52 protein-coding genes and 2 pseudogenes (2 of these 54 cut by a window edge) are annotated in these 56344 nt (G+C 72.0%); 27 read left to right on the top strand and 27 right to left on the bottom strand.

The features are described from left to right. From pabB to SY2F82_RS33615, 12 genes and pseudogenes are all read right to left on the bottom strand, one after another. Positions 1–18: the 5' end (the start) of an aminodeoxychorismate synthase component I gene (gene pabB, locus SY2F82_RS33670; RefSeq protein WP_200422862.1), read on the bottom strand. The gene continues 2115 nt to the left of window position 1, outside the view; the window shows 18 of its 2133 coding nt (coding positions 1–18); its start codon is at positions 16–18; its stop codon lies off the left edge, out of view. Between the two features lie 31 nt (positions 19–49). Beyond that, positions 50–635: pseudogene (locus tag SY2F82_RS33665) on the bottom strand (hypothetical protein). A 298-nt stretch (positions 636–933) separates the two neighbouring features. Continuing rightward, complete coding sequence (gene hypE, locus SY2F82_RS33660; protein WP_308437805.1) at positions 934–2013, bottom strand: hydrogenase expression/formation protein HypE; 1080 nt, start codon at positions 2011–2013, stop codon at positions 934–936. Then, positions 2006–3130 carry a hydrogenase formation protein HypD gene (hypD, locus tag SY2F82_RS33655; RefSeq protein WP_200422861.1) on the bottom strand — a complete coding sequence of 375 codons (1125 nt, stop codon included), beginning with the start codon at positions 3128–3130 and terminating at the stop codon, positions 2006–2008. The genes hypE and hypD overlap by 8 nt, the downstream gene beginning before the upstream one ends. Further along, positions 3127–3438 carry a HypC/HybG/HupF family hydrogenase formation chaperone gene (locus SY2F82_RS33650; RefSeq protein ID WP_200422860.1) on the bottom strand — a complete coding sequence of 104 codons (312 nt, stop codon included), beginning with the start codon at positions 3436–3438 and terminating at the stop codon, positions 3127–3129. Before SY2F82_RS33650 ends, hypD begins: the two co-directional genes overlap by 4 nt. Positions 3439–3491: 53 nt before the next feature. Then, complete coding sequence (hypF, locus tag SY2F82_RS33645) at positions 3492–5957, bottom strand: carbamoyltransferase HypF (RefSeq protein WP_200422859.1); 2466 nt, start codon at positions 5955–5957, stop codon at positions 3492–3494. Then, on the bottom strand, positions 5954–6703 hold the full coding sequence (gene hypB, locus SY2F82_RS33640) for a hydrogenase nickel incorporation protein HypB (protein ID WP_200422858.1): 750 nt from the start codon (positions 6701–6703) through the stop codon (positions 5954–5956). The genes hypF and hypB overlap by 4 nt, the downstream gene beginning before the upstream one ends. Positions 6704–6706: 3 nt before the next feature. Further along, positions 6707–7102, bottom strand: coding sequence for a hydrogenase maturation nickel metallochaperone HypA (gene hypA, locus SY2F82_RS33635; RefSeq protein ID WP_200422857.1), 396 nt, complete (start codon positions 7100–7102; stop codon positions 6707–6709). 75 nt (positions 7103–7177) lie between these two features. Continuing rightward, on the bottom strand, positions 7178–7720 hold the full coding sequence (locus SY2F82_RS33630) for a hydrogenase maturation protease (protein ID WP_200422856.1): 543 nt from the start codon (positions 7718–7720) through the stop codon (positions 7178–7180). Continuing rightward, positions 7717–8907 carry a hypothetical protein gene (locus SY2F82_RS33625; RefSeq protein ID WP_200422855.1) on the bottom strand — a complete coding sequence of 397 codons (1191 nt, stop codon included), beginning with the start codon at positions 8905–8907 and terminating at the stop codon, positions 7717–7719. Before SY2F82_RS33625 ends, SY2F82_RS33630 begins: the two co-directional genes overlap by 4 nt. Before the next feature lie 23 nt (positions 8908–8930). Then, entirely contained in the window at positions 8931–10655 is a 1725-nt protein-coding gene (locus SY2F82_RS33620) for an enoyl-CoA hydratase-related protein (RefSeq protein ID WP_200422854.1), read from the bottom strand. 850 nt (positions 10656–11505) lie between these two features. Beyond that, positions 11506–12354, bottom strand: coding sequence for a LysR family transcriptional regulator (locus SY2F82_RS33615; RefSeq protein ID WP_200422853.1), 849 nt, complete (start codon positions 12352–12354; stop codon positions 11506–11508). A gap of 104 nt (positions 12355–12458) precedes the next feature. On the opposite strand from SY2F82_RS33615, the gene SY2F82_RS33610 reads away from it, so the two are divergent. Further along, entirely contained in the window at positions 12459–13202 is a 744-nt protein-coding gene (locus tag SY2F82_RS33610; protein ID WP_200422852.1) for an SDR family oxidoreductase, read from the top strand. A 134-nt stretch (positions 13203–13336) separates the two neighbouring features. Next, positions 13337–13509: pseudogene (locus tag SY2F82_RS33605) on the top strand (IS5/IS1182 family transposase); the annotation flags it as partial. An 11-nt stretch (positions 13510–13520) separates the two neighbouring features. On the opposite strand, the gene SY2F82_RS33600 reads toward SY2F82_RS33605, so the two are convergent. After that, entirely contained in the window at positions 13521–14078 is a 558-nt protein-coding gene (locus SY2F82_RS33600) for a DUF3291 domain-containing protein (protein WP_200422851.1), read from the bottom strand. 365 nt (positions 14079–14443) lie between these two features. Between SY2F82_RS33600 and SY2F82_RS33595 the strand changes: the two genes are divergently transcribed. The 3 genes from SY2F82_RS33595 (at position 14444) to SY2F82_RS33585 (ending at position 19310) form a co-directional block, all read left to right on the top strand. After that, positions 14444–14944: a helix-turn-helix domain-containing protein gene (locus tag SY2F82_RS33595; RefSeq protein ID WP_236041940.1), complete on the top strand. Its 501-nt coding sequence runs from the start codon at positions 14444–14446 to the stop codon at positions 14942–14944. A gap of 529 nt (positions 14945–15473) precedes the next feature. Next, the gene (locus tag SY2F82_RS33590) at positions 15474–18266 is read left to right on the top strand and encodes a SpoIIE family protein phosphatase/ATP-binding protein (protein WP_200422849.1); all 2793 of its coding nucleotides are present in this window, start codon (positions 15474–15476) and stop codon (positions 18264–18266) included. Positions 18267–18461: 195 nt separating this feature from the next. Then, entirely contained in the window at positions 18462–19310 is an 849-nt protein-coding gene (locus SY2F82_RS33585) for a chitosanase (protein ID WP_200422848.1), read from the top strand. Between the two features lie 17 nt (positions 19311–19327). Here the strand turns inward: SY2F82_RS33585 and SY2F82_RS33580 are convergent, their stop codons facing one another. From SY2F82_RS33580 to SY2F82_RS33550, 7 genes are all read right to left on the bottom strand, one after another. After that, entirely contained in the window at positions 19328–21229 is a 1902-nt protein-coding gene (locus SY2F82_RS33580) for a DUF2264 domain-containing protein (protein ID WP_200422847.1), read from the bottom strand. Continuing rightward, on the bottom strand, positions 21226–22257 hold the full coding sequence (locus SY2F82_RS33575; RefSeq protein ID WP_200422846.1) for a hydroxyacid dehydrogenase: 1032 nt from the start codon (positions 22255–22257) through the stop codon (positions 21226–21228). Before SY2F82_RS33575 ends, SY2F82_RS33580 begins: the two co-directional genes overlap by 4 nt. A 56-nt stretch (positions 22258–22313) precedes the next feature. Beyond that, on the bottom strand, positions 22314–23177 hold the full coding sequence (locus SY2F82_RS33570; protein ID WP_200422845.1) for a carbohydrate ABC transporter permease: 864 nt from the start codon (positions 23175–23177) through the stop codon (positions 22314–22316). Next, positions 23174–24151, bottom strand: coding sequence for a carbohydrate ABC transporter permease (locus SY2F82_RS33565; RefSeq protein WP_200422844.1), 978 nt, complete (start codon positions 24149–24151; stop codon positions 23174–23176). Before SY2F82_RS33565 ends, SY2F82_RS33570 begins: the two co-directional genes overlap by 4 nt. 26 nt (positions 24152–24177) lie before the next feature. Next, a complete protein-coding gene (locus SY2F82_RS33560; RefSeq protein ID WP_200422843.1) occupies positions 24178–25509 on the bottom strand; it encodes an ABC transporter substrate-binding protein in 1332 nt (443 codons plus the stop codon). 120 nt (positions 25510–25629) lie between these two features. Continuing rightward, positions 25630–26718, bottom strand: a complete 1089-nt coding sequence (locus SY2F82_RS33555) for a substrate-binding domain-containing protein (RefSeq protein ID WP_200422842.1) — start codon at positions 26716–26718, stop codon at positions 25630–25632. An 87-nt stretch (positions 26719–26805) separates the two neighbouring features. Continuing rightward, on the bottom strand, positions 26806–27537 hold the full coding sequence (locus SY2F82_RS33550) for an SOS response-associated peptidase (protein WP_200422841.1): 732 nt from the start codon (positions 27535–27537) through the stop codon (positions 26806–26808). A gap of 498 nt (positions 27538–28035) precedes the next feature. Here SY2F82_RS33550 and SY2F82_RS33545 point away from each other — a divergent pair, with 498 nt between their 5' ends. After that, positions 28036–29310, top strand: a complete 1275-nt coding sequence (locus SY2F82_RS33545; RefSeq protein ID WP_200422840.1) for an MFS transporter — start codon at positions 28036–28038, stop codon at positions 29308–29310. Positions 29311–29708: 398 nt separating this feature from the next. Here the strand turns inward: SY2F82_RS33545 and SY2F82_RS33540 are convergent, their stop codons facing one another. Continuing rightward, positions 29709–30647 carry a LysR family transcriptional regulator gene (locus SY2F82_RS33540; RefSeq protein WP_200422839.1) on the bottom strand — a complete coding sequence of 313 codons (939 nt, stop codon included), beginning with the start codon at positions 30645–30647 and terminating at the stop codon, positions 29709–29711. A 121-nt stretch (positions 30648–30768) separates the two neighbouring features. Here SY2F82_RS33540 and SY2F82_RS33535 point away from each other — a divergent pair, with 121 nt between their 5' ends. The 7 genes from SY2F82_RS33535 (at position 30769) to SY2F82_RS33505 (ending at position 37870) form a co-directional block, all read left to right on the top strand. Next, on the top strand, positions 30769–31749 hold the full coding sequence (locus SY2F82_RS33535; protein ID WP_200422838.1) for a fumarylacetoacetate hydrolase family protein: 981 nt from the start codon (positions 30769–30771) through the stop codon (positions 31747–31749). Continuing rightward, positions 31728–32702 (top strand): cyclase family protein, encoded by a 975-nt coding sequence (locus tag SY2F82_RS33530; protein WP_200422837.1) that lies wholly within the window; start codon positions 31728–31730, stop codon positions 32700–32702. The genes SY2F82_RS33535 and SY2F82_RS33530 overlap by 22 nt, the downstream gene beginning before the upstream one ends. A gap of 173 nt (positions 32703–32875) precedes the next feature. Continuing rightward, the gene (locus SY2F82_RS33525; RefSeq protein ID WP_200422836.1) at positions 32876–34036 is read left to right on the top strand and encodes an FAD-dependent oxidoreductase; all 1161 of its coding nucleotides are present in this window, start codon (positions 32876–32878) and stop codon (positions 34034–34036) included. Then, entirely contained in the window at positions 34033–35082 is a 1050-nt protein-coding gene (locus tag SY2F82_RS33520; protein ID WP_200422835.1) for an amidohydrolase family protein, read from the top strand. The genes SY2F82_RS33525 and SY2F82_RS33520 overlap by 4 nt, the downstream gene beginning before the upstream one ends. Before the next feature lie 23 nt (positions 35083–35105). Continuing rightward, positions 35106–36044: a VOC family protein gene (locus tag SY2F82_RS33515; protein ID WP_200422834.1), complete on the top strand. Its 939-nt coding sequence runs from the start codon at positions 35106–35108 to the stop codon at positions 36042–36044. Between the two features lie 108 nt (positions 36045–36152). Beyond that, on the top strand, positions 36153–37124 hold the full coding sequence (locus tag SY2F82_RS33510; protein ID WP_200422833.1) for a fumarylacetoacetate hydrolase family protein: 972 nt from the start codon (positions 36153–36155) through the stop codon (positions 37122–37124). Next, complete coding sequence (locus SY2F82_RS33505) at positions 37121–37870, top strand: SDR family NAD(P)-dependent oxidoreductase (protein ID WP_200422832.1); 750 nt, start codon at positions 37121–37123, stop codon at positions 37868–37870. The genes SY2F82_RS33510 and SY2F82_RS33505 overlap by 4 nt, the downstream gene beginning before the upstream one ends. Positions 37871–38034: 164 nt before the next feature. On the opposite strand, the gene SY2F82_RS33500 is transcribed toward SY2F82_RS33505, so the two are convergent. Together SY2F82_RS33500 and SY2F82_RS33495 are read right to left on the bottom strand one after the other, a co-directional pair. After that, the gene (locus SY2F82_RS33500; protein ID WP_200422831.1) at positions 38035–38244 is read right to left on the bottom strand and encodes a hypothetical protein; all 210 of its coding nucleotides are present in this window, start codon (positions 38242–38244) and stop codon (positions 38035–38037) included. Positions 38245–38609: 365 nt separating this feature from the next. Continuing rightward, the gene (locus SY2F82_RS33495) at positions 38610–39062 is read right to left on the bottom strand and encodes a phage holin family protein (RefSeq protein ID WP_200422830.1); all 453 of its coding nucleotides are present in this window, start codon (positions 39060–39062) and stop codon (positions 38610–38612) included. 192 nt (positions 39063–39254) lie between these two features. Here SY2F82_RS33495 and SY2F82_RS33490 point away from each other — a divergent pair, with 192 nt between their 5' ends. From SY2F82_RS33490 to SY2F82_RS39285, 12 genes are all read left to right on the top strand, one after another. Continuing rightward, positions 39255–40352 carry a hypothetical protein gene (locus SY2F82_RS33490; RefSeq protein WP_200422829.1) on the top strand — a complete coding sequence of 366 codons (1098 nt, stop codon included), beginning with the start codon at positions 39255–39257 and terminating at the stop codon, positions 40350–40352. A gap of 55 nt (positions 40353–40407) precedes the next feature. Beyond that, on the top strand, positions 40408–40953 hold the full coding sequence (locus SY2F82_RS33485) for a hemerythrin domain-containing protein (RefSeq protein WP_200422828.1): 546 nt from the start codon (positions 40408–40410) through the stop codon (positions 40951–40953). After that, entirely contained in the window at positions 40950–42071 is a 1122-nt protein-coding gene (locus SY2F82_RS33480) for a hydrogenase expression protein HypE (RefSeq protein WP_200422827.1), read from the top strand. Before SY2F82_RS33485 ends, SY2F82_RS33480 begins: the two co-directional genes overlap by 4 nt. Positions 42072–42079: 8 nt before the next feature. Next, on the top strand, positions 42080–43873 hold the full coding sequence (locus SY2F82_RS33475) for a nickel-dependent hydrogenase large subunit (RefSeq protein ID WP_200422826.1): 1794 nt from the start codon (positions 42080–42082) through the stop codon (positions 43871–43873). After that, positions 43866–44417: a NifU family protein gene (locus tag SY2F82_RS33470; RefSeq protein ID WP_200422825.1), complete on the top strand. Its 552-nt coding sequence runs from the start codon at positions 43866–43868 to the stop codon at positions 44415–44417. Before SY2F82_RS33475 ends, SY2F82_RS33470 begins: the two co-directional genes overlap by 8 nt. Further along, a complete protein-coding gene (locus SY2F82_RS33465) occupies positions 44414–45019 on the top strand; it encodes a DUF5947 family protein (protein ID WP_200422824.1) in 606 nt (201 codons plus the stop codon). Before SY2F82_RS33470 ends, SY2F82_RS33465 begins: the two co-directional genes overlap by 4 nt. A gap of 2 nt (positions 45020–45021) precedes the next feature. Further along, positions 45022–45228, top strand: coding sequence for a hypothetical protein (locus tag SY2F82_RS33460; RefSeq protein WP_200422823.1), 207 nt, complete (start codon positions 45022–45024; stop codon positions 45226–45228). Positions 45229–45293: 65 nt separating this feature from the next. Then, positions 45294–45443: a hypothetical protein gene (locus tag SY2F82_RS33455; protein WP_200422822.1), complete on the top strand. Its 150-nt coding sequence runs from the start codon at positions 45294–45296 to the stop codon at positions 45441–45443. A gap of 96 nt (positions 45444–45539) precedes the next feature. Continuing rightward, the gene (locus SY2F82_RS33450) at positions 45540–46199 is read left to right on the top strand and encodes a cytochrome c oxidase subunit II (RefSeq protein WP_200422821.1); all 660 of its coding nucleotides are present in this window, start codon (positions 45540–45542) and stop codon (positions 46197–46199) included. Further along, the gene (locus SY2F82_RS33445; protein WP_200422820.1) at positions 46196–47869 is read left to right on the top strand and encodes a cbb3-type cytochrome c oxidase subunit I; all 1674 of its coding nucleotides are present in this window, start codon (positions 46196–46198) and stop codon (positions 47867–47869) included. The genes SY2F82_RS33450 and SY2F82_RS33445 overlap by 4 nt, the downstream gene beginning before the upstream one ends. Next, entirely contained in the window at positions 47866–48228 is a 363-nt protein-coding gene (locus SY2F82_RS33440; protein WP_200422819.1) for a hypothetical protein, read from the top strand. Before SY2F82_RS33445 ends, SY2F82_RS33440 begins: the two co-directional genes overlap by 4 nt. A 3-nt stretch (positions 48229–48231) precedes the next feature. Continuing rightward, a complete protein-coding gene (locus tag SY2F82_RS39285) occupies positions 48232–48723 on the top strand; it encodes a hypothetical protein (protein ID WP_236041932.1) in 492 nt (163 codons plus the stop codon). 10 nt (positions 48724–48733) lie between these two features. Here the strand turns inward: SY2F82_RS39285 and SY2F82_RS33430 are convergent, their stop codons facing one another. Then, positions 48734–50296, bottom strand: coding sequence for a cytochrome bc complex cytochrome b subunit (locus SY2F82_RS33430; RefSeq protein WP_200422889.1), 1563 nt, complete (start codon positions 50294–50296; stop codon positions 48734–48736). A 328-nt stretch (positions 50297–50624) separates the two neighbouring features. Between SY2F82_RS33430 and SY2F82_RS33425 the strand changes: the two genes are divergently transcribed. After that, a complete protein-coding gene (locus SY2F82_RS33425) occupies positions 50625–52355 on the top strand; it encodes a thiamine pyrophosphate-dependent enzyme (protein ID WP_200422818.1) in 1731 nt (576 codons plus the stop codon). A gap of 40 nt (positions 52356–52395) precedes the next feature. On the opposite strand, the gene glpK is transcribed toward SY2F82_RS33425, so the two are convergent. Together glpK and SY2F82_RS33415 are read right to left on the bottom strand one after the other, a co-directional pair. Beyond that, a complete protein-coding gene (gene glpK, locus SY2F82_RS33420; protein ID WP_200422817.1) occupies positions 52396–53913 on the bottom strand; it encodes a glycerol kinase GlpK in 1518 nt (505 codons plus the stop codon). Between the two features lie 41 nt (positions 53914–53954). Then, entirely contained in the window at positions 53955–54722 is a 768-nt protein-coding gene (locus SY2F82_RS33415) for an IclR family transcriptional regulator (protein ID WP_200422816.1), read from the bottom strand. A 146-nt stretch (positions 54723–54868) separates the two neighbouring features. On the opposite strand from SY2F82_RS33415, the gene SY2F82_RS33410 reads away from it, so the two are divergent. Then, the gene (locus tag SY2F82_RS33410; RefSeq protein WP_200422815.1) at positions 54869–55285 is read left to right on the top strand and encodes an ATP-binding protein; all 417 of its coding nucleotides are present in this window, start codon (positions 54869–54871) and stop codon (positions 55283–55285) included. A 10-nt stretch (positions 55286–55295) separates the two neighbouring features. Here the strand turns inward: SY2F82_RS33410 and SY2F82_RS33405 are convergent, their stop codons facing one another. Next, on the bottom strand, positions 55296–56344 hold the 3' portion of the coding sequence (locus tag SY2F82_RS33405) for an AAA family ATPase (RefSeq protein ID WP_200422814.1). 1870 nt of this gene lie beyond the right edge of the window; only the last 1049 of its 2919 coding nucleotides appear in the window; its start codon lies off the right edge, out of view; the stop codon is at positions 55296–55298.

Here is a 56344-nt window from a genome sequence, read left to right as displayed (position 1 = left end):
GATGAGCAGGGTCTTCACCCGCCCACCTCCCTTGCGTCGTTCTCGGACCTCAAGCGGTCCGCCGCTTGTGCCGTCCACGGAGCGCCTGGAGCGGCGGATACAGCCATTTCTTGAAGAAATGCTGGAGCCGTGGCCTCAGAATCCATGTGACGAGGGCCGTCACGCACAGGCACAGCAGCAGAGTGCGGATGAGAGGATTGAGGCTGCCGAGATAGGGGAGCACCGTCAGATTGAACAGGAGCACGGGCGGGAAAACCGCGCTCATATTCACGAACCACAACTTCCATTTCGCCGGCGGGCCCGGCGCGGGTGGGGTCGGCTTCCGCGGCTCCTGGGAGTCGAACCAGACTCCGGAACCACGGACACTCCGTCGTCCCGTCTCCCGGGCGAGTCCCTCGGCACGGGCCGCCCGCTGTGCCCGGACGAAGGAGTTCTCCCGGGCGCGGACGGAGTCCTCCCCCGAAGCGGTAGATCACATACCAGTCCGCCTCTCCGTCGACGAGCACCCCACCACCGAGAAAACCAGGCTGCTGCGCGGTCGCACGCAGCAGGGACCATCCCCAAGAGTGGAAATCGGCCTCGCGGCCCGGCACCACCTGATATGCGACGGTGACGGTAACGGGATTCCTGGTCACACCATCGAGTACGGAAGGATCTCGAGTCACGTTCAAACCTTCAACGAAGGTCTTTTCGAATGTCCGGAACGTGACTCTTGCTGCCGTTTGCTCGCCCTTGCCGTCTTCTGCCACCCCATACCGCAAGTAACTTCCGCCGAATTGCTGAAACCGCTTGCCGTGCTTACGGAAATCACTTGTCGATCGCCGTCCGGCGCGGAAAGGGAGGGAATCAGGGCCGGAACAAGGACGCCGCCGGGTCGCAGGACCCGGCGGCGTCCCCGTCCACCATCGGGTGGATCCCCTCGGTGCCCTACGGTCAGCAGATCCGGGGCAGTTGCTCCCCGAGTGGCATGTCCACCACCCGCGTGCCACCCAGCCCGGTACGGGCCACCACCATGCCGGGATGGTCCCGGACCACCTCGCCGATGATCGCGGCCTCGGCACCGCGCGGATGCGCCCGCATCGCGTCCACCACCGCGTCGGCGTGCTGGCGGGGCACGAACGCCACCAGCTTGCCCTCGTTGGCGACGTACATCGGGTCCAGACCCAGCACGGCACAGGCGTTGGCGACGGCGGGAGGGACGGGGACCTTGCGCTCCTCGATGACGACCCCGGCGCCCGCGGCGGCGGCGACCTCGTTCAGGGCGGCCGCCAGCCCGCCCCTCGTGGGGTCCCGCAGCATGTGCAGGTCCCGGGTGACGGCGAGCATGGCGTCCACCAGTCCGCCGAGCGGCGCGCAGTCACTCACGATCTCCACGCCGAACTCCAGCCCCTCCCGCACACTCATGATCGCCACACCGTGCACGCCGATCGCACCGCTGACGATCACGACGTCACCGGGGACGACCCGCTGCGGCCGAAGGTCGACACCCGCCGGGATGAGCCCGATCCCGGCCGTGTTGATGTAGATGCCGTCGCCGTGGCCGGCCTCCACCACCTTGGTGTCGCCCGTCACCACCTCGACCCCGGCCGCCCGCGCGGCCGCGCCCAGCGCGTCGGCGACCCGGGTGACCGTGTCGATCTCGACGCCCTCCTCCAGGATGAACCCGCAGGAGAGGTAGGCCGCCCGGGCCCCGCTGACGGCGAGGTCGTTCACGGTGCCGTTGACGGCGAGGTCGCCGATGCTGCCGCCGGGGAAGAACAGCGGCCGCACCACGAAGGAGTCGGTGGAGAAGGCCAGGCGCAGGCCGCCGAGCGACAGGGCGGCGGCGTCGCCGAGCCGGTGCAGCACCTCGCCCCCGAACGCGGGCGCGAACACGTTCTGGACCAGTTCCGCGGACAGCGCGCCGCCCCCGCCGTGGCCCATCACGATGCGGGACTGGTCGCGCAGCGGGGCCGGGCAGGTCCAGGCCGCCGGGTCCGGAAGCGGTGCGGTGACGTCGATGGCGTCAGACAACGGAGGTCGCCTCCCGGGCCGCAGGGGTGATGTCCAGGCGCCGGTAGAGGTAGTACGCGGCGCAGGCGCCCTCGCTCGAGACCATCGTGGCGCCGAGCGGGGTGCGCGGGGTGCACACGGTGCCGAACGCCTCGCACTCGTGCGGCTTGAGCAGGCCCTGCAGGACCTCGCCGCTGCGGCACGCGGCCGGCTCCTCGGTCCGGATGCCCTCGACCGAGAAGCGGTGCTCGGCGTCGTAGTCGCGGTACTTGGCGGACAGCCGCCAGCCGCTGTCCGGGATCACGCCGATGCCGCGCCAGGAGCGGTCGGTGACCTCGAAGACGTCCTCCAGCATGGCCTTGGCGGCCGGGTTGCCCTCGGGGCGTACCGCGCGCGCGTAGGCGTTGTCGACGGTGTGCTCGCCGCGCTCCAGCTGGGCCACGGTCCGGCGCACGCCCTCCAGGATGTCGAGGGGTTCGAACCCGGTCACCACGATCGGGACCCGGTGGCGCTCGGCCAGTTCCGGGTACTCGTCGATCCCCATCACGCTGCACACGTGCCCCGCGGCCAGGAAGCCCTGCACCCGGCACTGCGGGGACCGCATGATCGCCTCGATGGCGGGCGGCACGCGCACATGGGAGACCAGCATGCTGAAGTTCGGGATGCCGAGCTTGCGCGCCTGATACACCGTCATCGCGTTGGGGGGCGCGGTCGTCTCGAAGCCGATGCCGAAGAACACCACCTGCCGGGCGGGGTTCTGCTGGGCGATCCTGAGGGCGTCGAGAGGCGAGTAGACGACCCGTACGTCTCCGCCCTCACCCCGCACCTGGAACAGGTCCCGCCCGGTCCCGGGCACGCGGAGCATGTCACCGAAGGAGCAGAAGATCACCTCGGGTCGGGAGGCGATCTCCAGCGCCTTGTCGATGACCTCCAGCGGGGTCACGCACACGGGGCAGCCGGGCCCGTGGATCAGTTCGACCTGGTCGGGCAGCAGCTGGTCGATGCCGTGGCGGATGATGCTGTGCGTCTGTCCGCCGCAGACCTCCATCAGCGCCCAGGGCCTGGTCACCGTGGCGTGGATCTCGTCGAGGAGCCGGCGTGCCAGATCCGGGTCCTGGAACTCGTCGATGTACTTCACTGCTTCCGCGCCTCCTCGCGTGCGGGCGGCAGCACCCCGCCCGCCTCCGCGGCCATTTCCCAGGGGTCGCCGAACTCCTCCTGCAGCATGCCGAGTTCGGCGAACAGCTCGAGCGTCTGCCGCGCCGACTCCTCGTCCAGGCGCTGCAGGGCGAAGCCGACGTGGACGATGGCGTACTCGCCGACCTGGAGGTCGGGCAGGTACTCCAGGCACACCTCCTTGACCACACCGCCGAAGTCGACGGTGGCCATCCGGGTGCCGTCACGTTCCTCGATGTCCAGCACTCTGCCGGGTACCGCCAGGCACATGGGCCTCTCCTCGCTGTGGGTGGTGCGTCGCCCGGCGCTGCCGGGGCGGTCGGTCAGCCGGGGGCCGCCCCGGCACGTGCGGCGACGACGAGCTGGCCGAGGGCCAGGCCGCCGTCGCCCGGCGGGACCAGGTGGTGGCGCAGCACCGTGAAGCCGTCCGCGCCAAGGGCCCGCGCGCAGGCCGAGGAGAGCGGTGAGTTGAGGAACACGCCGCCGGTCAGGGCGACCGTGTCCACTTGGTGCCGCTCCCGCCCGAGCGCGCACACGCGGTGCACGAGATCAGCGACGGCCCGATGGAAACGGGCCGCGATCAGGTCCGGTCCCGCGCCCGCGCGCAGGTCGTCGACGATCGCGGCGAGGACGGGCGCCGGGTCGGCCCGCAGCGGGCCGACCCCCGGGCCGCCGGTCTTCTCCGCGCCGCCGATCCTCTCCGGGCCGCCGGTCTTCTCCGCGCCGCCGATCCTCTCCGCGCCGCCGTCCGTCTCCGGCTCCCGTAGGGCGAACGCGTACGCGGAGGTGTCCCCCGCCGGAGCCCGCAACGCGGCGGCCTCCAGCTCGACCGCGGCCTGGGCCTCGTATCCCGCCCGGTGGCAGACGCCGGCCAGGGACGACACCGCGTCGAACAGCCGGCCCATGCTGGACGTGGGAACGCAGTTCAGGTTCCGCTCCAACTGCCGTGCCAGCACCAGGCGTTCGTCGGGCGGGCAGGCGGCCACGCAGGGCAGATCCACGGACCAGCCGAGGCCGGCGGCGCGCAGATGCGCGAGCGCCATGCGGTACGGCCGGTGCACCGCGGCGTCGCCGCCGGGCAGCGGCACATAGGCGAGATGGCCGAGTCGGGTGAAACCGTCGTAGTCCGCGAGCAGGAACTCCCCGCCCCACACCGCCCCGTCGTCGCCGTAGCCGGTGCCGTCGAAGGCCACGCCGAGCACCGGCCTGCTGCCGTCGAGTCCATGTTCGGCCATCGTGGCGGCGACGTGGGCGTGGTGGTGCTGGACGCGGGCGACGGGGCGGCCCGCCGCGTTGCGGGCGGCCCACCGGGCGGATCGGTAGGCGGGATGCCGGTCGGCGGCAAGCAGCCGGGGCCGGACGGGGGTGATCGACTCCAGTTGGGCGACAGCACGTTCGAAGGCGTGCTGGGTGGCGAGGTCGTCCATGTCGCCGACGTGGGCGGACAGCCAGGCCCGGCGGCCCTCGCCGAGGCAGCAGACGTTCTTCAGGTCGCCGCCGACGGCGAGGGCCGGACGCACGGGAACCGGAAGGGTCAGCGGCAGGGGTGCGTAACCCCGGGCCCGGCGCACGATCAGCGGCCTGCCGTCGCACACGCGCACCACCGAGTCGTCGCACGGCACATGGATGGGCCGGTCGTGGGTGAGCCAGGCGTCGGCCAGGTGCGACAGCCGTTCGAGCGCCTCCTCGTCGTCGGTGACGATCGGCTCGCCGGAGACGTTGCCGCTCGTCATGACGAGCAGTCGCGGGCCGTCGGCGTCGCCGGGCAGGCCGAGCAGCAGATGGTGCACGGGGGTGTACGGCAGCATGACGCCGAGGTCGGGGCTGCCGGGTGCGACGGCGTCGGCGGGCCGGTGGACTCCGCGCGCGGGCGTCATGCGGCGCAGCAGCACGATGGGGCGGACGGTGCCGGTGAGCAGGCTCCGCTCCTCGTCGGTGAGCCGCACCAGGTGCGCGATGTCGTCCGTGTTCCGGGCCATCAGGGCGAACGGTTTGGCCCCGCGGGCCTTGCGGCTGCGCAGCCGGGTGACGGCGCCGGGGTCGGTGGCGTCGCAGGCCAGGTGGTAGCCGCCCACGCCCTTGACGGCGACGATCGCGCCGGACGCCAGCAGCCGGCGCGCCCCGGTGACCGGGTCGGTGTCCGTGACCGGTCGCGGCGGGCCGTCGCCGTCCCGGGGGCGGAGGAGCAGCCGCAGGCGTGGCCCGCAGGCGGGGCAGGCGACCGGCTGCGCGTGGAAGCGGCGGTCGACGGGATCGGCGTACTCACGGGCGCAGTCGGGGCACATCGGGAAGCCGGCCATGGTGGTCGCCGCCCGGTCGTAGGGCACGCCCGTGACGATCGTGAACCGGGGGCCGCAGTGCGTGCAGGTGATGAAGGGGTGGCGGTGGCGCCGGTCGGCGGGGTCCGCCAGCTCCCGCAGGCACGCGGCGCAGGTGGCGGTGTCCGGTGGGATCAGGGTGCCCGCGGGGCCGTCCGTGCGGGAGGCGAGAATGGTGAACGCCGTGTCGCCCGCAGGCGGCACGTCCTGGTGGTCGACGCGCTCGACGCGGGCCAGCGGCGGGGCGTCCTCGGCGATGCGGTCGCAGAACCGGTCGACGGCGGCGGGCGCCCCCTCGACCTCCGCGACGACGCCCTCGGGGGTGTTCGTGACATGTCCCGCCAGGCCGAGGGAGGTGGCGAGGGCGTGGACGTACGGCCGGAAACCCACGCCCTGCACCACGCCCCGTACGGTGACCCTGCGGCGCAGCCGCGCCTGGACGGCGACGGCCGTCGGGGGCGGAGCGCTCACGAGCGGGACTGCGCCAGGGCGCCGGCGCGGTCCGCGTGGTCATGGGTGTGGCCGTGGGCCGGCCGGGCCATGACGGGGGTGTGCAGGGGGGCGCCGTCCGCGGCGGCCAGCGCCCGGTCGAGCAGGGCGCCGGGCCCCAGGTCCCGGCGGGCGGAGGTGAGCAGCACCTCCACACCGGGGTTGACCTGCTCCACGTTCGCACGGAACGCCGCCAGGTCGAAGGCGACGGCCTCGGCGATGTCGGTCTTGGTGACCACCACCAGGTGGGCGAGGCCGAAGGCGGTGGGGTACTTCAGCGGCTTGTCCTCGCCCTCGGTCACGGAGGCGAGGACGACGCGCAGCGTCTCCCCCAGGTCGTAGGAGGCCGGGCAGACGAGGTTGCCGACGTTCTCCACGAACAGCAGCCGGGTCCCCTCCGGCAGCCATCCCTGGAGGTGGCGGGCGAGCATGTCGGCCTCCAGGTGGCACAGCCCGTCGGTGAGGACCTGCTTGACCGGAACGCCCGAACGCGCCAGCCGTGTGGCGTCGTTCTCGGTGGCGAGGTCGGCGGTGAGCGCCGCGACCGGCACGGACCGCTCCCGGGCCAGCACCAGTTCCCGTTCCAGGAGGGCGGTCTTGCCGCTGCCCGGGCTGGACAGCAGGTTGACGACGGTGGTGCCGCGGGCCGCGAGCTCGGCGCGCAGGGTGTGCGCGGCCTGGTCGTTCTTGGCGAGCACGGCCTGCTGCAGGTCGACCACTCGGCACATGGTTCAGCGCTCCTCGGGGACGGTTTCGCGGGTGGGTGCGTGCGTCCGGGCGTCCTCCCAGTGCACGCTGACGATCTGCAGTTCGCGGCCCGACAGCAGGTCGATGGCGGCGCCGTCGCACCGCGGGCAGCTCAGCAGGGGCGGCATGCCGACGGCCCATTCGTGCGCGCACGGCTCGCAGCGAGCCCGCCCCGGGACCTCGTCGGTGACGAGTTCGGCGCCCTCCAGCAGGGTCCCGGCGCAGGCCAGTTCGAAGCAGAAGGACAGGGCGTCGGGTACGACACCGGCGAGTTCCCCCACCCGGAGCCGCACCGAACGCACCGCCGTGACGTCACCGGCCCGCTCGGCCGCCTCTTCCACCTGGCCGATCACCGCCAGCGCGATGGACATCTCGTGCATGGGTCTCCGTCCCGGCGAAGGCCGGACCCCCGCCCCGTGGGGACGGGGACCGCGTGCGCGGCCCGCCGGGAACCATTAGAGGTGAGGCACCCCGGGCCCGTGCACCGGCACGCCGTCGCCGCCCGGCGGCGTACGCCGTTCGCCGCACAGCATCTCCTCGATCAGCCGGACGGCCTCGGGGACCGCAGCGGACACGGGCGGGCTCAGTCCGACGCGCTCCTCCACGGCGGCCGGTTCGCAGCCGACCACCAGCGTGCGGCGCGGCGGTTCGGCTCCGGTTCCGGCGCACAGGGTGCTCAGCAGGGCGAGTACGGCGTCGGGGGTCATCCGGTGGCCGTCGATCGTGGCCACTTCGACATCGTCGGCGCCCATGTCGTCGTGCTCGATGACGTACAGGGTTCCGGGGGCCTCGCCGCGCGCGGTGGCGTCCACCAGGATCAGGGTGTCGTAGCCGTCGAGGAGCTGGTAGGCGAGGTGCACTCCGCGCACCCCGATGTCCACCACCTCGACGTGTGCGGGCAGTTGGCGCCGGGTGAGCGCTTGGACGGTCTCCACGCCGAAGCCGTCGTCCCCGAGGAAGACGTTCCCGATGCCGGCGACGAGGACGGTGCCGCTCATACGTGGCCCTCCAGCGGGGTGACCTCGTCGAGGCGGAAGTAGTGGAAGGTTCCCCGCTCGCGGCGGACGTCGGCGCCCGGGTCGTCGTCCACGGTCACCGCCAGGTGGACCGAGCCGTCCACGTCGTGCCGCACGGCCTCGACGGTCGCGGGGCGGCCCCGCAGGAACACGTCCTGGGCGTCGGTGCGCCGCAGCCCCGGGTTGAGCCGCACCCGGCTCCCGGGACCCACCGGCCGCCCGCTCACCACGATCCGCCCGCCCTCCGGTTCGCCGCCGGGCCCGGCCGCCGGGTCCCGCCACGGCGTGTCCGCAGGCGGCACGCCCTGCGGGTCGATCCTCGGGTGGTCCTCCAGGACGACCGGTGAGGACAGCATCACGTCGGCGCGGCCCGGTTCGCCGGTGAGGACGGGCCAGGTGTGCAGATTGCGGCAGGACGCGATCGCGGCCCGGGCCCACTCGGGGGGATCGCTCATCGACAGGAAGGAGCCGGCGCTCAGCCCCATCAGCAGATGAGTGGAGACCAGGGAGTGCGGCAGTGCCGCGCCCCGGTCGGCGCTCTCCCCGGCCTCGGGCGCCCAGACGCTGGTGTTCTCGACCACGGCGGTGAGTCGCAGGAGCGGGCAGGGCCCCTCGAGCCGGTGTGCAGACAGCCGCAGCAGACCGCGGATCTCTTCCCCCCGGCGGACCGTTCGGCCGGCGACCCGGCCATCCTCGTCGAGGATCTGTTCGTACTCCTCCCCCGCGCGGCGGCCGAAGGCGACGATGACCCCGTCACCGTCGGTGAGCTCGTCCACGGTGACGACCGCCTCGACGCGCTCCTGGGTGCCCTCGTCGCAGGACACCAGGAGCCTTTCGCCCACCCGGAGTTCGGGCATCGTCTCGAACTCGCCGTCGAGGCACGCCCGTTGCACCGTGCGCCGCCGGGCGCGCAGGAAGCGCAGCTCCACCGCGAGGGTGGCGCCGGGCCCCGGCTCCATCAGGCATTCGGTGTGCTGGAAGTCGTACTCCTCGCTGCCAGCGCCCCAGGCGGGCGGTACGAGCACCCCGCACTGCCTGCGCAGCCGGGCGCCGGGGGCGGCGGCCCGGTACGGATGGAGCGGGCAGCCCTCGAAGAGGACGGCGTCCGCCACCTTCCGGGCGAGGGCGAAGCGGGCCTCCAGCTGCGGGGCGAACACGGTCACGCTCATGGCGGTCCTTCCGGTGGTGCCGGCTACGAAGTGCGCTCGTCGGCGGACCGGACGGGTTCCGCCGTGGTGCGGGGGCCGGTGGCCTGGGCCAGGTGCGGGGGCGTGCACAACGGCTTCTCCTTGCGGACGAAGGCGCGTCTCAGTGCGTGGTAGGGGGCGTCCGGGTCGTGGAAGACGCGGTGCATCGCGGCCAGCTCCCGTTCCCTGAAGGCGGACAAGGGCTCGGTGCTCTCCTGGCGCTCCAGTGCCTCCTTCTTCGTCGCGATCCGTGCGCGTGTCCCCGGTAGCGACGCCAGCCGTGCCGCCAGCCGGCCGGCCTCCGCGGCGAAGTCCTGCGGCGCGCACTCGATCACCCGGTCGACGAGCCCGAGGCCGAGGGCGCCGGCGGCGCTCATCGGCAGCGCCTCGCGCACGATGCGGTCGGCCGCGGCGGCGCCCACCCGGCGGGGCAACGTGTACGTCCAGTACTCCGAGCCGGTGAGGCCCATCAGCCGGTAGTGCGGGTTCAGTACACAACCGGAGCGGCACCACACCTCGTCGGCGGCCAGGGCCAGCATCGCGCCGCCCGCCGCCGCGTTGCCCGCGAGTGCGGCGACCACCAGCCGGTCCGTGGTCGTCAGGACCGCCTCGACCAGGTCGTCGATGGCGTTGATGTTCGCCCAGGACTCGGCCGCCGGGTCCTCGGCCGCCTCGATGACGCCCAGGTGGATCCCGTTGGAGAAGAAGTCCCGCTGCCCGCCGAGCACCAGCACCGAGGTGGGGCGCGCGCAGGCCTGGCGGTAGGCGTCCAGAAGGCGCCGGCACTGCGTGGTGCTCATCGCGCCGCCCGGGAAGGAGAACGAGAGGAAGCCGACGCCGCCCTCCTCCCGGTAGCGGATGTCCGTCCAGGTGGGCCACCGCGCGCCCGGCGGGACGGGCAGCTCGGGCAGCGGGGGCAGCCGGTCGCCGAGGGCCTGCACGGCGGGGAGCTTGACCGAGCGCGGCTGCCCGGGTTGGCGCCGCCGTCGCAGCTCGGGGATCCACACCGCGCCGTCGCATGTCGCCCGGCAGATCGCCCCGGCCCGGGTGGCGAGCAGCTCCCCGGGGGCACCGCGCAGGCCGTTGTCGGGGTGCCCGCCGTGCAGGTACCACTCCTCGCCGAGCAGCACGTCCAGCACGCCGGGTTGCGAGTCGGCCGCGCGCAACTTGCGCAGGACGGTGTCGGTCGTGTCGGTGTCCCAGTCGATGCGCCGCACGCTCTGGTCCAGATACGGACGGGGCCGCGACGTGTCCTGGCGCACGGGTGTGTGGGTCCCGGAGGCGAAGCGCTCGACGGCGAGCAGGACGGCGGCGAGGGCCGCGTCGGCGATCTCGCCCCGGTACAGGTCGCTCTTGGACAGCGGCGGGAGGGGGCAGGCGACGGACGCCCACACGTCACCGGCGTCCATCTCCTCCTCCGCCTGGAGGACCGTCACACCCCAGCGCTCGGCGCCCTCCTGGACGGCCCAGTCGAGGGAGGACGGCCCCCGGTCGCCGACGGGCCCCGGGTGGACGATGAAGCACGGGTACGCCGCCCACACCTCGCGGGGGACCGCCGTCTTCAGCAGGGGCGCTAGAACGAGTTGGGGGGAGTGCCGCCGTACCGCCTCGCTCAGCGAACCGTCGGGCAGGGCGAGTTCCACCGCGACGGTGTGGCCGCGGTCGCGCAGTTCGGCATGGACGCGCTGGGTGAGGCTGTTGAACGCGCTGGCCACGAGCAGGATGTGCACGGCGTACTCCCGGCGGACGACGGTACGGACAGATGTGCCAGGCCATCTGCGATCGTCTGCCACAGCCGTCGGCCGCCACCGCAGACAGGCGGCAGATTCACCCGAAAGGCGGTTACCCGGGCCACCACTCGGCGGCGGGCAGGTCACGGGAACCGCACTGGAACCGCCACCGTGTGTGACGGAAGCCGGCTTCACTCGTAGGCCGCCCAAGGGACGAACCTGGGGCCGACACGGCATCACCTTTGCAGGTGACCATCAGCGGACGGCGTTCCGGACGCCTGTCCGTGGCCGGACTGATCGCCACGCGGCCCGGGCCGCCCACCCGCCTGTGCCTTCGCTCCCACTCCACGGGCAAGGGCGCCCGGCGCAGCATGAGCGAGCGTGACTCCACCCAGCTCCTGGACGGGGTCCGCCAACTGTCGGCATTGTCATCCTTGCGGTTCTGTACGGACGCCGCGCTCACCAGTTCCTCGACCTGCTCGGCACGTTCCGCGGTGGCTGAAACCACAACCATGGCACCCAGTTCTCCGGGCCGGCTCAGGCGCGCTCCCTCGTGCCGCACGCAGGCCGCCGCCGGCCGCTCGAGGAGACGGGCGAGTGACCTCAACTCGAGCCGGGCGGCGCCGTCTCGCTGCCGTTGTCGTACGGTGATCGGTCCTGGTGGTGAGCCGAGGCGCGACAGGTGTCGCCAAGGCAGGCTTGTTGTCACTTCGCGTCGGAGCCTGGCTGTGGTTCCGGCAACGCCGGTGCCGGCCAGTCACCTCGTACCGCACGATGTGTCGGGAGCTGATGGCAGACCGGACGCTGTCCCCGAAATCCAGCATGGTGTCCCGGCGTTCACCGCCGTCGGTCACAGGGCAGTGGCGGCGCGGACCAGCCCCGCGACCGCCGTTGAGCGGCTGTGTGGGGGCCAGGCGATGACCGTGGTGACGTGGGGGGCGTCGGGGACCGGTACGGCGGTGAGGTCCTCGCGCAGGCCGGTGCGGCCCGACTCCGGCACAACCGCGCAGGCCCGGCCGAGGGCGATGAGCTGGGTGAGTTGCGTGTGGTCGCGCACCTGCGGTCCGGGGCCGTCCGGGAAGGTGCCGTCAGGGCGAGGCCAGCGGGGCAGGGGCAGGTCGGGAAGGTCGGTGACCTCGGCGAGCCGCACGTGGGGGCGGGCGCTGAGAGGGTGGCCCGCCGGGAGGATCGCGACCTGACCCTCGGAGTGCAGGTCCTCGGTGTCGAAGCCGGCCGTGTCGTCGAATGGCCGATGCAGCAGGGCTACGTCGGCCCGGCCGTCGTGCAGCAACCGTGCCTGCTCGCCCGGTCCGCACAGCACGACGTCCACGGCGACGGCGCCGGGCTCTGCGGCGTAGGCGTCGAGGAGTTTCGCCAGCAGTTCACCGGAGGCGCCCGCCTTCGCGGCCAGGACCACGGCGGGGCGGCCGGTCGCCGCGAGGGCGGCCCGGCGGGTGCGCCGTTCGGCGGCCTCGACGGCGTCCAGCGCCGCCCGCGCCTCCCGCAGCAGCACCGCCCCTGCCCCGGTCAGGGCGACACCCCGGCTGCCGCGCTCCAGCAGGAGGGTGCCCAGGCGCCGTTCGAGCCCGCCGATCGCCCGCGACAGCGGGGGTTGGGCGATCCCGAGCCGCTGCGCGGCCCGGCCGAAGTGCAGCTCTTCGGCGACCGCGACGAAGTACCGCAGCTCACGTGTCTCCACCCCGCCAGCCTAACCGGGATGGCCAGGAGCGATACCCGGGCGGTATCGCCGTCCACCCAGTCGGTCTTGGACGCCCTGCCCGGCGGGGGCGAAGTATCGATGTCATGAGTGAGACGAACACCGTGAACCACCACAAGGTCGCGCTGGTGACCGGGGCCAACAAGGGCATCGGGTACGAGATCGCCGCCGGGCTCGGCGCCCTCGGCTGGTCCGTCGGAATCGGCGCGCGGAACGAGGAGCGGCGCGAGGCCGCTGTGGACAAGCTGCGCGCGGCCGGAGCCGACGCGTTCGGCGTGCCGCTGGATGTGACCGACGACGCCAGCGTGACAGCGGCGGCTCGGCTGATGGAGGAGCGGGCCGGGCGGCTCGACGCGCTCGTCAACAATGCGGGGATCACCGGCGGCGGACCGCAGGAGCCCACCACGGTCGACGTGAACCGGGTACGGGCGGCCGTGGAGACCAACGTGATCGGCGTCATCCGCGTCACCAACGCCCTGCTCCCTCTGCTGCGCCGCTCGCCGTCGCCGCGGATTGTGAACGTCTCCAGCAGCGTCGGCTCCCTCACGCTTCAGACCACGCCGGGCGCCGAGACGGGCCCCATCTCCATCGCCTACGCACCGTCGAAGACGTTCCTCAACGCCGTCACCGTGCAGTACGCCAAGGAACTGGCCGGCACCCACATCCTGATCAACGCCGTCTGCCCCGGCTTCACGGCGACCGACCTCAACGGCTTCCGGGGAGTGCGCACCCCCCAGCAGGGCGCAGCCGCCGCGATCCGGCTGGCCACCGTATCGGCCGACGGGCCGACGGGCCGCTTCTTCGACGACGAGGGAGCGGTGCCCTGGTGACGCGCTTCCGGTTCGCGCCGCCCCGGGGAGATGGCGCATGCGCGTTCAGGTACCCGGGCCGCAAGCCGGTCCCGGACCGGCAGGCGCTGTGCGGGATCCTGTTTGTGCTGCATACCGGCATCCAGTAGGAACACCTGCACGAGGTGCTGCTGGCCGAGCTGAATGCCGCCGCCCGCCTCGACTGGTCGGGGGCGGTCGTGGACTCCAGCCACGTCAGAGCGTTAAAAGGGGGCTCCGGACGGGCCCGTCGCCAGTTGACCGGGGACGGGCCGGCTCCAAGCACCACCTGATCACCGACGGCCACGGCAGGCTTCCTTGTCAGCGAACCTGGTCGCTCTTCGGCCCGATGCCTTTGATCCTGGTCGGAGTTCCGTCCGGGGCGAACGAGTGGTGGAAGGTGAAGGCGTGCGGCGCGGAGCCGTGGTCGTGGAGGTGCTCCAGCCTGGAAACCCCGTCCTGCCAGGTGGGTATCACGTCGTCGGAGACCCACCAGAACACGTAACTCGGGTGTCCTGTCCTCTCGAACCAGTCGTAACGCCTGTTCAGCGCCTCACGGTGCAGACCGGTGTAGACGGCGTCGAAGGCGGGGCGCAGGTCGGTCCAGAGTGAGAGGGTCGCGGCCAGGGCGGTGGTCTCCACCGTACGGCCCTTGCCGTACCAGGTCGGTACGGCGAACTCTCCCCATGCACCCCAGTCCGCCCCGAAGAGCATGCCCCGGTCACCGTCCGCCGCTTCAGCACGCGCGAGGTACCCGGGGTGCTGACTGATCTTCCGATAGACGGCCTCACCGCTGTCGTAGAACTCGCGCGTGAGAGGTGCGGGATCGGCGAGAGGTGACTTCAGGACGCCGAATGTGTACAGCGCAAGATGGGGCATGCGTCTCTCCCTGGTCGGGGTGCCTGGTGTGGACCCGGTTCGGTGGCTTACGCCTGGAGGCGAGGATTCGTGGGGCGTGACCAACTCATCCCGTCGCGAGTGGCTCAGCCTGAAGGAACTCCTGTGCGACCGTGGGCGATCGCCGAGGACCAGGTGAAGGTAGCTGTCTCCGCGAGCCATGTCGAAGTTGCGTTTTCCCTGTCCACGTGGCCTCTTGCACCGGTCATGCGGGGGCTGGGGCGGTGACGGGCGGGGCACGCTGCGGGTACCAGTGATCCACTCGGCCGATCGGTCCGCCCGCCATGCCCGTCCGCAGCCCCTGTCCGACAGCCCCGAGTGCTGCCGAGCGCGTGCGGTTGAAGAAGATGGCCTACGGCCACAAGACCGAGCACCGGCTGCGGGTGCGTGCACAGGTGGTGCTGCACGCTGGGCATGGACGCTCCCACGCATGCATCGCCCGGGAGACGGGCCTGCATGTGGACACCGTCCGCCGCTGGCGTGGCCGGTTCGCCCAGGCGGGCCTGTCCCGGCTGAAAAACCGTCAACCCCGCGGCTGTTCCTCCTCGTTCACACCGCTGTTCATGTCGGCGAAGACGTGCGTCGCCGGCCGGCCCAGGACGCGCTCAAGCCTTGGCAGCACCGCTTCCTGGATCTTCACCACCGGCCCCGGCTTCCGGCTGAAGCCGCCTGGGTGCTGGACCACCTGCTGCCCCGGGCCGCGGTTTGCGTCGGCTGAGGCCTACGCGATCGACGCGCCCAAGCTCGGTCACATCGGCACGCTGCTGGTCGCGCTCGCCGGTAGCGCCCCCTATGCGGCCCGCGCGTCTGCTTCCCGTGACGGATGGGCGGGGCTTCTCGCTGTGTGAGGTTGACGTGCTCGCCGGCGGTGCGGGATGCGGTCCTCGATGACCCGGCGTCGGATCAGTACCGAGTCGGGCATGGGGCCGAGTGGCATCCGACCAAGCTGGACGATCATGGTCGGAGGTCTTTACCCGGCTGGGGAAATTTCGCGATCACGGGTACGCAGCAGATAGATGCATGCGAAAGCGTCGTGCGCCCCTTGAACGCCCGCCCTGCCGGAGAACCGGGAATCTCTGGCGGACGGGTTTCTTCACACCCCGTGCGATCCGCATGCACGCGCGGGTGCCGAACGCGCGGTCATCGATGGCGCGCGGGGAAGGTGCAGCCGTACGACGGCCTCGGCTGGCAGAGGACCGGAAACCTCAACCAGCGGTGCCGTGCTGCGCCTGTCGACAGCTCCCCTTCGACGGCCGTCGTCTCACACACATCTCACAGACCTGGTGTGAGACGGCTGCCGTGATGTCTCCGATCAGGACGTCATTGCCTTAGGGACACGCCCTCCCGGACACAGTTGCCGCCCGATAGAGTCGGCACATGGTCCGGCTTCCGGGTCGACCCGGTACCCGTTCGCCCCGCCGTGCCGGCGGTGTGCGCGCACCGGCGCACGACCGCGCTCCAGGGGCGTCCGAGCAGGGACCGGGGCGAGCGGCGCGCCGTTCTCTCGCCCGCCGCGAGCAGGAGGCGGCGGGCCGGTCCCGGTCGGGACTACGCGCGGCGCTGGGCGGGCGCAGCGTCGCCGGGCAGGTCTTCGTGCTGCAGGTCGTCATCGTGCTGCTGCTGGTCGTCGCGGCGGTGACGGCGCTGCTGCTGCAGGTGCGCCACGACACCACACAGGAGGCCCGCAACCGCTCCCTCGCCGTGGCCGAGGCGTTCGCCAACGCGCCGGGCACGGTGCAGGCGCTGGGCGGCCCCGACCCCACGGCCGTGCTGCAGCCGCGGGCCGAGGCCGCCCGCAAGGCCACGAAGGTCGACTTCATCGTCGTCATGAACACCGACGGAATCCGCTACACCCACCCGAAACCGGACCGTATCGGCAAGAAGTTCGTCGGGAACATCCAGCCGGCGCTGGCAGGGGGCACCCAGATCGAGGAGATCAACGGGACCATCGGGCGGCTGGTGCAGGCGGTGGTGCCCGTCAAGGCGCCCGACGGCAAGGTCGTGGGACTGGTGGCGGCCGGTGTCACGACGGAACACGTGGGCGGCGCGGCGAACCGGCAGATGCCGCTGGTCCTCGCCGCCGCGGCCGTGGGCCTCGCCCTGGCCACGGCGGGCACGGCGCTGGTCAGCAGGCGGCTGCTGCGCCAGACCCACGGCCTGGGGCCACGCGAGATGACGCGGATGTACGAGCACCACGACGCGGTGCTGCACTCGGTGCGGGAAGGGGTGCTGATCCTCGGCGAGGACGGTGACCTGCTGCTCGCCAACGACGAGGCGCACCGCCTGCTCGGCCTGCCCAAGGACGCCGAGCGGCGGCATGTGTCCGAGCTCGGCCTCCCCCCGGAGACCGCCGCCCTCCTGGCGTCCGGACGGGTCGCCACCGACGAGGTGCACCTGGTCGGGGACCGGCTGCTGGCCATCAACCAGCGGTCCACCGACGTGGACGGCGGCCCGCCCGGCAGTGTGGCCACGCTCCGCGACTCGACGGAGCTGCGCGCCCTGTCCGGCCGGGCCGAGGTGGCGCGGGAACGCCTCAGCCTGCTCTACGACGCCGGTCTGAGCATCGGCACGAGCCTGGATGTGACGCGTACCGCCGAGGAGCTGACCGAGCTGGCCGTCCCCCGGTTCGCGGACTTCGCCAGTGTGGACCTGTTCGACGCGGTGCTGGACGGCGAGGAACCCGAGGCGGGGAACGAGCTGCGCCGTGCGGCGTTCAGCGGTATCCGCAAGGACACTCCCCTGTATGCGGTGGGCGAGCGGATCCAGTGGGTGAAGTCCTCTCCGCAGGCCGAGGGGCTGCGCGGCGCACGGGCCGTCCTCGAGCCCCGTCTCGGCGAGGCTCCGGGCTGGCTGGCGCAGGACGCGGAACGGGCCGCTCAGGTGGTGGAGTACGGGATCCACTCGCTGATCACGGTGCCGGTGCGGGCGGGGTCCCTGATCCTGGGCCTGGTCAACTTCTGGCGCTGCGAGAAGCCCGAGCCCTTCGACGCGGAGGACCTGGCCCTCGCCGAGGAGCTGGTCGCGCGCGCCGCGGTCTCCATCGACAACGCTCGCCGCTTCACCCGCGAGCACAGCATGGCGGTGACGCTGCAGCGCAGTCTGCTGCCGCGGAGGCTGCCCGAGCAGGGCGCCCTGGACATCGCCTACCGGTACCTTCCGGCGCAGGCCGGAGTGGGCGGTGACTGGTTCGACGTACTGCCGCTGTCCGGTGCCCGGGTGGCGCTGGTGGTGGGCGACGTCGTGGGCCACGGGCTGCACGCCGCGGCCACGATGGGGCGGCTGCGCACCGCGGTGCACAACTTCTCCGCACTCGACCCGTCGCCCGACGAGCTCCTCGCGTTGCTCGACGAGCTGGTCGGCCGCATCGACCAGGACGAGGCGGCCGATCCGGGCAGCGCCCCCGTCACGGGCGCGACCTGTCTGTACGCGATCTACGACCCGGTCTCCCGGCGCTGCACCGTCGCCCGGGCCGGCCATCCGCCGCCGGCCGTGGTCCGGCCCGACGGCAGCGTGGAGTTCCCCGACGTTCCGGCCGGTCCCCCGCTCGGCCTCGGGGGGCTACCGTTCGAGACGGCCGACCTGGAGCTGGCGGAGGGCAGTCGGCTGGTGCTGTACACCGACGGACTGGTCGAGGACCGGGGCCGGGACATCGACGACGGTCTGGAGCTGCTGCGCACCGCGCTGGCCGGAGCCGGACCGTCCCCGGAGGACACCTGCCGGGCCGTCCTGGAGTCGGAGCTGCCGGACCGGCCGAGCGACGACATCGCCCTGATCGTCGCGCGCACCCGGGCCCTGGCCGCCGACCGGGTGGCCGAGTGGCCGGTGCCGACGGACCCGGCGGCGGTGGGCGAGGTGCGCGCGTCGGTGACCCGGCAGCTGGCGCGGTGGGGTCTGGAAGAGCTGACGTTCACCACGGAGCTCATCCTCAGCGAGCTGGTCACCAACGCGATCCGGTACGGCAGCGCGCCCGTGCGGGTCCGCATGCTGTACGACCGCAGCCTGATCTGCGAGGTCTTCGACGGCAGCACCACCTCACCCCATCTGCGGTACGCGGCCATGACCGACGAGGGCGGGCGCGGCCTGTTCCTCGTCGCCCAGCTCACCGAGCGCTGGGGCACCCGCTACACGCCCCGGGGCAAGGTCATCTGGGCCGAGCAGCCGCTGCCCTGAGGAGGCGGCCCGCCAGGGGACGGCCCGCCAGGGGACGACCCGCCAGGGGACGACCCGCCCAACTCCCGCTCTTTACCAGGAACTTGCCCGCCGCAAGGGTGACTGCGCGCGCCACCTCTGATAGGAAACCGATAGGAAACCTTCCTAACAGTGCACGGCCCAAGTTCCCACCCCCCACCTTCACTTGGAGTCCCTGTGGTGCATCCGAACCATGCCGCGGCAGCCCCCGCCGGCACCTCGCGTCGCGCCGTCCTCGCCTTCCTGGGCGCCTCGCTGGCGGCCGTCCCGCTCCTCGACGCCCCGCGCGCCGCGGCGGTCCCCGAGGCGGCGAGGGCCGTCGGGCTCGACGACCCCGCGAAGAAGGAGATCGCCATGGAGCTGGTCTCGAGCGCGGAGAACTCCTCCCTCGACTGGAAGGCCCAGTACAAGTACATCGAGGACATCGGCGACGGCCGCGGCTACACCGCCGGCATCATCGGATTCTGCTCCGGCACCGGCGACATGCTCGACCTCGTCCAGCTGTACACCGACCGCAAGCCCGGCAACGTCCTCGCCAAGTACCTGCCGGCACTGCGCCGGGTCAACGGCAGCGACTCCCACGACGGACTGGACCCGAACTTCCCCAAGGACTGGCGCAAGGCGGCGCAGGACACGGCGTTCCAGCAGGCGCAGAACGACGAACGAGACCGGGTGTACTTCAACCCGGCCGTCCAGCAGGGCAAGGCGGACGGGCTGGGCGTCCTGGGGCAGTTCACGTACTACGACGCCATCGTGATGCACGGCGACGGGGACGACCCGACGAGCTTCCGCAACATCCGCAAGCGGGCCCTGCGCACGGCGAAGCCGCCGGCGCAGGGCGGCGGCGAGGTCGCCTACCTCAACGCCTTCCTGGACGCACGGGTGTGGGCCATGAAGCAGGAGGCGGCCCACAGCGACACCAGCCGGGTCGACACCGAGCAGCGGGTGTTCCTGCGCAAGGGCAACCTGAACCTCGACCCGCCGCTGGACTGGAAGGTGTACGGCGACAGCTACCACATCGGCTGACGACCCGTCACCGTCACTCACCCAAGGAGCGAGACGCCGAACGGCCGGAACCCGACCCGGGACCGCGCCCCGTCGTGGGTCCACGTCACCTCGACACCGTCGTCGTCGACCGTGACGTCGGCGACCGCCTCCGCCAGGGGTGCCGGGTCGGGTTCCGCGGTGAGACTCGCCAGGCACACGTGCACGGTGGTGCCGCCTGCACGGCCGGTGAGCCGGGGGACCCGGGCCCAGCGGGCGTAGGCGGTGCCGCCGGGCGCGGGCACCGGCTCGGGGCCTTCGTCCCAGCCGTACAGCCCGTGCAGCGCCGACACGACGGGCTCCTCCGGGCCGGTGGCCCAGCCGGTGTGGGCGACCCGGGCGCCGTCCGGGGCGCCGATCACACGGTGGACGCGCAGATCGTACCGTCCGCGGACCACCGTGACACTCTCCACCCTCAGGCCGGGCACCATCGGCGGCCCGGCGGCGAACACGGGCCGGTGCCAGGAGGCGGCCCAGCCCCAGCCGGCGCCGTGGCCCGCCCCCAGGGGGTGGACGCGCCGCCGTACGGTTCCCCGCCCCTCGACCTCGACGGACAGGTGGTTGTCCGGGATGTTCCCGAGGGCGGTGGGGCCGGTACGGGTGGAGTACGCCTGGCGCCCGTAGTGCGGATCGTCCTCGGCGGCGAACTCGCCCTCGTGCGGCCGCACATGGTCGCTGCCGTGGTTGTGCAGCCGTACGATCCCGTCGGCCCGGGTGGCCTGGACCAGCAGCCCCGGCGCCGGCAGGGCGAGCACCCGGTCGGCCTCCTCGGCCGGCGCGGGCTCCTCCCGCGCCGTCCACAGGGGGTGACCGGCGGGTGCCAGCAGGGACACGAACGCCTTGGACGCCCAGTACGGGGACGCCGGACCCGAGTAGGTCTGCAGGGTCGCCTCGTGCGGGCCGTGCCAGCCGAGGCTCAGCAGCCCGTCCTCGTTCAGTGCGCCGTGGTCCAGGAAGTAGCGCAGGCTGCCGCTCGCCAGGCGCCGGGAGGTGCCCGGGGTCAGCGGGGTGTGGCCGGTGAGGGCGCCCAGGCCGACGGCGGCCGACGCGGCGAACCGGTACGCGAGCGACCGGCCGAAGTGCAGCGGCGCACCGTCCGCGCCGAACATCAGCGAGAAGCCGTCCAGGTGCTCCCGCAGCCGCGCCCCGTAGCGCGCGGACGACTCCTCGTCCCCGGCGAGGTGGGCGTCGAGCACCGGGTACAGGTGCAGGGCCCAGCCGTTGTAGTGGTCGAAGGCGCGGCCGTCCCCGTCCGCGTACCAGCCGTCGCCCCGGTACCACCCCTCCAGCAGGTCAAGCGCCCGCTGCCGTGCCGCGGCCGTCTCCGCGTCGCCGCGGCCGACCGACTCCAGGAACCCGGCGACGGTGTACGGGAAGAGGTACCAGTTGTTGGGCGCGGGCGTGTGGCGCAGCGCCCCGCGCAGCCATTCCTCCGCCCGGTCCTGGACGTCCGCGTCGAGGTTCTTCCACAGCCAGGGCACGGTCAGCCGCAGCCCGAGCGCGACCGACGCGGACTCCACCATCGGCTGGCCCTGCACGTCGTGGTCGAGGATCAGCGGCCAGGACTCGGTGTCGTCGCGGCCGGGGGTGCGGGTGCCGGCGGCGAGGCCGCGCGCGTACCGCTCCAGCCAGCCGTGCGGGTCGTCGCCGGCGGCGCCCGCCACCCGGAAGGCGGCGGCGAGGAACGTGCGGGCGTAGCCCTCCAGTCCGTCGGAGCGCACTCCCGAGCGTGAGGGACGCCCGGGCAGGTGCAGCAGGGCGCAGCCCGGAGTGCTCCAGCGCCACGCGGACGCCAGCAGCCCGTCGGCGACGGCTTCCCAGTGGGCCCGCGTGTATCCGGTGTACGGGCTCGACTCGTGGTTCTCAGGGGGGAGTTCGAAGGGGGTGCCGGGGGTGCTCATGCCTGGAAGGCCAGCCTTTCGCGTCGTACGGGATGCAGGAAGCCGGCGCCGGAGGCCCAACGCGCGGTCTCGGCGAGGGCCAGGTCGGCGAGACGGCGCCACTCGTTGCCCTGGGAGCCGGCCAGGTGGGGGGTGAGGAGAACGTTGTCGCAGTCCCACAACGGGTGCCCGGGCGGCAGGACTTCGGGGTCGGTGACGTCGACGACGGCCCGGATGCGGCCTGCCACGGCGGCATCCGTGAGCGCGTCCTGGTCGACGACCGCGCCACGGGCGGTGTTGATCAGGACGGCGCCGGGGCGCATGGCCTCGATCAGTTCACGGCTGACCAGTCCCCGGGTGGTGGGCAGCAGCGGGGTGTGCACGCTGACGGTGTCGCTGCGGGCGAACAACTCGTCCAACTCGACGCGTTCCACGCCGAGTTCGGCGGCGTCGGCGTCGGTGACGTACGGGTCGTGCAGGAGGAGGTTCAAGTCGTGGGGGTGGAGCAGTTCGATGACGCGGCGGCCGGTGAGCGATGCGGACAGGATGCCGATGGTGCGGCGGTGGTTGCCGATGGTGCGGGGGGTGCGCAGCCAGTCGTCGCGGGTGCGGGTCGCGCGGTAGGCGCGGGCGCGTTCCAGGACGTGCTTGCCGGTGAGGAGGATCATCGCGAGGGTGTACTCGGCGACGGGGACTGCGTTGGCGGAGGCCGCGGAGGACACCTCGATGCCGCGCTCCCAGCAGGCGTCGGTGATGTGCCTGCGGACGCTGCCCGCGGTGTGCACGACCGCGCGCAGCCGGGGCGCCGCCCCGAGCGTGTCCTCGTCGAGCGGGGGGCAGCCCCAGCCGGTGACCAGCAGGTCGACGTCGGCGAGGACGGCCCGGGCCCGGGGTGTGGTGAAGTCGTCCAGGACGGGCGGCGGGGCGAGATCGCAGAGCGCGGCGAGCGCGTCCAGCGACTCGGGGTCGAGGACGGCCGCGGCGGCCTCGGGGGACATGGCGAGGGCGGCACGGGGGCGGAAGCCGGGGCCCGGCGTCGAGACGGTCATGTCGGTCGGAGAACTCCTGGTGGGAGGGGCTGTTCGGGGAACTCCTGCGAGAAGGGCTACTTGACGGCGCCGGCGGTCAGTCCGCTGCGCCAGAAGCGCTGCAGCAGGGCGAAGGCGAGGATCAGCGGGAGGACGGCGAGCAGCGAGCCCATGATCACCACGGGGTAGTACTCGGGTGACACGGAGGCCGAGCTGTTCCAGGTGTACAGGCCCAGGCTGACCGGATACAGGTCTTGGTCGGACAGCATCACCATGGGCAGGAAGAAGTTGTTCCAGACGGCGGTGAGCTGGAAGAGGAACACGGTCACCAGGCCGGGGCCGAGCATGCGCAGCGCCACCCTGACGTACGTGGTCAGCTCACCGGCGCCGTCCATGCGCGCGGCCTCCAGGACCTCGTCGGGCACGTGGCCCTGGCTGAAGATGCGGCCCAGGTAGACGCCGAACGGGTTGAACAGGACCGGGATGAACACGGCCCAGAAGGTGTTGACCAGGCCGGTGCCGGAGGCCATCAGGTACAGCGGCAGCGCGAGGACGGTCTGCGGGACCATCACCGCCGCGAGGACCAGGCCGAACAGCTTCTCCTTGTGCCGGAAGCGGTACTTGTCGAAGGCGTATCCGCACGCCACGCTGATCAGGGCCCCGAGTGCGGCGCCGACGACCGCGTAGAGCAGGCTGTTGAGGTACCAGCGGCCGTACTGGCCGTCGTCCATGGCGAACAGGTCGTGCAGGTTCGTCAGGAAGGAGAAGTCCTTCAGGGACAGCAGATTGCTGCCGAACAGCGCGTCCCTGGTCTTGCCCGCGGCGAGGACCAGCCACAGCACCGGCAGCAGGGTGTACAGCACGGACAGCGCGACGACGGTGTTGACGGTGGCCCGGCCGAGCAGCCGGTGGCGTGGGAGGGTGCTGCCGGCGGCGCTCATCGGGCCTCCTCGGCGGTCGTGGAGCGGCTGGTGAAGCGGGTGACGCCGTAGGACAGGGCGATGGTGCACAGCAGCAGGACGACCGAGGCGGCCGCCGCCAGGCTGTAGTTGTTGCGGGTGAAGGCCGCGTCGTAGATGTACATGCTCGGCGAGAAGCGAGAGTTGATCATCGGTGAGGACTGGCTGAGCAGCATCGGCTCGGTGAACAGCTGCAGTCCCCAGATGAGGGTGAACATGGCGACCATCACGATGGAGGCGCGCACCAGCGGCGTCTTGACCTGCAGAGCCGTGCGCACCGGTCCCGCGCCGTCGACGACGGACGCCTCGATCACCTCGCGGGGCACGGCCTGCAGGGCGGCGTAGAAGACGACCATGTTGTAGCCGAGGTTGCTCCACAGGGCGATGTTCACCATGGAGGGCAGCACGGTGTGCAGGCCGAGGAAGTCGATGGTGATGTCGGCCTTGGCGAACAGGGCGATGACGGGGCTGATGCCCGGCGTGTAGAGGTAGAGCCAGATCAGCGCCGCGATGATGCCGGGAACGGCGTGCGGCAGGAAGAGCCCGAGCTGGGCCCAGGCGCGCAGGCGTACCACGCCTGAGTCCAGCAGGAGGGCGAGCGCGAGCGCGCCGACGACCATGACGGGGATGTAGACCAGGCAGTACAGGGCGACCGTGCCGAGCCCGGACAGGAAGGTGGGGTCGGTGAGGACGGCCGCGTAGCTGCGCAGCCCGACGAAGACCGTGCGGCCGGGGCCGAAGCCGAGACCGGGGTGGTCGTCGCTGTGGAAGCTGAGGTAGACGGCGGTGCCGACGGGGATCAGGAAGACGGTGACGAGCAGGGCGAAGAAGGGCGCCATCAGGGCGGCGCAGGCGGCGAGTCGACGACGCCTGGCGGCCCTGCGGGTGCGGCCGGCGGCGGCCGGGGCGGCGGTGCGGAGCGTGGTGGCCGGGGCGTGCGGGGTGGTCGCGGTCATGGGGCATCACCTGCCTTTCGGGCGGCTCAGGTGCTGTGCTGGGTGGTGGACAGGCCCAGGGCCTTCAGGTCGGGCATGGTGCCGTCCTGAGCCGCGCGCACGGCGTCGATGAGGGTGCCCTGGCCGGCGCCGACGCGGGCGAAGGAGTCCTGCATCACTCTCCCGGTGGCGGTCATGCGGGGTCCCCAGACCCAGCCGTCGCGGATCTTGTGGGCCTCCTGCTCGAACAGGCGGTAGATGTCCTGGCCGCCGTAGTACGACCGGTCGAAGGCGGCGCGTCCCACGGCGACGAGGGCGGAGGCCGCCGGGTACTGGCTGCTGGTGCCGCTGGAGAGGCGGGCGCGCAGCGCGTCCGGGTGGGACACCTGCCACTCGATGAACTCCATGGCCGCCTCAGGGTGCTTGCTGTCCTTGGTGACGGCGAAGGTGGAGCCGCCGTGCGTGCCGACGTAGGGCCGGCCCGTGTCCCACTGGGGCAGCGGGGCGATCCGCCACTGGCCCTTCTGCCCGGGCCGCGCCTTCATCTGGGCACCTGCGTCCCAGGCGCCGCTCAGCCGGGTGAGGACCAGCCCGTTGCCGATCTGCGCGTCGGACTGCCGGCTTTCGACGGCGTTCATGAACACCACGTCGTCGTCGATCAACCGCTGCCAGTACGCCGCGGTGCGCCGGGTGGGGCCGTCGGCGAGGGAGACGTTCCACGCGCCGTGGGAGGTGTCGAACCAGTGGGCGCCCGCCTGCCAGGAGTACGCGGCGAACTGCGTGGCCCCGTCGGTGGGGAACAGCACCAGCCGCCGCTCCGGGGCTTTGCGCCTGACGGTGCGGGCCAGGGCCGCGAACTCGTCCCAGGTACGCGGTACTCGGAGTCCGTACCGCTCGAACAGGTCCGCCCGGTAGTGCATGACCATCGGCTCGACGTCGAGCGGGACGCTGAACACCCGACCTTGAAAGGTGGTCAGGCCGAGGGCCTGCGGCAGCAGTTTGGCGCGCAGGGTGTCGCTGACGAGCGCGGTGATGTCACGGGCGACGCCGTCGATGGCGAAGCCGGGGACCTGCGGGTACTCGATGGTGGCGACGTCGGGCGCGTTGCCGGCCCGGGCGGCGTTGCTGAGTTTGGCGTAGCCGCCCTGCCCTCCGGAGGGGATCTGCTGGAAGTCGACCTGGATGCGGTCATGCGTGCGATTGAACGCGTCCACCACCTCCTTGCTGCCGCGCAGGGCGGACCAGAAGGTGATGCGCGTGGTCCTGCCGGTGCCGCGCGACGGGGAACCCGCCGAGCCGCTGCAGGCGCTCACGGCCCCTGTCAGCGGTAGCGCGGCCATCGCGGCGAGCACGGATCGACGGCTCTGTCGACCAGGCATGGTGCCTCCCGCGGCTGCTGGTGTCCGTACGGACACGACCTGTTCGAGACACGGGAATCCTCACGGCCGCACAAGAAACGGTCAAGAGATCGATCAGAAGAAAATGAAACGGTCAAACGCTCATCCCACTCGTGGGGGCTCGCCGGTGGAGTCGCGGACGATCAGCGTGGGCAGCAGCTCGATGCGCTGCACCGATGCGAGGGCGAGCGCGCCGTTGCCGGAGCCGTCGAGCCGCCGCAGCAGCAGTTCGGCGGCGACGCGGCCCACCTCGCCCTTGGGCGGCGAGACGGCGGTCAGCCGGGGTGTGCCGAGTCCTGCCACCACGTCGTCGTACGCCACGACCGAGCAGTCCTGGGGGACCCGCACACCCTTCTCTGCGAGCTGCTGAACCAGCATCAGGGCGTCGACGTCGCCGTGCAGCACGGCCGCGGTGGCCCCGAGCTTGCGCAGCAGAGCGGCCAGGTCCGTCGACCCGCCCTCCCCGGCCGCGGGGGAACTGAGCGCCCAGGCCCACTCCTCGACGAGCGGATGCGCCTCGGCGACCTCGCCCAGGGCGGCCCGCAGGCTCCGCGCGGTGGGGCTGTCGTCGCGTGTCGCGAAGACGATCCGCCGGTGCCCGAGACCCACCAGGTGCTGCACGGCGAGATGGGCGCCGTACCAGTGGTCGGAGCACACCGAGTCCATCGCGTGCAGGGCGCTGCCCTTGCGGGGCCGCCGTTCCATCAGCACCGTCGGTACGCCGAGGTCCGCGAGCCACTCGTGGTCGGCCTCCTCGGCCGCCGGAGTGCGCCACCGCGGCGCGAGGAGAACACCGCGTACGCCCTCCGCCAGCGCCCGCTCCACCTGCGGGCGTTCCGCTCCGGGCACCTGCGGCGCGATGTGCAGGGCGATGCGCAGGCCGGCATCCTCCAGCGCGGTGCGGGCGCCGTGCAGGGTCTCGTAGAGGTACGAATGCCGCTCGGGCACCACCACGGCGACCGTGTCCCCGTCCGCGACGGGGGTGCCCGGCACCTCCTGAGCGGGAAGCGTCGAGCGGACCACCCCGTGACCGCGCCGCAGCTTCCCCTCTCGGGTCAGCTCCTCCACGTCCCGGCGGATCGTCACCACGGACACCTGGAGCTCGGCGGCGAGGTCCCGCACCCGCGCCGCACCGCGCGACTGCACCGCGGCCAGGATCCGCCGGCGCCTGAGATCGACCGGCTCACGCATGAGGCCTCCCGCCCTTGAATGTTCGTTTGAGCGATTCGGGGACCAGCATACGAGCGAATACGCCGACGGGCGTCGAGCCGTCGGAGTCTAGGCCTCGGCTCGCTCCAGCAGTTGAGGGCCGTTGTTCCGGACGTCGTTGACGGCCGTGGAGACAGGGCGGGCGTCCAGACGGCCGTCGGCGGGTGGGTTCAGCAGGGCGCGCAGCCGGGCCGGGTCCTGGTGCGTGGGGTCGAGCCAGGCGTCCTGGTGGCCGGGGTCGACGGCCAGCGGCATCCGGGGGTGGATGCGGCCCGCGGCGTCGGTGGCCTCCGTGGTGAGGATGGTGCAGGTCGTCCACCAGGCGGAATCGTCGTCCTCGGCCGCCGACGGGTCACGCCAGAACTCGTACAGCCCCGCCAGGGCCATGACCTGGCCGTCCTGCGGGCTGATGAAGTACGGCTGCTTGCGGGCCTTCCCCTTGCCGGTGGCCGGGACCTGCTGCCACTCGTAGAAACCGTCGGCGGGCAGCAGACAGCGCCGCCTGAGGAAGGCCAGGCGGAAGGCGGGCTTCTCGTGCACGGTCTCCATCCGCGCGTTGATCATCCTGGCGCCGATCTTCGGGTCCTTCGCCCAGGACGGCACCAGGCCCCACCGCAGCGGGCGCAACTGCCGCCGGACGGCTCCCGAGCCGCGAGGCGCGCGTTCGAGAACCGCCCACACGTCGTCCGTCGGAGCGACGTTCCAGCTCGGCGGCAGGTCGTCCCGCTCGTCCCAGTCGGTGACCCTGAACAGTCGTACGAGGTCCTGGGGGCCACGGGTGGAGACATATCGACCGCACATACCAGACCACCCTCCGACCTGCGAAAACGCTGGATCATGCCGCATCGGCCGGCACGGTGCCCGGTCAGCGCACTGCACATTCATCACCATGCCCGCCCGGTCAGTGGGGTCCCGGGTGAGGCGCCCCGTAGGTGTCCGCCGCCTCGTTGATGCCCTTGCGCCCCAGCCGCCGGGACACCTCCAAGACTGGCAGACCGTTGCCGCTTCCACCCTCAGGAACAGCGTCGGCTTCGCGGCCCGGGCCGGCCCACTGCCCTCCCGCACCCACCCAGGGTCATCCACCGCGTGGATGACGCGGATACGGGATTCGGATCGTGCGGAGGATGGCCGCGGGCCCTCGGACAACCCATAGTCGTCCCTACCCGCACGCCGTTTGTCCGGATCAGCCGCCGGTGTGCGGCCCTCGCCTCGCCGCATGCCCTGCCCCTCGGCGCTCGTCCAAGGCATGCCTGCTCCGTAGAGAACGACCCGCTCCGTACACCATCCCCTGGAGTCGCGATGCCCGGTTCCGTGCCCCTGCCTCCCGCCGCGGTCGATGACGCCGCTCCGTCGCCCGTCGCCGTGGCGGGCCCGGCCCATCTGCTGCGCGTGGCCCTGCTGATGGCGGGCAGCTGTCTGCCGATCCTGGGGGCGGTGCTGATCGCCCCGGTACTGCCGAAGATGCAGGACCACTTCGCGTCGACCCCGGGGGCCAAGGCGCTGGTCCCCCTCGCGCTGACCGTTCCGGCGCTCGCGCTCGCGCTGCTGGCCCCGCTCGCCGGAGTGATCGTGGACCGGCTGGGGCGCAAGCGCCTGCTGGTCGTGGCGACCGTCCTGTACGCCGTGTTCGGTACGGCGCCCCTCTGGCTGGACTCGCTGGGCGCGATCATCGCCGGCCGAGTCCTGGTCGGTGTCGCCGAGGCCGCCATCATGACCTGCTGCACCACGCTGATCGGCGACTACTACACCGGGCAGCGGCGGGTGAAGTACCTGGCCCTGCAGACCATGTGCGCCTCCGCGTCGGCCACCGTCTTCTTCGTGATCGGCGGCGCCGCCGGGTCGGCGGGCTGGCGCGGGCCCTTCTGGGTCTACGCCGTGAGCCTGCTACTCGCCCCGCTGATGGCTGTCGTCCTGCCCAACCCGGCCGCCCGTGCGTCAGCCGAAGAGGCCCGAGCCGAGACGGCGGCGGTCGGCACCCGGAGGCCGTTCCCCTGGCGGCAGTGGGCGGGCATCTGTGCCCTCACCTTCTTCGGGGCGATGGTCTTCTACACCGTCCCCGTGGAGATGGCGTACCTGCTCGACGACCTGGGGGTGACGAACTCCGCCGTGATCGGCCTGGCCACCGCGATCGCGAGCGCCGCCACCGTCGGCGGAGCGGTCACCTTCGCCCGGCTGAAGCGCTCCCCGGACCCCATGCTGCCCGCCGTCCTCGCGATCTGCGCGGCCGGGTTCGGGGTGATGTTCCTCGCCGGAGGCGTCCCGCTGCTGGTCGTGGGTGCGGTGGTCAACTGCCTGGGCACCGGCATGCTGCTGCCCGCCCTCCTCACCAGCGCCATGTCACGGCTGGCGTTCGAGGACCGCGGCCGGGGCACGGGGTTGTGGATGGCGGCCTTCTTCGCCGGCGAGTGCGTCTGCCCGCTGGTCCTGCTCGCCGTGGGGTCGGCCGTCGGCGGTCTCGCCGGTGCGGTGGGCGTCCTCGGGCTGGCCGCCGCGGTCGTCGCGGCGGGAATGACGGGTGTCCGTCGCCGCGCCGCCGCGACGGACACCCGGCCGCTGCCCGAACAACTGGCCTGAGCGGGACGCCCATTGGGCCGACCACACGGAAGCCGACACGACGGGCCGCGTCTCCACCCGCCTCCGCTCGTGATGGCAGCGTTCCCGCTCGGCGGGCGGCGGCCGGTGCAGTACGTCCGCGGCGGCGCCCCGGTGCGAGGCCTCGGCGGCGCCCCGGTGCGAGGCCTCGGCGGCGCTCATGAGCGGAGACCGCGGTGGCGCTCCCGGTGCGAGGCCTCGGCGGGGCGGCGCTCCCGTCAGATCGGACGCCTCCGGCGCCGAGTCCGTGTCGCGACCGCGCCCGACCGCAGTCCGCCCGCCTCGCCCTCCGCCGGCACGACGGCGAGGCGGGCACGGGCCGGCCACCGCTGCCCGAAGGGGCGGGTCCCCCTCCCTCACGGGCCGCCGCCGCGCCGGTGTCAGAGCCGATCCGCATCCGGCTGCTTCGCATCGGGGCCCGCCAGTGTGGCGCCCACCTCCGCGGCCTTGTGCCGCAGCCAGATGTGGGCCGCGTCCTGAGCGTGCACCGGGTGCCACCACAGCGCCTCCTGTACCGGCACCGCCTCGAAGGGGCAGGGCAGGACGCGGACGGCGGCGGAGCGGACCGCTCTGCGCGCCAGGCGCTCCTGGATCATCGCCACCCGGCGGGTGCCCTCCACCATGTGGGGCAGCATCTGGAACGTCTGCACGGAGACCTCCACCCGGGGGCTGATACCGATCATGCTGAGCTGCCGGGCGGCCGGGGCGTCGAAGGGGCGCTGGTAGACGGCCCAGGGCAGCCCGGCCAGCTCGTCCAGCGTGAGCTCGTCGCCGACCTCGGGATGGTCGTCCGCCACCAGGCACAGCCATCGGTCCTGGAAGAGGTCGACGGTGGGGAAGCCGTCGATCACGCCGTGCGGCATCAGCAGTCCGTCGACGGTGCTCAGCACGGTGGCCGTGTTCTCGACGACGGACGGCGCCGGGTGCTGGAAGGTGAGCCGGATCCCGGGCGCCTCCTGGTGCACGTTGCGGGCGAGCTCGGCGCCGAACACGGCCGCCCCGTAGTCGGAGGCGAGCAGGGTGAACTCGCGGGTCTCGGCGGCCGGGTCGAAGTCGGCCTGGCTGGAGAAGACGCGTTCCAGCAAGTCGCACGCGGTGGCGCTGCGGTCACGCAGGGCGACACCGAGCGGGGTCAGTTCATAGGCGTTGCCGGTGCGCGCGAGCAATTCGTCGTCGAAATGTCGGCGCAGCCGGGCCAGTGCGGCGCTCATCGCGGGCTGGCTCAGTCCGATGCGCTCGCCGGCCCGGGTCACGTTGCGTTCCTCCAGCAGCGCGCGCAGGGCGACCACCAGGTTCAGGTCGAGTCGGGACAGGTTCACCGGGCACCGCCTAGCAACGAGAAAGCCATCCATGACGTGGATCCGACGCATTTACAGGATTGATTTCCGTGATTGGCCGATCGGGGTCAGAGTAGACCGCAACCCAGTGGGAGGACATCTCATGGCAACACTCGGGCAACCTGTCGGTCCGTTCGCGCTCGGCACGTTCTCCGCCCCGGACGGCGGGCCGTTTCCCGGACTGCTGGCTAAGGAGCGGGTGCTGGACCTGAGCAGGACCCTGGACTGGACGCCGTCCGGTGTGCGTGCCGTACTGGAGCGGTGGGAGGAGACCCTCCCCGTCCTGCAGTCCCTCGTGGACGACGACGCCCTCGGCTGGCGGCCACTGGAGGGCCTGCGGGTGCACGCCCCGGTCGAGCCGCGGCAGATCTTCCAGTCCGGCGCCAACTACCGGCAGCACGTGATCGACCTGGAGGTCGCCCACCGAGCCCCTGACGACCCCCGCACGGTCGAGGAGGCACGCGCGGAGATCGCCGCCATCATGGACCGGCGGGCCGCCGAGGACCTGCCGTACGTGTTCATCGGCCTGCCGAGCGCCCTCACGGGTCCGTACGACGACGTGGTCCTGCCCGCGTGGGCCGAAAAGCCGGACTGGGAGCTGGAGTTGGCGGCCGTCATCGCCAAGCCCGCCTACCGCGTCTCCGTCGAGGAGGCGATGGAATACGTCGCCGGGTACACCGTCGCCAACGACCTCACCGACCGTGCCACCGTCTTCCGCCGCGACATGCCGGCCATCGGCACGGACTGGCTGCGCAGCAAGAACGCACCCGGCTTCACGCCGCTCGGACCGTGGATCGTGCCGGCCGAGTCGATCGCCGACCCGGGCGACCTGCGGGTCACCCTCAAACTCAACGGGGAGACCATGCAGGACGAGTCCACCAAGGACATGCTCTTCGGGGTCGCCCGCCTGGTGTCGTACATCTCCCGGACATCCCGACTCCTCCCCGGTGACCTGGTGTTGACCGGCAGCCCGGCCGGCAACGGCCTCCACTGGGGCCGGCTGCTGCGTGACGGCGACGTCATGGAGGGTTCCATCACCGGGCTGGGCGTGCAGCGCACCCGATGCGTGCGGGAGGCGCTGTGAACCGGCACGACCCGGAGGGCGCGATCGCCGAGGCCGCCAAGGCGTACTCGAACTGGGGGCGCTGGGGCGAGGACGACGTCCTGGGCACCCTCAACTTCCTCACCGAGGACAACCGACGCGAGGGCTCCGCTCTGGTCCGGCGCGGGGTGAGCTTCTCCCTCTCGCAGCGGTTCGACATGAACGGCCCGCAGAAGGGCTGGCGGCGCCGGACCAACCCGGTGCACACCATGCTCGACACGGGCACCGACGCCTCCCTCGGCAACCAGGGCTTCCCGCACGGCTTCGGCGGCGCGGACGACGTGATCGCGATGCCGTTGCAGTGCTCCACCCAGTGGGACGGGCTCGGGCACATCTTCGACCACGGCTTCGCATGGAACGGGCGCCGGGCCGACAAGGTGGTCACCTCCGACGGCGACCTCGTCACGGGCATCGAGCACATGGCGCCGTATGTCGCGGGACGCGGGGTGCTGCTGGACGTGGGCCGAGTCGTCGGCGAGGAAGGCGAGTTGCCCGACGGGTTCGCCATCACCGAGGAGCATCTGACCACGACCGCCGAGGCGCAGGGAGTGACCGTGGGCCGCGGCGACATCGTCCTCGTCCGCACCGGTCACCTCGCCCGCGCCAGGCGCGACGGCTGGGGCGACTACGCCGGTGGGCCCGCGCCCGGTCTGTCGTTCACCACCGCCGGCTGGCTGCACGGCACCGAGATCGCCGCGATCGCCACCGACACGTGGGGATTCGAGGTACGGCCCAACGAGTTCGAGAACGCCTTCCAGCCGCTGCACCAGGTCGCCATCCCCAACATGGGCCTGCTCATCGGGGAGATGTGGGATCTCGACGCGCTCGCCGAGGACTGCGCGGCGGACGGCGTGTACGAGTTCTGGCTCACCGCCGCGCCCCTGCCCATCACCGGAGCCGTCGGCTCCCCCGTCAACCCGATAGCCGTCAAGTAGCCGGCGAGCCGCCCGGGTACGCCACGTCCCGGTCAGCGGGGGCGCACCGGGCTCCCACCACCGCACCACCCGCTGCGGGTGACCCATCAGCCCGTCCGGCCCGCACTCGTGGCGGGCGAGCCGCACCTCAGCCGCCCGAAGCCGCGCGGCCGACCTCGAGAGGTATCCCCGCCATGGCAGACAGCCGTACTCTCCCCCCGCCTCCGGCCGGAGGTACCCGCACCGTGCTCGTCGTCGGAGGAGGCGCCTCCGGCAACGCCGTCACCGTCCTCCTGCGCCGCGCCGGCACCGCCGTGGATCTCATCGAGGCCAAGCCGGACTGGAACGCCACCACCGGCTCCGGCATCACCCTGCAGGGCAACGCCCTGAGGGTGCTGCGTGAACTCGGCGTCTGGGAGCAGGTGGAGGCCTGCGGATTCGCCTTCGGCTCCGTGGGCGTGAGCGCCCCCGACGGCACCGTGCTGCACGTCGCCGAGGACATCCAGACCGGTGGCGACGACCTGCCCGCCACCCTCGGCATGCAGCGCCCCCGACTCCAGCAGATCCTCATCGACGCCGTCCGCGCCTCCGGCGCCACCGTCCGCCTGGGCATCACCGTCACAGCCCTGGAGCAGGACGCCGACGGGGTCTCGGTGCGGTTCAGCGACGGCACCGAGGGCCGCTACGACCTGGTGATCGCCGCCGACGGCCTGAACTCCGCGACCCGTGCGATGATCGGGATCACCGACAAGCCCGAACCGACCGGCATGGCCATCTGGCGGGTGGCCGCGCCGCGCCCCGAGGGCGTGGTGCGCACCGACCTCGCCTACGGCGGCCCGGCCTACATCGCCGGATACTGCCCCACCAGCCAGGACACCATCTACGCGTACGTCGTCGAGGGCTGCCGTCACCGGGAGTCCGTCGACCCGGCCGACTACGCCGCCGAGATGCGCCGCCTGGCACGGGGCTACGGCGGCGCCTGGACGGAGATCACCCGGCACATCACCGACCCTGAGAAGGTCAACTACACGTGGTTCGACCGGCTGCTGGTGGAGGGCTCCTGGCATCGCGGCCGCGTGGTGCTGATCGGTGACGCCGCGCACTGCTGCCCGCCCACGCTCGCCCAGGGCGCGGCCATGTCCCTGGAGGACGCCTCCGTACTCGCCGAGCTGCTCACCAGCGGACGGGACTGGGACGAGGGGCTGTTCCAGGCCTACTACGAGCGCCGCGTCCCCCGGGTGCGGACCGTCGTCGAGGCGTCCGTGCGGCTCGGTCAGTGGCAGCTGGACGGTGTGCGCGGCGACGTGCCGGGGCTGATCGCCCGCACGATGAACTTCCTGAAGGAGCGGCCGTGACCTCCCGCCCGTCACCCGACCGCCACCCCTCATGGAGCGCTGACGCGCGCCCCTCCCCGACCGTGGACGTGCACGCGCACGTCCTGCTGCCGGAGGTCGAGACCCTGGTGGCGGACCTGCCGGGGCTCGAGGAGGCCAAGGCGCTCGACGCCCGCCGCAACGGGCCCGACGCACTGGCCGTCAGCGGTCCGATGGTCCGCGAGCGCATACAGAAGATGACCGACGTCGGCGTGCGGCTGGCCGCCATGGACGCGCAGGGCGTGGACGTCCAACTGGTCAGCCCGTCCCCCTCGCACTACCACTACTGGACGGACGAGGAGACGGCAGAGAAGCTGTGCCGACTCGCCAACGAGGCGACGGCCGCCCACTGTTCCGCCGCACCCGACCGCCTGCGCGGGCTGGGACTCGTGCCCCTCCAGCATCCTGACCAGGCCGTGGCAGCACTCGACCACGCGCTGGAACAGGGGCTGCTGGGTGTGGAGATCTCCAGCCACGCACCCGGACGCGAACTGTCCGACCCGGCGTACGAACCCTTCTGGTCCCGGGCCGAGGAGACCGGCGCGGTCCTCTTCCTGCACCCCTTCGGCTGCACCCTCGACGAGCGCCTGGACCGGTGGTACCTGTCCAACACGGTCGGCCAGCCCACCGAGAACGCCGTCGCCCTGTCCCACCTGATCTTCTCCGGGGTGCTGGACCGCCACCCCGAACTGAAGCTGATCGCGGCGCACGGCGGCGGGTACCTGCCCACCCACGTCGGCCGCTCCGACCATGCCTGGTCCACCCGCCCCGACGCGGGCGCCGATTGCGCCCATCTGCCCAGCACCTACCTGCGCCGCCTGTACTTCGACTCCCTCGTCCACGACACCCACGTGCTGCGGGCACTGATCCGGGCCGCCGGGGCCGACCGGGTCCTGCTCGGTTCCGACTACCCCTTCGACATGGGCACCGAGGATCCGGTGGCCGCACTGCGCGCCGCCCGGCTGCCCGGCGCCGACTTCCACGCCGTGCGCGGCGGCAACGCGACAGCGCTGCTGCGCCTGCCCTGACCCCCGCACAGGAGGAGACAACCATGAGCGCACGTCTGCTCACCCACCTGCGGCACGTCGACCTGGCCGTGCCCGACTACGACAAGCAGCTCGACTTCTACTCCGGCGTCTGGGGCCTGACCAAGGTCGCCGAGGACTCCGGCATCTCCTTCCTGGCCGCCGAGGGCAGTCCCGAGCAGTACGTCGTACGGCTCCGCAAGGCCGAGGACAAGCGCCTCGACCTCGTCTCCTACGGTGCCGCGAGCACGGCGGACGTGGACACCCTGGCCGAACAACTCCTCGCGGGCGGCGTTCAGTTGATTTCCCAGCCGGGCAAGGTGGACACCCCCGGCGGCGGTTACGGCTTCCGCTTCTTCGACCTCGACGGCCGCACCATCGAGGTCTCCGCGGACGTCGAGGCCCGCCGGCACCGCAGAATCGCGGAAAAGGAGTCCATCCCCGTCAAGCTGTCGCACGTCGTCCTCAACTCCCCGGATCTCAACCGCACGCGGGAGTGGTACGAGCGCCACCTCGGCTTCCGCCTCTCCGACACCCTCAGCTCGCCGCACATGGGCGAGGTCATGCACTTCATGCGGATCAGCAACCAGCACCACTCCATGGCCATCGCGCAGGGCCCGCACACCTCCCTGCACCACATCTCCTTCGAGCTGCGCGGCATCGACGAGTACATGCGCGGCACCGGCCGCCTGCTGCGCGCCGGGGTCCGCAAGATCTGGGGCCCGGGACGGCACATGGCGGGCGACAACACCTTCTCCTACTTCTTCGACCCGCACGGCAACACCGTGGAGTACACCACCGAGCTCGAACTCCTCGACGAGGACACCTGGCACCCGCACGTCTACGACTTCTCACAGCCCGAGGTCACCGACCAGTGGGGCACCGCCAACCCGATGAACGAGATGGTCGCCAAGGAGTCGTTCAACGACGTCGACCGCGGCTGCTTCGTCGCCCCGCCGGTCTGACCGGCGAGGCCCCGGTCACCGGGGGCGCGGCGATCCCCTGTCGCCCTGACTGCCCGCCGCGCCCCCGGGCTCGCCCAGTGCCCGCCCTCCCGCCGACAGGACCCCGCCATGCGTTTCGCCACGTACGAGTACCGCAACCGACGCCAAGTGGCCGTCGTCGAAGAGGACGGCATGCTCCACCCGCTGCCCGGCGCCCGGTCCCTGACCGGACTGCTCGCCGACCTGAGCGGCCTGCCGGAACTGCTCGACGCGGGCGCCGCGGTGCTCGACGCCCCACCCGGCCCCCATGTCTGTGAGGTGCGGCTGCTGCCGCCGCTCCAGCCGCCCACCGTGCGGGACTTCGTCACCTTCGAGGAACACGTCGAGAGCGTACGGCGGTCCGTGGACGCGGCTACCGGTGTGCCGGAGCAGTGGTACGCGGCCCCGACGTTCTACTTCACCAACCCCTACGCGGTGTACGGCCCGCACGACGACATCCCCGTGCCGCCGGGGTCGAGTGTGCTGGACTTCGAGCTGGAAGTCGCCGCCGTGATCGGGAAGGAGGGCCGCGACCTGACCCCCGAACAGGCCCGCGACCACATCGTCGGTTACACGGTCTTCAACGACTGGTCGGCCCGCGACCTGCAGTCGGCGGAGATGAAGGTCGGCCTCGGCCCCTGCAAGGGCAAGGACACCGCCACCACCCTCGGCCCGTATCTCGTCACCGCCGACGAGTTGGAGCCCTACCGGGGCACGGACGGCTTCCTGCGTCTGGCGCTGACCGCCGGGATCAACGGCGAGGTCGTCGGCAAGGACCTGCTGTCCAACATGAGTTGGACCTTCGAGGAGATGGCCGCGTACGCCTCGCGCGGCACCGTCGTCCGCCCCGGCGACGTCCTCGGTTCCGGCACGTGCGGCAACGGCGGCTGCCTCGCCGAGCTGTGGGGCGTACGCGGCAGGCAGGACCCGCCGCCGCTGAAGCCCGGCGACCTGGTAACGCTCACCGTCGAAGGCATCGGCAGCGTCTCCAACACCGTGGTGGCCGGCCCAGCCCCGGTGCCGGTTCCGGCCGCCCGGATCCGCCCGCGGGAGCGACCGTGACCGACCTCCGCGCCAGGAGGCTGCTGGGCAAGGTCGTCGTGGTCACGGGCGCGGCACGGGGCCAGGGCGCCGCGGAGGCCGAGGCACTGAACCGCGAGGGCGCCCGCGTGATCGCCACCGACGCGACGGAGGCCCCCGGCTGCCGCCGCCTCGACGTCACCAGCGAGAAGGACTGGGCCCGCCTCGCCGCCGACCTGCGCGAGACGTACGGGCAGGTGCACGGCCTGGTCAACAACGCGGGCGTCACCTGGCGCGCCCGCATCGACGACGTACGCCCCGAGGACATGGCCCGCGTCCACGCCGTCAACGTCACCGGGCCGCTCCTCGGCATCCAGCACCTGGTGCCGCTGATGCGGGCGGGGGCGTCGATCGTGAACGTCGGTTCGTCGGCGGCCCTGACCGCCCACTACCCGGTCGCCTACACCGCCAGCAAGTGGGCCCTGCGCGGTCTGTCGAGGACGGCCGCCATGGAACTGGGACCGCGCGGCATCCGCGTGAACAGCATCCATCCCGGCTTCATCGAGACCGAGATGACCGCCTCCGCCGCGCCCGCCTTCCGCGAGGCCAACCTCCTCGGGACACCGCTCGGCCGCACCGGGACCGTCGACGACATCACCCCGCTCGTCACCTTCCTCCTCTGCGACGACGCGTCCTTCATCACCGGCGCCGAGATCCCGGTCGACGGCGGACTCACCGCGCACGGCGGCGCCAAGCCGATCTCGGACGCCCTGCGCGAGGACACCTGAAACCTGAGGAAAAGAGGGTGGCTGAGGCGGTGCACTACAGAACGTCGATGACGAGATGACCGTCGATACGGCGCACGTGCTGGGAGTAGCCATGCAGCCGACCGCACATGAGCCCACTGTGCCCCGCGTGCCGAGGGGGAACACCGGTTGGCGGCAGACGGTGGTCACGGGCGTCGGCAGCCGCCGCCCGCGGCGGGCGCACGGGTTGCCCCGGGCGGGGCGACCGAGGCGAAGGCCATGCGGAACAGGTCCCAGGCGGTCGCGTCACCGACCGGGGCGCTGCCGCCCTGCGCGGCTCGCATCCGCCGGTACGCGGGCTCGGTGAACGCGGTACCGGAGCGAGCCGGTTCGGAGTCGACCGGGATCACCTCCACGGACACCCCTTCCTTCCGTACGCGCCGTCCAGGGACCGACGGCCCACCCGGCGCGCGAGCGTGGTGCCGCCCGGCAGGGCCGGGGCTGGGGGTGTCCGACGACTCCCGCCGCGCGCGCGACGCGAGTTGTCGGACACCCCCTGACCCGGACGGCCCCGGCCCGACCCCGCAGCCTGCCACCCCGGCACCCCGCACGCGCTCCCGCCCCGCATACGCGCCGCACCGACTCCCGCGCGACCACCCGAACGGCCCAACGCCCGGCGCGGCCGACCCCTCCGACTCGCCCCGTTTCGGCGCGCGCGCCGGCTCACCACAGCCCCGCGCTCCGGGCCACTGACCCGACCCGGCCCGTACGCCGACCCCGCTCAGTCGCTCCCCTTGTCCCCCTCGCCCCTTCGCACCCCCGTCGGAACGGCCTCCCGTGCCCGGTCCAGTGCGTCCGCCGAGGCCTGGCCGGCGGCGCGTACCCGGTTGCGGGCGGCGACGCCCAGCGTTGCGGCGCCCGTGGCGTAGGCGCAGGTCAGTACGGCCGACGCGCGGGCGCCCGGCAGGGCCGGCTCCAGTGCCCGCAAGGCCGTCTCGTGGGCCGACCACAGGGCCAGCAGGCCGCACACCCCGGCGGCGCCCAGCAGCGCGCCACCCGCTCCGAACCGGCGCAGCGCCGCCCTGACCTCGCTCTGCACCGCGAGTATCTCGTGGCGAGCGAGCTGCGCGGTGTCCTGGGCCAGCCGCGCCGCCGCGTCGCCCACTCGGCTCCTGCTCTCCGCCGAGTCGTCGCCTTGCATCCGCATCGCTGCCGCCTCCGTCTCGTTCCGCATCGCGTTCCCGCCGGGGCCGACGGCCGTCAGTCACCTCCCCGCAGTACCCGCTCACACCGTGCCGACACGACGACGCCCCGTCCCTCTCGACGCGCCACTCACCCATCCGCGCTCAATACGCGCCTATCGCAAGAAAAGGTGTGATCGTTGTAAACCACTGCAATACGCACATCTGGTCAGTGAGGAGTTACGGTGAGCGACCCCTTGGGCGATACCGTGAGCGTGCATTCCGCGGTCGACGAGGCGTGCGCCGTGGCCGACGCCGTCCTCTACGAGGGATACCTGCTCTACCCGTACCGCCGCTCGTCGGCCAAGAACCGGGTGCGCTGGCAGTTCGGCATCCTCGCCCCCCGCGCCTGGGCCGAGGCCCACGGCCCGGTGACGCCGGGTGTCTCGGGATCCGTGGAGTCCTGGCAGCAGCAGACCGAGTGCCTGCTGCGCGCGCGGCCGGGCGCCGTGGTGCGGGTGCGCGTGCGCTATCTGCAGATGCAGCACCGAGGCGTGGAGCGACGGGACGCGGACGGTCACCACACGCCCGTGGACTCCCTGGAGACGGCCGGTACGGTCCATCTGTCCTTCGACGAGGCGATGCCGCGCGAGACCGACCTCACCGCCCCGCTCGCCGAACTCCTCGCCCACGACGCGGAGTTCACCTTCGGCGTCCCCGGCGGGGACGAGACCGAGCCCCTGCCCGCAGACGCGGGGCGCCTGGTGCGCCGCCGCTCCCCCGTCGAGGCGCGCACCACGCTGCACGTCGAACCCGTCGCAGGCGCCGACTCCTTGTACCGCCTGCGCGTCCGCACCGAGAACACCGGCCGTACGACGCCGCCCGACGCTCCCCGCGACGAGGCCCTGCGGCACTCGCTCATCGCGGCGCACACCTTCGTCGGCGGTGAGGGACTCGGCTTCTACTCCTCGATCGACCCGCCCGAGGACGTCGCGCCGTACGTGAGGGAGTGTCGCAACCTGCACACCTTCCCGGTGCTCGCGGGCCCGGAGGGGTCCGACTCGCTCGTCCTGTCGTCGCCGATCATCCTGCCCGACCACCCGCAGGTGGCCCCGGAGAGCCCCGGCGACCTGCACGACGCCGCGGAGATCGACGAGATCCTGACCCTGCGGACGCTGCTGCTCACTGACGACGAGAAACGCGAGGCACGCGCCACCGACCCGCGGGCCGCGCGGATCCTCGACCGGGTGGAGACCATGCCGCCGGAGGTGCTCGCCCGGCTGCACGGCGCCATCCGCTCCCTCGCGCCCTCCCCTGCCGCATCCCCCTCCTCCGCCTCCTAGCCGGCGGATCCGTCCCACCTCTGCGCCGCCACCGTCCCCGACCAGGAAGGCCGTAATGGACGCCATCGAGTTGCTGATGCACGACCACCGGATGGTCGAGCAGCTGTTCCGCGACTACCACGCCGCCGCCTCCGCAGCGCAGCGCCGGGCCGTGGTGGAAACCCTGGTCCGCGAGCTGTCCAAGCACGCGGCGCTCGAGGAGCTGATGGTCTACCCGCTGGCCAAGAAGGTCCTGTCGGACGGGGACCAGCGGATCCGCGAGCACCTGAGCGAGCACAGGGCGGTCAAGGAGACCCTCCTGGCCCTGGACAAGCAGTCCGGGGACGACGAGCGCACGAGCGAACTCATGGACGAGCTGCGCCGCGAGGTCGAGGAGCACATCCGCGAGGAGGAGGGCGAGTTGATGCCCCTGCTCCGCGACGCGGTCTCCGAGGAGGAGCTGTTGCGGCTCGGCAAACTGCTGGCCCGGTCCAAGCAGACCGCCCCGACCCGGCCGCACCCCAACGCGCCCGACGAGCCTCCCGCCCTGGCCTTCGCCGGACCGGTGGCCGCGGCCTACGACCGCCTTAGGGACCGACTGCAAGGGAGGCCGAGGACATGACCGTCGAAAGCGGGACCACGGAGGTCAGCCAGCAGCCCACGAGGGCTGAACAGAGGAACGGCTTCGACGAGATCCATATCCTGTGGATCTCCGAGGGCATGAGCTGTGACGGGGACACCGTCTCGATGACGGCGTCCGGCCAGCCGGCGATCGAGGACATCGTCGCCGGGCTGGTGCCCGGCCTGCCGAAGGTGAACCTGTACAACAAGGTGCTCTCCCCGAGCCTGGGCGGCGAGGACTTCCTCGCCCCGTTCCGCGCCGCGGCCCGCGGTGAACTGGCTCCGTTCATCCTCGTCATCGAGGGCTCGATCCCCAACCAGAACATCATCGAGGGCGACGGCTACTGGACGTCGTTCGGCAACGACCAGGACACCGGCGAACCGCTCACCCTCAACTGGTGGATCGACCAGCTCGCGCCCAAGGCCTGGGCGGTCGTCGCCGCCGGCACCTGCGCCACCTACGGCGGGATCCACGCGATGGCGGGCAACCCCACGGGCTGCATGGGTCTCGCGGACTACCTGGGCTGGGACTTCAAGTCGCAGGGCGCGCTTCCGATCGTCAACGTGCCGGGCTGCCCGATCCAGCCGGAGAACTTCATGGAGACCCTCACCTGGGTGCTCTACCACGCGGCCGGGTCGGCGCCGCCGCCCCCGCTGGACCACATGCTGCGCCCGCAGTGGCTGTTCGGGAAGACGGTGCACGAGGGGTGCGACCGGGCCGCCTACTACGAGCAGGCCGACTTCGCGAAGGACTACAACTCCCCCAAGTGCCAGGTGAAGGTGGGTTGCTGGGGTCCGGTGGTCAACTGCAACGTGCCCAAGCGCGGCTGGATGGCCGGCATCGGCGGCTGCCCGAACGTCGGGGGCATCTGCATCGGCTGCACGATGCCCGGGTTCCCGGACGCCTTCATGCCGTTCATGGACGAACCGACGGGCGGCACCCTCTCGTCCGCTGTGATCAGGCCCTACGGGGCCGTGATCCGGCGCCTGCGCGGCATCACCAACATGGCCGTCAACCGTGAGCCCAAGTGGCGCCACAACAAGGACAAGTTGACGAGCGGCTACGACCCGTACTGGCGCCCCGACGGGCGCAGGCGACAGCGAGAGAGAGCGAGGTAGGCACGGACATGACGGCAACCGAGGCGCGGGCCGCGGCGCGAAAGCCCGCGCAGATCGTGGACATGTCCTGGGATCCGATCACGCGGATCATCGGCAATCTCGGCATCTACACGAAGATCGACTTCGCGAACCGCGAGGTGGTGGAGTGCCACAGCACGTCCTCGCTCTTCAGGGGCTACTCCGTCTTCATGAAGGGCAAGGACCCCCGTGACGCGGGTTTCATCACCTCGCGCATCTGCGGGATCTGCGGTGACAACCACACGACGTGTTCCAACTACGCCCAGCAGATGGCCTACGGCGTCAAGCCGCCGCGACTGGCGGAGACCATCGTCAACCTGGGCGAAGCGGCCGAGTACATGTTCGACCACACCATCTTTCAGGACAACCTGGTGTTCGTCGACTTCTGTGAGGCCATGGTCAAGGCCACCAACCCGAGCGTCATGGCCCGGGCCGAGCGCACCGAGGCCCGCAACGGCTACATCCACGGCTACCGGACCATCGCCGACATCATGCGCGCCTTCAACCCGTTCGAGGGCGAGCTGTACAAGGAGGCGCTCAAGGTCAGCCGCATCACCCGGGAGATGTTCTGTCTGATGGAGGGGCGCCATGTGCACCCGTCCACGCTGTATCCGGGCGGGGTCGGCACCATGCCCGAACCGACCACGTTCACCGACTACCTCTCCCGGCTGCTGCGGGTCCTGGACTTCATCAAGCAGGCCGTGTCGATGAACGACGACGTCTTCGACTTCTTCTACGAGGCGCTGCCCGGCTACGAGGAGGTGGGCCGCCGCCGGATCCTGCTCGGCTGCTGGGGCGCCTGGCAGAACCCGGACGTCGTGGACTACCGCTACGAGACGATGAGCGACTGGGGCAAGGCGATGTTCGTCACCCCGGGCATCATCGTGGACGGCAGTCTCGTCACCAACGACCTGGTCGACATCAACCTGGGCATGCGGATCATGCTGGGCAGTTCGTACTACGAGGACTGGGTGAACGAGGAGCCGTTCGTCACCCACGACCCGCTCGGCAACGCCGTCGACATGCGCCACCCGTGGAACCAGACGACGGTGCCGGTACCGCAGAAGCGGAACTTCGAGGGCAACTACAGCTGGGTGATGAGCCCGCGCTGGTACGACAAGAACAGCGCCCAGCACCTGGCGCTGGACACCGGCGGCGGTCCGCTCGCCCGGCTGTGGTCGACGGCGCTCAACGGGCTGGTCGACACGCCGTATGTCAAGGCCACCGGACACAGCGTGCGCATCTCGCTGCCCAAGAGCGACAAGATGCCGGAGATGACGTTCGAGTGGAAGATCCCCCAGTGGAGCAACACGATCGAACGCGACCGGGCCCGGCCGTACTTCGTCGCCTACTCCGCCGCCATGGCCTTCTTCTTCCTGGAGCGGGCGATGGACCACGTCCGCAGCGGTGACACCAAGATCTTCGAGAACTACGAGGTGCCGGACGAGGCGATCGGCTGCGGCTTCCACGAGGCGGTGCGGGGTGTCCTCTCCCACCACCTGGTGATCAAGGACAAGAAGATCGCGAACTACCACCCGTACCCGCCGACGCCGTGGAACGCGAGCCCGCGGGACCACTACGGCACCCCCGGACCGTACGAGGACGCCGTCCAGGGCCAGCCGATCTTCGAGGAGAACGGCCCGGAGGACTTCAAGGGCGTCGACATCATGCGCACCGTCCGCAGCTTCGACCCCTGTCTGCCCTGCGGCGTGCACATGTACCTCGGCAAGGGCAACACGCTGACCAAGCTGCACTCGCCCATGTTCGGAGCGGCTCATGGATGACCACGCCCGGCTCGACGAAGCGGCGGTCGCGGAGCGGCTCTCCCGCCTCGACGGGCTGCTCGAGCAGCTCGAAGGCGCTCCGGGTCCGATGACCGGGGCGGCGATCGAGGCGGTGCGGACCCTGACCGAGGTCTACGGCGAGGCCCTCGCCCGCGTGCTGGACGCCGCCGACCCCGCCCTGGTCGACCGTATGGCCGCCGACGACCTCGTCGGTCATCTGCTGGTGCTGCACGACATCCACCCCGAGCCGCCCGAGGTCCGGGCCGCCCGCGCCGTCGACGGGCTGCGTCCGGCGGTGCGGGAGCGGGGCGGGGACGTGGAGCTGGCGGGCGTCGAGGAGGGGGTCGCCCGGGTGCGGCTCGCCGCCAAGGGGTGCGGATCCTCTTCGGCCTCGCTGGAGGAGGCGGTCCGCGAGGCCGTGCTCGCCCTGGCGCCCGAACTCTCCGGCGTCGAACGGGCGCCTGGTGACGACGCGAGGCCCCCCGCCTTCGTCCCGGTCGACACGCTCACCGTGCGCACGGTGTCCGCCGGAGAGCGGTCGTGACCACCGGCGCGCTGGCCCGCGTCATCCGCTCGGCCGCCGCCCGGCGGCCGGACGCGGAGCGGTGCGACCTGTGCGGCGCCGACGTCGAGCCCGAGCACCGGCACCTGTACGACACTGGGCAGGAGGAGGTGCTGTGCGCGTGCCGGCCCTGCTCCCTGCTCTTCGTGGAGGAGGAGGCGAGCGAGGGGCGGTACCGGCTGGTGCCTCGGCGCCGGGTGCGGCTGCCCGAGGTGGGCACGCGGGAACTCGGCGTGCCGGTGGGGCTGGCGTTCTTCGTACGGCACTCGGACGGCACCGTGAGCGCGCACTACCCGAGCCCCGCGGGCGCCACCCGCTGGGAGGCGGACGCGGGGGCCTGGCGCGACGTGGTCGCCCGGTGCCCCCCGCTCGCCGGTCTCGTACCGGAGGTGGAGGCACTGCTGGTGAACACCGCACGCTCCGCGAAGCACCACTGGATCGTCCCGATCGACGACTGCTTCCGGATGGTGGCGCTCGTCCGGCGGGAGTGGCGGGGCCTGTCCGGCGGCAGCCGGGTGTGGCCCGCCGTCGAGCGGTTCTTCGCGGAGCTGACCGAACAACCGCAGGACCTGGCAAGGAGCTGACGATGGGCAGGATCCGAGTAGGCAGACCGCAGGTCAAAACCGATACGCCCCGGCACGTCACCGGGCTGCACCAGGGGAACAAGGGCCCCTACCACCGGCAGCCCGGACACCACAAGGACGGCACCGCGGACGCGCGGCGCTCGACCGGGATCCACTGGAAGAAGCACAACGCGATCATGAAGATGATGCCGAGTCTCTCCCCGGGGTGAGGTACCGGTCACGGCCGCGCCCGCCGGGGCGCGGCCGCACTTACGACGAGCGAGGAGTACGGAAGATGACGGCCAGACGAGTGCTGATGGCGGAGGCGCTGATCGTGGGCGGCTTGGCGCTGACCCTGCTGGTGAGGGAGATGCCCGGAATCATGCGTGAGGTCAGGATCTGGCGGATGGTCGCGTTGCGGCACGGCTCCCGGCGCCCCCGCTGAACCATGGGCGTGCGGTGTGTCACCTGGCCGGGAAATGCCGTTCGCCCGTAATGTCCGTTCCTGTTCACGCGTCCGGCGCGGCACAACAGGAGCCCCATGACCACGCGGCAGTTCTTCGGGACGGTGTTCGCCCTCGAGTCCGCCCTCGCCGCGTTCGTGTTCGCCGTCGTCGCGATGCTGGTGTGCCTCGCCGTGGTACGACGCCGGGCGGGGGCCCGGCGCCGCCCGTCGCGCCGGCTCGAACACACCCGTCCCGAAGCCTTCTACGTCGCCGTGCTGGTCGCCGTGGCGGCCTTCCTGGTCGTCTACACGGCCCGGCAGAATCACGACGAGCACCACGCGGCGGCGCACGGCGATCCGGTCGAGGTGACCGTCACGGCGTTCCAGTGGTGCTGGCGGTTCGACTACCCGCAGGCCAGGAAGCCGCTCGCGGTGCGTGCCGACTGCCGGGCGGGAAGGCGGCCGACTCTCGTGGTGCCGACGGGACGGCCGATCAGGTTCAAGATGGCCTCACCGGACGTCATCCACTCGCTGTGGGTGCCCGATCTCCGCTACAAGCGGGACATCTTCCCGCACCACGTGAACACCGTCACCCTCACCGTGGACCGCGAGGGCCGCTGGATCGGCCGGTGCGGGGAGTTCTGCGGGGACCGCCACCACACGATGGACTTCTGGCTGAGGGCCGTCTCGCCCACGGCGTACGACAAGTGGCTGGCACAGCACGCGGGGGCGCCGGCGGGGGGTACGCCCGCATGACGACCGCTCAGGCGCCGAGCGGGTCCAAGGAGGTGCCGGCGGGGAACTGGCTCGGCTGGGCGACCAGTACCGACCACAAGCGGATCGGCCTGCTGACCGTCGCCACCTCGCTGGTGCTGCTGCTGGTCATGGGCGTCTTCGCGCTGATCATGCGCGGTCAGCTCGCCCAGCCGGAGCTGGACCTGGTTCTCCCGCACACCTACAACCAGCTGTTCACCCTGCACGGCTCGGGGATGATCTACCTGGTCATCACGCCGTTCGCCCTCGGGATCGGCGTCTATCTGGTCCCGCTGCAGATCGGTGCCCCGGCCATCGCCGCGCCCCGCACCACGCTGCTCGGCTACTGGCTCTACGTGTGCGGGGCCGTTCTGGTGCTGGTCAGTCTCGCCGCCGCCAACGGCAGCGCCAGTTCGGGCTGGTTTTCGTATCCGCCGCTGGCGGACAGCGACTTCTCCCCCGGCGTGGGGCCCGACCTGTGGATCGTCGGCGTGGTGCTCTCCACCACGGGCATGATCCTCATGGGCTGGACCGTGCTCTGGACGGCGCTGCGCAAGCGGACCCAGGGGATGACCATGCTGCGGATGCCGATCTTCACCTGGTCCATGGTCGCCAGCTGCCTGATGGTCATCGGCTCCTTCCCCTCGCTCCTGGCCGCGATGGCCCTGCTCGCCGCGGGCCGCGCCGACCCGTCCGTCTTCCACGCGAACGCGTGGAACATCGGCTACCAGCACCTGTTCTGGTTCTACGGCCACCCGGTCGTGTACGTGATGTTCTTCCCGTATCTCGGGGCGGTCGCCGAGGTGCTCGCCGTCTTCTCCGGGCGGGCCTTCTTCGGCTACAAGGGCACCGTCCTGTCCCTCCTGGTGTTCGCCGCCCTGTCGATGAGTGTGTGGGCCCACCACATGTTCGCGACCGGACAGGTGCCGAACGACTACTACTCCCTGACGTCGATCAGCCTGCTGGTCCCGGCGGGCGTGGAGTACTTCGCCATGATCGGCACGGTGCTCGGCGGCCGGCTGGTCTTCCGGACCCCGATGCTCTTCGCCCTGGCCTTCCTGCCGCAGTTCCTGATCGGGGGCCTGACCGGGATCATGGTCGGCACCCCGGTCCTCGACTACCACCTGACGGACAGCTACTTCGTGGTGGCCCATCTGCACTACGTGCTGTTCGCCGGCAGCGCCTTCGGGCTGTTCGCGGCCGTCTACTTCTGGTTCCCGAAGGCCACCGGTGTGGAGCTGGGCGAGCGCCTGGGCCGTCTGCACTTCGTGCTGCTGGTGATCGGCACCAACCTGACCTTCCTGCCGATGTTCGCCCTCGGTTACGAGGGCATGCCGCGCCGCGTCGTCAGCTACGCCCCCTTCGACGGATTCAGCCTGCTCAACCTGCTGGCCAGCTGCGGAGCGGCCGTGCTGGCGGCAGGCATGGTCGTGTTCGTCGTCAATGTGCTGTGGACGCTGCGCAAGCGCTCGCTGGGCCGCCATGTGCCCGCGTCGCCCGACCCGTGGGGTTCCAACACCCTGGAGTGGGCCACGTCCTCGCCCCCGCCGGCCACGAACTTCACGCCGGAGCATCCGGTGCCGCCGGTGCACGGCCACGCCCCGCTGCTGACGCTGCGGGAGGGGCGGACGCGGTCGGGCGGCCCGGCCGCGCTGTCCGGGGGCCAGGGGTGAAACGGCATGCGGCACCGCTCCTGGTGGCGGGGTGGGGGCTGCTCAACGGCGTGCTGCTCGCGGTCCTCGCCGTCTACGGGGAGACGGGCCTCGTCTACTGGCTGTGGGGCTCGGTGGTGGCGCTGCTCGAACTGGCCGCACTGCTCGTGCTCGGGTCCTCGGAGGCCGGGCCCGAGCAGCACACCCGCTACCGGCTGCCCCGGGGCGGCGCGGTGGCGGTCCTGCCCGCGGCGGCGGGGATCACCCTGGGCGTGCTCTCCGCCGTGTACGGCCTGTGGCTGCTGGTCGTGGCCGTCCCGCTGCTGGGGGTGGCCGCCGCCCTGGCCGTACGGGGCGCCTCGACCCCGGGCGAGGGATGAGGCGTGACCGGGCACGCGATGGCCGGCCCCGCCTGGAGCATGGCGGTGACCGGGCTGTCGGTCTCCGCGCTGGTCCCGGGCGTGGTCCGGGCCACCCGGCGGCACCCGGTGTGGCGGCGCCTGTCGCTGCCCGCGGGGGCCGCGCTGCCGTTCTTCCTCGTGCTGCACGCCGCGGTGACGCTCGCGCACTCCGGGGCTGCCCGGCCGCCGGGACCCATGGCCTGGTGGGAGGCGGCCGTGGTGGTGGCGGCGGTGTGGTTCTGGCTGCCGGTCGTGGGCACCCGGCACCGTCTGACGGACCCCGGCAGATGCCTTTACCTCTACCTGTCCATGCCGTTGCTCGACCTGCCCGCCGTGGGGCTGATCGCCGCGGGCGAGGACGCGGCGGGGCTCTGCATGGTGGTGTCCATGCTGCCGGTCGGTCTCGCGGCGCTGACGGTGACCTGGCGGTGGATCCACGCCGAGGAGGCCCGGGAACTGCGACGCACCGGCTGACCCCGGCGGGCTAGCCGCTGTGGGCCTTCTCGGCCTCCTCCGGGTCGGCGGTCACGGCCCGTACCGCCCGCATCTGCCAGTCCCCGGCGGGCAGTTCGACGCGGTCGCCGAAGTACCAGGCGCTGAGCCGGTTGCGCACCCGGTGCCGGCGGAAGAGCCGCCATGCCTCCGTGCCGTGCGCCCTGGGGCGGGGGGTGTCGCGCACCAGGATCCGGTAGGCCTCCTCGGCCGGGAGCGGTGTCCGGCCCTCGCGGTAGCCGCCCGCCGCCGTCCGCCGTACGTCCCCGGTGCCCCCTCCCTCCCGCAGCCTGCGCCGGTCCGCCTCCTGCAGCCCCAGGCACAGACGCCGCGTCGCCCAGTAGGCGAAGAGGGGCCCGACGAAGATCAGAGTGCGGAAGGCGTACGTCAGGTACTCGACCGGAACGTGGAAGACGTAACCGAGCACGTCCTGGCCCCCGGCCATCAGCAGCACCGCGTAGACGGTCACGCCCACCACGCCGAGCGCCGTGCGCGTGGGCTGGTTGCGGGGCCGGTCGCACAGGTGGTGCTCGTGGGACGGTCCCGTCAGCCAGCGCTCGAACAGTGGATAGCAGTAGAGGACCCCGAACAGCACGGCGGGCAGCACCACCCCGGGCAGGAACACGTCCCAGGCGATCGTGTGGCCGGCGACGTTCATCTCCCAGGCTGGCATCAGGCGCTGGGCGCCCTCCAGGTAGCCGACGTACCAGTCGGGCTGCGAGTCCAGCGACACCTGGTCGGCGCGGTAGGGCCCGAAGTCCCAGACGGGGTTGATCTGGAACAGGGCCGCCACCAGGGTGAGGGCACCGGCGACGGCGAAGAACAGCCCCGTCGACTTGGCGGCGTACTGGGGAAACAGCGGCTTGCCGACCGCGTTGCGGTTGGTGCGTCCGGGCTCGGCCCACTGGGTGTGCTTGAGTTGCACCACGAGCCCGAGGTGCACCCGGACCAGGAGCAGCAGCAGGCCGGGGACCAGCAGGACGTGCGCGATGTACAGCCGGGGGATGACGGCGTGTCCCGGGTACTGGCCGTCGAAGATGAAGAAGCTCAGATAGGTGCCGATGACGGGGATCGACAGCACGATCCCCTGTGAGGTGCGCAGCCCCGTGCCGGAGAGCAGGTCGTCGGGGAGCGAGTAGCCGCAGAACCCCTCGAACAGGGCCAGCAGGAACAGCGTCACCCCGATCATCCAGTTGACCTCGCGGGGGCGGCGGAAGGCTCCGGTGAAGAAGATCCGCAGCAGATGGCAGCCGATGGCGGCGACGAAGACGTCCGCTCCCCAGTGGTGGATCTGCCGGATGAGCAGCCCGCCCCGGACGTCGAAACTGATGTTCAGCGCCGAGATGTACGCCTGGGAGGCCCGGGTGCCCCGCAGCGGGGCGTAGGAGCCGGTGTACGGGGTCTCGGTCATGTCCGGGTGGAAGTAGAACGTGAGGTAGACACCCGTCACGATCAGAACGAGCAGGCTGTAGAGGGCGATCTCACCGAGCAGGAAAGACCAGTGGTCGGGAAAGGCTTTGCGCAGGTACTCCTGTGCCGGCGTCCGCAGCGGCATGCGCCGGTCGAGCACCGACACCAGGCGCTCGCCGCGGTGCTCCGCCGCACTGGACCGCTCATCCTCTGACGCCGGCACGCGCTCGTCCTCCCGGGGCAGCCGTCCGCTTTCGATCGACACAGCCGTGTCCTCTCGGGGCGCGGGCGAAACGCCTGCTGCGCCGGACGGGTGCCCGCGTCCGGCCTCCGCCGGCGGCCGGGCACGCCTGGCGGGGACCTGCGCCAATGGGTGGAAAAAGCGGTCCGGCGGGACCCATTCGCCCCGGCGGCGGTCGGTGACGGCCGGGCCCGGGGCAGGTCTCGTCACAGCACGTGTGCCGGGAGGACTCATGGCCGTGGTTTCGGAAGTCGTACGGGAGCGCCTGCGCGCCTGGGGCGTCGTCCGGGTGTACGGCTATCCGGGGCAGGGGGCCGACCCGCTGCTGGAGGCCTTCCGCCGGGCGGGCCGGGAGCCGGAGTTCGTCCAGGCACGGCACGGCGAGGCCGCCTCCTTCATGGCCTGCGGGCACGCGCGGTTCACGGACACGGTCGGCTGCTGCCTCGCCCCGTCCGGGCCAGGGGCCGTGCAGATCCTCAACGGCCTGTACGACGCCCAGCTGGACCGGCAGCCGGTGGTGGCCCTGCTCGGCGACACGCCGCGGACCGGCCCGGGGGCACGCCGGCCGCAGGCGGTGCACCTGGACCGGTTGTGCGCGGACGTGTCGGAGTCCTGCGAGGTGGTCATCTCCCCGGACCAGGCGGGGCCCGTCCTGGACCGGGCCTTCCGGACGGCGTCGGCCCGGCGCGGTGTCGCCGTGGTGATCCTGCCGGCCGACGTCCTGGACCAGCAGGCCCCGCCATCGGCCGAGGGCGCGGTTCCGCCGGACGTCCTCGCGCTCGGAGGGGGCCGGCCGCTCCTGATGCCGGAGGAGGGGGAGCTCCGCCGTGCGGCCGGCATCCTCGCCGAGGGCCGGAAGGTGGCCATGGTCATCGGGCGGGGCGCGGCGCGGGCGGGGGCGGAGGTCGAGCGGGCGGCCGAGTTGCTCGGTGCCGGGGTGGCGAAGGCACTGCTGGCGCTGGACGTTCTCCCCGACGACCTGGGGTACGTGACCGGTCCGGCGGGCCGGGTCGCCAGTCCGGCCAGCGAGAGGCTGGTGCGTGCCTGCGACACCCTGCTGCTGGTCGGGGCGGGGCCCCGCGAGGCCTGGCTGCCGCCGGGCCGGTGGGCGGTGCGGAGCGTCGAGATCAACCCGGAGGCGGGCGTGACGGCTCCGTGCCGACCGGGGGACGTGCGTCTGGTCGGCGATCCGAAGGCGACCCTGGAGGCGCTGCTGCCCCTGCTGCACCACAAGAAGAACCGCGCCTGGCGCCGAAGCGTCGAGAAGAGCGTGCGGACCTGGCACAGGAACCGGCGCGCCGAGGCCCGGCAGCACTTCGGGCACCTCATCAACCCGGCCGCCGTCGCCACCGAGCTGTCCGACCGGCTCCCCGACCGGGCGCTGCTCACGGCCGACGCGGGCTCCAGCACCGTGTGGTGGGCGCGCCATCTCCGCCTGCGCGCCGGCATGCGCGCCGCGCTCTCGGGGCACCACGCGGCCATGGGCACCGCCGTCCCGTACGCCCTGGCGGCCCGCTTCGCGCATCCGGACCGGCCGGTCATCGCCTTTGTGGGCGACGGCGCCTTCCAGATGAGCGGAATGGCCGAGATGATCACGGTCAAGGACCATCTGGAGCGGCTGTCCGGCGGCCCCCCGCTGGTCTTCTGCGTGTTCAACAACCGGGACCTCAACCAGGCGACCTGGGACCGGCGGGCGCAGACCGGCAATCCCCGGCTGAGCGGCACCTCCTCGGTCCCGGACGTGCCCTACGCCGCCTACGCCCGCCTGCTGGGCCTGGAGGGCGTCCACTGCTACCGCCCGAAGGACATCGGCGCCGCCTGGGACGCCGCTCTCGCCGCGCGGCGGCCCGTGGTCGTGGAGTTCGTGGTCGACGCGGAGACCGAGCCGCCGCGCCCCGCCGGCTTCGCTGAACAGGGCGCGCGCCGACGGATCCGCGCGCTCCTGCGAGGACGACGGACCTGAGCGGGCGGCTCTGCTGCCGCGGTTGGCTCCCTCGCCCCCGTCACGAGGAGTGTTTCGGCGGCCGGACCCAGCCCAGGGACCGCTCGACGGCCCGCTGCCAGTTCTCGTACTCCCACTCCCGCCGCTCGGGGTCCATGTCGGGCAGCCACTGGGCGGCCCGGTGCCAGTTGCGGCGCAGCACCTCCAGATCGGGCCAGTAGCCGGAGGCCAGCCCGGCGGCGTAGGCGGCGCCGAGGGAGACCGTCTCGGCGACCATCGGCCGTACCACGGGGACGTCGAGCACATCGGCCAGGAACTGCATGAGCAGGTTGTCGGAGGTCATGCCGCCGTCCACCTTGAGCTGCTTCAGGGCGAGCCCGGAGTCCGCGTTGATCGCGTCGACGACCTCCCGCGTCTGCCAGCCGGTGGCCTCCAGGACGGCCCGGGCCAGGTGGCCCTTGGTGATGTAGGAGGTGAGGCCGACGATGACGCCGCGTGCGTCGCTGCGCCAGTGCGGGGCGAACAGGCCGGAGAACGCGGGGACGATGTAGCAGCCGCCGTTGTCCTCGACGCTGCGGGCCAGGGTCTCGATCTCGGGTGCGCTGTTGATCAGGCCGAGACGGTCGCGGAACCACTGGACCAGGGAGCCGGTGACGGCGATGGGGCCCTCCAGGGCGTAGACCGTGGGATGGGGGGCGATCCGGTACGCGACGGTGGTGAGCAGCCCGTGCCGGGACCGCACGAGGTCGGTTCCGGTGTTCATCAGCAGGAAGCTGCCGGTGCCGTAGGTGCACTTCGCCTCGCCGGGCGAGAAGCAGGTCTGCCCGAACAGTGCCGCCTGCTGGTCGCCGAGGGCGGCCGTGATGCGCACGCCCGGGAGCACCGAGCGGGCCTCGGCGTAGATCTCGGCGGAGGAGCGGATCTCCGGCAGCATCGGGCGGGGCACCCCGAAGAACTCCATCAGTTCCTGGTCCCAGGTCAGCGTCCGGATGTTGATCAGCATGGTGCGGCTGGCGTTGGTGACGTCGGTGATGTGCAGACCGCCCTCGGCGCCGCCGGTGAGGTTCCAGATCAGCCAGCTCTCGATGGTGCCGAACAGCACCTCGCCGGCCTGGGCCCGCTGCTCGAGGCCCTCGACGTTGTCGAACAGCCAGCGGATCCGGGGCGCGGAGAAGTAGGTGGAGGGGGGAAGGCCGCAGCGGTCGAGGAAGAACTCCTCCCCCGGCCGGTCCATGAGGTCCTCGACCATGGGGCCGGTACGGGTGTCCTGCCAGACGATCGCCCGTCCCAGCGGGGCCCCGGTGCGCGGATCCCACAGGACGGTCGTCTCGCGCTGGTTGGCGATCCCGATGGCGGCGACCTGTCCGGGGTCGATACCGGCGTTGGCCAGCGCCTCGGGCACCACGCGCTGCAGGTTGCGCCAGATCTCCACGGCGTCGTGCTCCACCCAGCCGGGCCGGGGGAAGTACTGCTGGTGCTCCCTCTGGGCGACCGACACCAGCCGCCCGCGGTGGTCGAACAGGATGCACCGCGTGGAGGTGGTGCCCTGGTCGATGGACACCACATACCGTTCAACCATGATCGGGCCTGCCTTCCCATGCGTCGCCGGGGTGCCCGGACCTACCAGCGGGCCGCGCCCAGGTCTCTGGAGATCGCCCGCGCGGCCTCCCGGAGCAAGGTGATCAGGGCCGGCAGGGGCCGGCCTTTGGTGTCACAGATCCGCTCCACGGGGCCGGACAGGCCGATCGCGCCCACCACCAGACCGCCGTGCCCCCGGATCGGCGCGGCGATCCCGCCCTCGCCGACGCTCATCTCCTGCACCTCGGCGCCCCAGCCGAGCTCCCGGATCTCGCCGAGTACCCGGATGAGGTCCTCCGGGAGGACCAGGGTGTGCCGGGTGTACGCCTCCAGTCCGGTCTCCAGCAGGGGTTCCACGGGCGCTGCCCCGAAGGCCAGCAGGACCTTGCCGAGCGAGGAGGCGTGCAGCGGCAGAAGGGCGCCCACGTCCAGGGTCTGGAGGGTGTCGTCCGGCCGGAAGACGTGGTGGACCACGAGCACCTTGCCCTCCAGGGGGGTGCCCAGTCGGACCGCCTCCCCGCTGCGGGCGGCCAGGGCGTCTGCCCAGTTGATGGCGCGTGACCGCAGCTCGTTCACATCGAGGTAGCTCGTGCCGAGGTGCAGCAGGGCCGCACCGAGCTGGTACTTTCCCGTCGCCGCGTCCTGCTCCACGAAGTCGACGTGCTGGAGGGTGCGCAGGATGCCGTGGGCGGTGCCCTTGGCCAGGCCCAGCGCGGACGCCACCTCGCCGAGTCCGAGCCGACGGGGGCCGGCGGCGAGCAGGCGCAAGATCGCCGCCGCCCTCTCTATGGACTGGACCGGGCCTGCCATGAAGCGATCATAGTCCCGATTCGTCCCGATTAAGGACTCGTGTTCGGTAATGCCGACCGCAGTTCATTGACCCGCATTATTTCCGTCCTTAGCGTTCCATCACGCCCGGCTCCCGGCCGAGGGCGCTGCCCGGAGGAGGAAGGCCCATGATCACAGCGCAGCTCAACGCCGCGCCGTGCGCGGAGGTGGAACACGTTTTTCCGCTGCCGTACGCGCCCAGGGCCGTCTCAGCGGTACGCCGGCGCGTGCAGGCGCTCCTCACCCGCTGGAACGTGCCCACGGACGCCGCTGACGACGTGCTCCTCGTGACCTCGGAGCTGCTCACCAACGCGCTCGTGCACGCCCTGCCCCCGGCCACGCTCAGAGTGTCGCGGACCCTGGTGGACGGACACGGTGCCGTACGGGTCGACGTGACCGACACGGGACCCGCGCGTACGTCCTGCGAGGTCGACCCGGACGAGCACGGCCGGGGCATCGACATCGTCACCACGTTGTCGGCCCGGTGCGGTGTGCACACCCACCCGGGCGGGACCAGCCGCTGGGCGGACGTGCTCGTGGGGTGAGGGCGGGCGGTCACGGCCGGGGAAACGTCGTCAGGGCCCGGGCGAGGCCCGCGGCGTCGGTGCCGATCTTGCGGTAGACGGAGGACAGCAACTGCCTCACGCCCTGCTCGGTCAGGTGCAGCTCCTTGGCCACGACCGACGCCGGGTGGCCCTGGGCGGTCAGTTCGGCGGCGGTGCGTTCCTGAGCGGTGAGGGTGTCCGACTGGGCGTAGCGCAGGGGCAGCGACGGCAGTCCCGCCGCGGACAGCTCCGCCCTGGCCCGGGTGGCGACGCCCTCCGCGCCGCAGTGGACGGCGACCTCCAGGCCCCGGTAGAGCCGGTCGGCGGCCTCCTGCACCCTCGCGCCCCGCAGCAGCGCGGCGCCGTGCCCGACCAGGGCCCGGGCCAGCTCGTACGACGCCGGCGAGCGCTCCAGCTGGGCCACGGCCTCCGCGTGGGTGTCGAGCGCGGCGGCGCCGGCGGTCACCTCGGCCTCGAGGTGCAGGGCCTGGCCGATCACGGATGCCGCGCCGAAGTCCCGGGCCCGCTTGACGGCCTCCTCGGCCAGGCGGGCCGCGCGCTGCGGGGACCTGGTGGCGAGAGCGGACGCCAGGTCGAGCTGCCAGGGGCACCAGGCCGGATTGCGCCAGGCCCGGGACTCCAGCCATTCACCGACAGCGGACAGCAGTCTCTCCGCCTCCTCGTCGCGTCCCTCCGCCAGGAGCAGTTCGGCGTACACCGTGCGCGGGTCGGGGTAGACGACGGCGTGCGGGACGGTCTCGCCGTAGCGGTGGGCGTCGGCGACCTGGCGCGCCTCGGCGGTGCGTCCCCGGGCCAGCAGGATCTGGATGAGGATGCCGATCGCGAACCACTGCGCCGGAAGCGCCTCCCGCACCCTTTCGGCGATGTGCAGCCCTTCCCGTACCAGGTCCTCCGCCTCGGCGAGGCAGCCGCGGCGGTAGCGGATGTAGCCGAGGAGGGTCTGGCCGAGCGCCAGGTGGGAGCCGCGCCAGCCCTTCGCCTCGCACTCGGCGATGCCCCGGGTGAACAGCTCCTCCGCCCGTCCTGGCTGGTCGCAGT

It is taken from the genome of Streptomyces sp. Y2F8-2 (assembly GCF_014905555.1).
Classification (GTDB): domain Bacteria; phylum Actinomycetota; class Actinomycetes; order Streptomycetales; family Streptomycetaceae; genus Streptomyces; species Streptomyces cynarae.
The sequence above is the reverse complement of the archived record's forward strand: the minus strand, read 5'-3'. Positions and strand labels throughout refer to the sequence as shown.

What these genes read in the sequence shown, in the direction of transcription:
- SY2F82_RS33650 (WP_200422860.1), bottom strand. Translation starts at nt 3,438, where the DNA reads ATGTGCCTGGCGGTACCCGGCAGAGTGCTGGACATCGAGGAACGTGAC.
- hypB (WP_200422858.1), bottom strand. Translation starts at nt 6,703, where the DNA reads ATGTGCCGAGTGGTCGACCTGCAGCAGGCCGTGCTCGCCAAGAACGAC.
- hypA (WP_200422857.1), bottom strand. Translation starts at nt 7,102, where the DNA reads ATGCACGAGATGTCCATCGCGCTGGCGGTGATCGGCCAGGTGGAAGAG.
- SY2F82_RS33630 (WP_200422856.1), bottom strand. Translation starts at nt 7,720, where the DNA reads ATGAGCGGCACCGTCCTCGTCGCCGGCATCGGGAACGTCTTCCTCGGG.
- SY2F82_RS33625 (WP_200422855.1), bottom strand. Translation starts at nt 8,907, where the DNA reads ATGAGCGTGACCGTGTTCGCCCCGCAGCTGGAGGCCCGCTTCGCCCTC.
- SY2F82_RS33610 (WP_200422852.1), top strand. Translation starts at nt 12,459, where the DNA reads ATGAGTGAGACGAACACCGTGAACCACCACAAGGTCGCGCTGGTGACC.
- SY2F82_RS33600 (WP_200422851.1), bottom strand. Translation starts at nt 14,078, where the DNA reads ATGCCCCATCTTGCGCTGTACACATTCGGCGTCCTGAAGTCACCTCTC.
- SY2F82_RS33595 (WP_236041940.1), top strand. Translation starts at nt 14,444, where the DNA reads ATGGCCTACGGCCACAAGACCGAGCACCGGCTGCGGGTGCGTGCACAG.
- SY2F82_RS33590 (WP_200422849.1), top strand. Translation starts at nt 15,474, where the DNA reads ATGGTCCGGCTTCCGGGTCGACCCGGTACCCGTTCGCCCCGCCGTGCC.
- SY2F82_RS33580 (WP_200422847.1), bottom strand. Translation starts at nt 21,229, where the DNA reads ATGAGCACCCCCGGCACCCCCTTCGAACTCCCCCCTGAGAACCACGAG.
- SY2F82_RS33575 (WP_200422846.1), bottom strand. Translation starts at nt 22,257, where the DNA reads ATGACCGTCTCGACGCCGGGCCCCGGCTTCCGCCCCCGTGCCGCCCTC.
- SY2F82_RS33570 (WP_200422845.1), bottom strand. Translation starts at nt 23,177, where the DNA reads ATGAGCGCCGCCGGCAGCACCCTCCCACGCCACCGGCTGCTCGGCCGG.
- SY2F82_RS33565 (WP_200422844.1), bottom strand. Translation starts at nt 24,151, where the DNA reads ATGACCGCGACCACCCCGCACGCCCCGGCCACCACGCTCCGCACCGCC.
- SY2F82_RS33560 (WP_200422843.1), bottom strand. Translation starts at nt 25,509, where the DNA reads ATGCCTGGTCGACAGAGCCGTCGATCCGTGCTCGCCGCGATGGCCGCG.
- SY2F82_RS33555 (WP_200422842.1), bottom strand. Translation starts at nt 26,718, where the DNA reads ATGCGTGAGCCGGTCGATCTCAGGCGCCGGCGGATCCTGGCCGCGGTG.
- SY2F82_RS33550 (WP_200422841.1), bottom strand. Translation starts at nt 27,537, where the DNA reads ATGTGCGGTCGATATGTCTCCACCCGTGGCCCCCAGGACCTCGTACGA.
- SY2F82_RS33545 (WP_200422840.1), top strand. Translation starts at nt 28,036, where the DNA reads ATGCCCGGTTCCGTGCCCCTGCCTCCCGCCGCGGTCGATGACGCCGCT.
- SY2F82_RS33535 (WP_200422838.1), top strand. Translation starts at nt 30,769, where the DNA reads ATGGCAACACTCGGGCAACCTGTCGGTCCGTTCGCGCTCGGCACGTTC.
- SY2F82_RS33530 (WP_200422837.1), top strand. Translation starts at nt 31,728, where the DNA reads ATGCGTGCGGGAGGCGCTGTGAACCGGCACGACCCGGAGGGCGCGATC.
- SY2F82_RS33525 (WP_200422836.1), top strand. Translation starts at nt 32,876, where the DNA reads ATGGCAGACAGCCGTACTCTCCCCCCGCCTCCGGCCGGAGGTACCCGC.
- SY2F82_RS33515 (WP_200422834.1), top strand. Translation starts at nt 35,106, where the DNA reads ATGAGCGCACGTCTGCTCACCCACCTGCGGCACGTCGACCTGGCCGTG.
- SY2F82_RS33510 (WP_200422833.1), top strand. Translation starts at nt 36,153, where the DNA reads ATGCGTTTCGCCACGTACGAGTACCGCAACCGACGCCAAGTGGCCGTC.
- SY2F82_RS33495 (WP_200422830.1), bottom strand. Translation starts at nt 39,062, where the DNA reads ATGCGGAACGAGACGGAGGCGGCAGCGATGCGGATGCAAGGCGACGAC.
- SY2F82_RS33485 (WP_200422828.1), top strand. Translation starts at nt 40,408, where the DNA reads ATGGACGCCATCGAGTTGCTGATGCACGACCACCGGATGGTCGAGCAG.
- SY2F82_RS33480 (WP_200422827.1), top strand. Translation starts at nt 40,950, where the DNA reads ATGACCGTCGAAAGCGGGACCACGGAGGTCAGCCAGCAGCCCACGAGG.
- SY2F82_RS33475 (WP_200422826.1), top strand. Translation starts at nt 42,080, where the DNA reads ATGACGGCAACCGAGGCGCGGGCCGCGGCGCGAAAGCCCGCGCAGATC.
- SY2F82_RS33470 (WP_200422825.1), top strand. Translation starts at nt 43,866, where the DNA reads ATGGATGACCACGCCCGGCTCGACGAAGCGGCGGTCGCGGAGCGGCTC.
- SY2F82_RS33460 (WP_200422823.1), top strand. Translation starts at nt 45,022, where the DNA reads ATGGGCAGGATCCGAGTAGGCAGACCGCAGGTCAAAACCGATACGCCC.
- SY2F82_RS33455 (WP_200422822.1), top strand. Translation starts at nt 45,294, where the DNA reads ATGACGGCCAGACGAGTGCTGATGGCGGAGGCGCTGATCGTGGGCGGC.
- SY2F82_RS33450 (WP_200422821.1), top strand. Translation starts at nt 45,540, where the DNA reads ATGACCACGCGGCAGTTCTTCGGGACGGTGTTCGCCCTCGAGTCCGCC.
- SY2F82_RS33445 (WP_200422820.1), top strand. Translation starts at nt 46,196, where the DNA reads ATGACGACCGCTCAGGCGCCGAGCGGGTCCAAGGAGGTGCCGGCGGGG.
- SY2F82_RS33430 (WP_200422889.1), bottom strand. Translation starts at nt 50,296, where the DNA reads ATGCCGCTGCGGACGCCGGCACAGGAGTACCTGCGCAAAGCCTTTCCC.
- SY2F82_RS33425 (WP_200422818.1), top strand. Translation starts at nt 50,625, where the DNA reads ATGGCCGTGGTTTCGGAAGTCGTACGGGAGCGCCTGCGCGCCTGGGGC.
- glpK (WP_200422817.1), bottom strand. Translation starts at nt 53,913, where the DNA reads ATGGTTGAACGGTATGTGGTGTCCATCGACCAGGGCACCACCTCCACG.
- SY2F82_RS33415 (WP_200422816.1), bottom strand. Translation starts at nt 54,722, where the DNA reads ATGGCAGGCCCGGTCCAGTCCATAGAGAGGGCGGCGGCGATCTTGCGC.
- SY2F82_RS33410 (WP_200422815.1), top strand. Translation starts at nt 54,869, where the DNA reads ATGATCACAGCGCAGCTCAACGCCGCGCCGTGCGCGGAGGTGGAACAC.